This window comes from Aeromicrobium sp. Leaf291, assembly GCF_001423365.1.
In the GTDB taxonomy this organism is placed as follows: Bacteria; Actinomycetota; Actinomycetes; order Propionibacteriales; family Nocardioidaceae; genus Aeromicrobium.
Genome location: NZ_LMNM01000001.1, coordinates 168,300 through 224,950 on the forward strand (window position 1 = coordinate 168,300; position 56,651 = coordinate 224,950).

General features: G+C 72.2%; 53 protein-coding genes and 1 tRNA gene (2 of these 54 cut by a window edge). 29 read left to right on the forward strand and 25 right to left on the reverse strand.

The window, feature by feature from the left end; all coding sequences use genetic code 11:
* The 8 genes from ASF35_RS00840 to ASF35_RS00875 all read right to left on the reverse strand — a co-directional run.
* Window positions 1-502: the beginning of a CaiB/BaiF CoA-transferase family protein gene (locus ASF35_RS00840; RefSeq protein WP_055961420.1), read on the reverse strand. It extends 701 nt beyond the left edge of the window; 502 of the gene's 1,203 nt are visible here — the first part of the coding sequence; it begins with the start codon at window positions 500-502; its stop codon lies off the left edge, out of view.
* A 10-nt stretch (window positions 503-512) separates the two neighbouring features.
* Window positions 513-1,253 carry an enoyl-CoA hydratase/isomerase family protein gene (locus ASF35_RS00845; protein WP_055961423.1) on the reverse strand — a complete coding sequence of 247 codons (741 nt, stop codon included), beginning with the start codon at window positions 1,251-1,253 and terminating at the stop codon, window positions 513-515.
* Window positions 1,250-2,470, reverse strand: coding sequence for a CaiB/BaiF CoA-transferase family protein (locus ASF35_RS00850; protein WP_055961425.1), 1,221 nt, complete (start codon window positions 2,468-2,470; stop codon window positions 1,250-1,252). Before ASF35_RS00850 ends, ASF35_RS00845 begins: the two co-directional genes overlap by 4 nt.
* Window positions 2,460-3,413: a CoA transferase gene (locus ASF35_RS00855; RefSeq protein WP_055961428.1), complete on the reverse strand. Its 954-nt coding sequence runs from the start codon at window positions 3,411-3,413 to the stop codon at window positions 2,460-2,462. Before ASF35_RS00855 ends, ASF35_RS00850 begins: the two co-directional genes overlap by 11 nt.
* A complete protein-coding gene (locus ASF35_RS00860; protein ID WP_055961431.1) occupies window positions 3,410-4,261 on the reverse strand; it encodes an ABC transporter permease in 852 nt (283 codons plus the stop codon). The genes ASF35_RS00855 and ASF35_RS00860 overlap by 4 nt, the downstream gene beginning before the upstream one ends.
* The gene (locus ASF35_RS00865; protein WP_082495283.1) at window positions 4,258-5,082 is read right to left on the reverse strand and encodes an ABC transporter ATP-binding protein; all 825 of its coding nucleotides are present in this window, start codon (window positions 5,080-5,082) and stop codon (window positions 4,258-4,260) included. Before ASF35_RS00865 ends, ASF35_RS00860 begins: the two co-directional genes overlap by 4 nt.
* Window positions 5,079-5,885 (reverse strand): IclR family transcriptional regulator, encoded by an 807-nt coding sequence (locus ASF35_RS00870; protein WP_055961434.1) that lies wholly within the window; start codon window positions 5,883-5,885, stop codon window positions 5,079-5,081. The genes ASF35_RS00865 and ASF35_RS00870 overlap by 4 nt, the downstream gene beginning before the upstream one ends.
* 118 nt (window positions 5,886-6,003) lie before the next feature.
* Window positions 6,004-7,101, reverse strand: a complete 1,098-nt coding sequence (locus ASF35_RS00875) for an ABC transporter substrate-binding protein (RefSeq protein ID WP_082495285.1) — start codon at window positions 7,099-7,101, stop codon at window positions 6,004-6,006.
* A 143-nt stretch (window positions 7,102-7,244) separates the two neighbouring features.
* Here ASF35_RS00875 and ASF35_RS00880 point away from each other — a divergent pair, with 143 nt between their 5' ends.
* From ASF35_RS00880 to ASF35_RS00900, 5 genes are all read left to right on the forward strand, one after another.
* The gene (locus tag ASF35_RS00880) at window positions 7,245-8,867 is read left to right on the forward strand and encodes a thiamine pyrophosphate-binding protein (RefSeq protein ID WP_200931708.1); all 1,623 of its coding nucleotides are present in this window, start codon (window positions 7,245-7,247) and stop codon (window positions 8,865-8,867) included.
* A gap of 1 nt (window position 8,868) precedes the next feature.
* Window positions 8,869-10,230, forward strand: a complete 1,362-nt coding sequence (locus tag ASF35_RS00885; RefSeq protein WP_055961442.1) for an FAD-binding oxidoreductase — start codon at window positions 8,869-8,871, stop codon at window positions 10,228-10,230.
* 71 nt (window positions 10,231-10,301) lie between these two features.
* Entirely contained in the window at window positions 10,302-11,558 is a 1,257-nt protein-coding gene (locus ASF35_RS00890; protein WP_055961445.1) for a D-arabinono-1,4-lactone oxidase, read from the forward strand.
* A gap of 56 nt (window positions 11,559-11,614) precedes the next feature.
* Complete coding sequence (gene upp, locus ASF35_RS00895) at window positions 11,615-12,256, forward strand: uracil phosphoribosyltransferase (protein ID WP_055961448.1); 642 nt, start codon at window positions 11,615-11,617, stop codon at window positions 12,254-12,256.
* 48 nt (window positions 12,257-12,304) lie between these two features.
* Window positions 12,305-13,762: an MFS transporter gene (locus ASF35_RS00900; protein WP_055961451.1), complete on the forward strand. Its 1,458-nt coding sequence runs from the start codon at window positions 12,305-12,307 to the stop codon at window positions 13,760-13,762.
* 16 nt (window positions 13,763-13,778) lie between these two features.
* Here ASF35_RS00900 and ASF35_RS00905 read toward each other — a convergent pair whose 3' ends face one another.
* The 4 genes from ASF35_RS00905 to ASF35_RS00920 form a co-directional block, all read right to left on the reverse strand.
* Window positions 13,779-14,099 carry a hypothetical protein gene (locus tag ASF35_RS00905; RefSeq protein ID WP_055961454.1) on the reverse strand — a complete coding sequence of 107 codons (321 nt, stop codon included), beginning with the start codon at window positions 14,097-14,099 and terminating at the stop codon, window positions 13,779-13,781.
* Window positions 14,096-14,398 (reverse strand): helix-turn-helix transcriptional regulator, encoded by a 303-nt coding sequence (locus tag ASF35_RS00910; protein WP_055961457.1) that lies wholly within the window; start codon window positions 14,396-14,398, stop codon window positions 14,096-14,098. Before ASF35_RS00910 ends, ASF35_RS00905 begins: the two co-directional genes overlap by 4 nt.
* A gap of 89 nt (window positions 14,399-14,487) precedes the next feature.
* Window positions 14,488-15,885, reverse strand: coding sequence for a Re/Si-specific NAD(P)(+) transhydrogenase subunit beta (gene pntB, locus ASF35_RS00915; protein ID WP_369797000.1), 1,398 nt, complete (start codon window positions 15,883-15,885; stop codon window positions 14,488-14,490).
* Window positions 15,882-17,432 carry a Re/Si-specific NAD(P)(+) transhydrogenase subunit alpha gene (locus ASF35_RS00920; RefSeq protein ID WP_055961463.1) on the reverse strand — a complete coding sequence of 517 codons (1,551 nt, stop codon included), beginning with the start codon at window positions 17,430-17,432 and terminating at the stop codon, window positions 15,882-15,884. Before ASF35_RS00920 ends, pntB begins: the two co-directional genes overlap by 4 nt.
* A gap of 141 nt (window positions 17,433-17,573) precedes the next feature.
* On the opposite strand from ASF35_RS00920, the gene ASF35_RS00925 reads away from it, so the two are divergent.
* Window positions 17,574-17,996 carry a hypothetical protein gene (locus tag ASF35_RS00925; protein ID WP_156367909.1) on the forward strand — a complete coding sequence of 141 codons (423 nt, stop codon included), beginning with the start codon at window positions 17,574-17,576 and terminating at the stop codon, window positions 17,994-17,996.
* Between the two features lie 19 nt (window positions 17,997-18,015).
* On the opposite strand, the gene ASF35_RS00930 is transcribed toward ASF35_RS00925, so the two are convergent.
* Complete coding sequence (locus ASF35_RS00930) at window positions 18,016-18,678, reverse strand: HNH endonuclease family protein (RefSeq protein WP_082481081.1); 663 nt, start codon at window positions 18,676-18,678, stop codon at window positions 18,016-18,018.
* A 248-nt stretch (window positions 18,679-18,926) separates the two neighbouring features.
* Here ASF35_RS00930 and ASF35_RS00935 point away from each other — a divergent pair, with 248 nt between their 5' ends.
* Entirely contained in the window at window positions 18,927-19,274 is a 348-nt protein-coding gene (locus tag ASF35_RS00935; protein WP_055961469.1) for a PadR family transcriptional regulator, read from the forward strand.
* On the forward strand, window positions 19,271-20,284 hold the full coding sequence (locus tag ASF35_RS00940; RefSeq protein WP_055961473.1) for a hypothetical protein: 1,014 nt from the start codon (window positions 19,271-19,273) through the stop codon (window positions 20,282-20,284). Before ASF35_RS00935 ends, ASF35_RS00940 begins: the two co-directional genes overlap by 4 nt.
* A 65-nt stretch (window positions 20,285-20,349) precedes the next feature.
* Here the strand turns inward: ASF35_RS00940 and ASF35_RS00945 are convergent, their stop codons facing one another.
* Window positions 20,350-21,045 carry a hypothetical protein gene (locus tag ASF35_RS00945; protein ID WP_056552046.1) on the reverse strand — a complete coding sequence of 232 codons (696 nt, stop codon included), beginning with the start codon at window positions 21,043-21,045 and terminating at the stop codon, window positions 20,350-20,352.
* A gap of 105 nt (window positions 21,046-21,150) precedes the next feature.
* Complete coding sequence (locus ASF35_RS00950; protein ID WP_055961476.1) at window positions 21,151-22,095, reverse strand: 1,4-dihydroxy-2-naphthoyl-CoA synthase; 945 nt, start codon at window positions 22,093-22,095, stop codon at window positions 21,151-21,153.
* Between the two features lie 74 nt (window positions 22,096-22,169).
* On the opposite strand from ASF35_RS00950, the gene ASF35_RS00955 reads away from it, so the two are divergent.
* Both ASF35_RS00955 and ASF35_RS00960 read left to right on the forward strand, forming a co-directional pair.
* Complete coding sequence (locus tag ASF35_RS00955; protein ID WP_055961480.1) at window positions 22,170-22,697, forward strand: SRPBCC domain-containing protein; 528 nt, start codon at window positions 22,170-22,172, stop codon at window positions 22,695-22,697.
* A 64-nt stretch (window positions 22,698-22,761) separates the two neighbouring features.
* Window positions 22,762-23,682 (forward strand): SDR family oxidoreductase, encoded by a 921-nt coding sequence (locus ASF35_RS00960; RefSeq protein ID WP_055961483.1) that lies wholly within the window; start codon window positions 22,762-22,764, stop codon window positions 23,680-23,682.
* A 22-nt stretch (window positions 23,683-23,704) separates the two neighbouring features.
* On the opposite strand, the gene ASF35_RS00965 is transcribed toward ASF35_RS00960, so the two are convergent.
* Window positions 23,705-24,346, reverse strand: coding sequence for a hypothetical protein (locus ASF35_RS00965; RefSeq protein ID WP_055961486.1), 642 nt, complete (start codon window positions 24,344-24,346; stop codon window positions 23,705-23,707).
* Between the two features lie 56 nt (window positions 24,347-24,402).
* Between ASF35_RS00965 and ASF35_RS00970 the strand changes: the two genes are divergently transcribed.
* A complete protein-coding gene (locus ASF35_RS00970) occupies window positions 24,403-24,813 on the forward strand; it encodes a DUF3817 domain-containing protein (RefSeq protein WP_082495287.1) in 411 nt (136 codons plus the stop codon).
* Here ASF35_RS00970 and ASF35_RS00975 read toward each other — a convergent pair.
* Window positions 24,804-25,763 carry a GGDEF domain-containing protein gene (locus ASF35_RS00975; protein WP_156367910.1) on the reverse strand — a complete coding sequence of 320 codons (960 nt, stop codon included), beginning with the start codon at window positions 25,761-25,763 and terminating at the stop codon, window positions 24,804-24,806. The genes ASF35_RS00970 and ASF35_RS00975 overlap by 10 nt on opposite strands.
* Before the next feature lie 138 nt (window positions 25,764-25,901).
* Here ASF35_RS00975 and ASF35_RS00980 point away from each other — a divergent pair, with 138 nt between their 5' ends.
* The 4 genes from ASF35_RS00980 (at window position 25,902) to ASF35_RS00995 (ending at window position 30,854) form a co-directional block, all read left to right on the forward strand.
* Window positions 25,902-26,654 (forward strand): CatB-related O-acetyltransferase, encoded by a 753-nt coding sequence (locus ASF35_RS00980; protein ID WP_055961493.1) that lies wholly within the window; start codon window positions 25,902-25,904, stop codon window positions 26,652-26,654.
* Window positions 26,655-26,856: 202 nt separating this feature from the next.
* Window positions 26,857-27,399, forward strand: coding sequence for a hypothetical protein (locus ASF35_RS00985; RefSeq protein WP_055961495.1), 543 nt, complete (start codon window positions 26,857-26,859; stop codon window positions 27,397-27,399).
* 111 nt (window positions 27,400-27,510) lie between these two features.
* Complete coding sequence (locus tag ASF35_RS00990) at window positions 27,511-28,353, forward strand: Ku protein (RefSeq protein WP_055961499.1); 843 nt, start codon at window positions 27,511-27,513, stop codon at window positions 28,351-28,353.
* 8 nt (window positions 28,354-28,361) lie between these two features.
* Window positions 28,362-30,854, forward strand: coding sequence for an ATP-dependent DNA ligase (locus ASF35_RS00995; RefSeq protein ID WP_055961502.1), 2,493 nt, complete (start codon window positions 28,362-28,364; stop codon window positions 30,852-30,854).
* On the opposite strand, the gene ASF35_RS01000 is transcribed toward ASF35_RS00995, so the two are convergent.
* Window positions 30,835-32,544: a hypothetical protein gene (locus tag ASF35_RS01000; protein ID WP_156367911.1), complete on the reverse strand. Its 1,710-nt coding sequence runs from the start codon at window positions 32,542-32,544 to the stop codon at window positions 30,835-30,837. The genes ASF35_RS00995 and ASF35_RS01000 overlap by 20 nt on opposite strands.
* A 309-nt stretch (window positions 32,545-32,853) precedes the next feature.
* Between ASF35_RS01000 and zwf the strand changes: the two genes are divergently transcribed.
* Together zwf and ASF35_RS01010 are read left to right on the forward strand one after the other, a co-directional pair.
* Window positions 32,854-34,263: a glucose-6-phosphate dehydrogenase gene (gene zwf / locus ASF35_RS01005; protein WP_055961508.1), complete on the forward strand. Its 1,410-nt coding sequence runs from the start codon at window positions 32,854-32,856 to the stop codon at window positions 34,261-34,263.
* The gene (locus ASF35_RS01010) at window positions 34,260-36,185 is read left to right on the forward strand and encodes a glycoside hydrolase family 15 protein (protein ID WP_055961511.1); all 1,926 of its coding nucleotides are present in this window, start codon (window positions 34,260-34,262) and stop codon (window positions 36,183-36,185) included. Before zwf ends, ASF35_RS01010 begins: the two co-directional genes overlap by 4 nt.
* A 90-nt stretch (window positions 36,186-36,275) precedes the next feature.
* On the opposite strand, the gene ASF35_RS01015 is transcribed toward ASF35_RS01010, so the two are convergent.
* From ASF35_RS01015 to ASF35_RS01030, 4 genes are all read right to left on the reverse strand, one after another.
* Window positions 36,276-38,420 (reverse strand): DEAD/DEAH box helicase, encoded by a 2,145-nt coding sequence (locus ASF35_RS01015; RefSeq protein ID WP_055961514.1) that lies wholly within the window; start codon window positions 38,418-38,420, stop codon window positions 36,276-36,278.
* A gap of 226 nt (window positions 38,421-38,646) precedes the next feature.
* Window positions 38,647-39,366: a sulfite exporter TauE/SafE family protein gene (locus tag ASF35_RS01020; protein WP_055961518.1), complete on the reverse strand. Its 720-nt coding sequence runs from the start codon at window positions 39,364-39,366 to the stop codon at window positions 38,647-38,649.
* 64 nt (window positions 39,367-39,430) lie between these two features.
* On the reverse strand, window positions 39,431-40,918 hold the full coding sequence (locus ASF35_RS01025; protein ID WP_055961521.1) for an MDR family MFS transporter: 1,488 nt from the start codon (window positions 40,916-40,918) through the stop codon (window positions 39,431-39,433).
* Window positions 40,919-41,089: 171 nt separating this feature from the next.
* Window positions 41,090-41,521 carry an SRPBCC family protein gene (locus tag ASF35_RS01030; protein ID WP_055961522.1) on the reverse strand — a complete coding sequence of 144 codons (432 nt, stop codon included), beginning with the start codon at window positions 41,519-41,521 and terminating at the stop codon, window positions 41,090-41,092.
* 118 nt (window positions 41,522-41,639) lie between these two features.
* Between ASF35_RS01030 and ASF35_RS01035 the strand changes: the two genes are divergently transcribed.
* The 6 genes from ASF35_RS01035 to ASF35_RS01060 all read left to right on the forward strand — a co-directional run bounded on the left by ASF35_RS01035 (window position 41,640) and on the right by ASF35_RS01060 (window position 46,763).
* Window positions 41,640-42,122 (forward strand): pyridoxamine 5'-phosphate oxidase family protein, encoded by a 483-nt coding sequence (locus ASF35_RS01035; protein WP_055961525.1) that lies wholly within the window; start codon window positions 41,640-41,642, stop codon window positions 42,120-42,122.
* A 4-nt stretch (window positions 42,123-42,126) separates the two neighbouring features.
* Window positions 42,127-42,441, forward strand: coding sequence for a hypothetical protein (locus tag ASF35_RS01040; RefSeq protein ID WP_055961528.1), 315 nt, complete (start codon window positions 42,127-42,129; stop codon window positions 42,439-42,441).
* Between the two features lie 170 nt (window positions 42,442-42,611).
* Entirely contained in the window at window positions 42,612-43,778 is a 1,167-nt protein-coding gene (locus ASF35_RS01045) for a glycosyltransferase (protein WP_055961532.1), read from the forward strand.
* A complete protein-coding gene (locus tag ASF35_RS01050) occupies window positions 43,748-44,872 on the forward strand; it encodes a glycosyltransferase (RefSeq protein WP_235499087.1) in 1,125 nt (374 codons plus the stop codon). The genes ASF35_RS01045 and ASF35_RS01050 overlap by 31 nt, the downstream gene beginning before the upstream one ends.
* Window positions 44,869-45,897, forward strand: coding sequence for a glycosyltransferase (locus ASF35_RS01055; protein WP_055961536.1), 1,029 nt, complete (start codon window positions 44,869-44,871; stop codon window positions 45,895-45,897). The genes ASF35_RS01050 and ASF35_RS01055 overlap by 4 nt, the downstream gene beginning before the upstream one ends.
* Window positions 45,894-46,763 (forward strand): glycosyltransferase family 2 protein, encoded by an 870-nt coding sequence (locus ASF35_RS01060; RefSeq protein WP_055961539.1) that lies wholly within the window; start codon window positions 45,894-45,896, stop codon window positions 46,761-46,763. The genes ASF35_RS01055 and ASF35_RS01060 overlap by 4 nt, the downstream gene beginning before the upstream one ends.
* A 42-nt stretch (window positions 46,764-46,805) precedes the next feature.
* Here the strand turns inward: ASF35_RS01060 and ASF35_RS01065 are convergent.
* A tRNA-Arg gene (locus ASF35_RS01065) sits at window positions 46,806-46,878 on the reverse strand.
* Window positions 46,879-47,073: 195 nt separating this feature from the next.
* Here ASF35_RS01065 and ASF35_RS01070 point away from each other — a divergent pair.
* Window positions 47,074-48,942 carry a hypothetical protein gene (locus tag ASF35_RS01070; protein ID WP_156364634.1) on the forward strand — a complete coding sequence of 623 codons (1,869 nt, stop codon included), beginning with the start codon at window positions 47,074-47,076 and terminating at the stop codon, window positions 48,940-48,942.
* A gap of 78 nt (window positions 48,943-49,020) precedes the next feature.
* Here ASF35_RS01070 and ASF35_RS01075 read toward each other — a convergent pair whose 3' ends face one another.
* A complete protein-coding gene (locus ASF35_RS01075) occupies window positions 49,021-49,632 on the reverse strand; it encodes a hypothetical protein (protein WP_055961547.1) in 612 nt (203 codons plus the stop codon).
* An 84-nt stretch (window positions 49,633-49,716) separates the two neighbouring features.
* A complete protein-coding gene (gene ppc, locus ASF35_RS01080; RefSeq protein WP_082495293.1) occupies window positions 49,717-52,560 on the reverse strand; it encodes a phosphoenolpyruvate carboxylase in 2,844 nt (947 codons plus the stop codon).
* Between the two features lie 118 nt (window positions 52,561-52,678).
* Between ppc and ASF35_RS01085 the strand changes: the two genes are divergently transcribed.
* The 5 genes from ASF35_RS01085 to fabG form a co-directional block, all read left to right on the forward strand.
* Entirely contained in the window at window positions 52,679-53,122 is a 444-nt protein-coding gene (locus ASF35_RS01085; RefSeq protein WP_055961551.1) for a hypothetical protein, read from the forward strand.
* 188 nt (window positions 53,123-53,310) lie between these two features.
* Complete coding sequence (locus ASF35_RS01090; protein ID WP_082495295.1) at window positions 53,311-54,093, forward strand: enoyl-CoA hydratase/isomerase family protein; 783 nt, start codon at window positions 53,311-53,313, stop codon at window positions 54,091-54,093.
* Window positions 54,090-55,310, forward strand: coding sequence for a CoA transferase (locus tag ASF35_RS01095; protein ID WP_055961557.1), 1,221 nt, complete (start codon window positions 54,090-54,092; stop codon window positions 55,308-55,310). The genes ASF35_RS01090 and ASF35_RS01095 overlap by 4 nt, the downstream gene beginning before the upstream one ends.
* On the forward strand, window positions 55,307-56,146 hold the full coding sequence (locus ASF35_RS01100; RefSeq protein WP_055961560.1) for a CoA ester lyase: 840 nt from the start codon (window positions 55,307-55,309) through the stop codon (window positions 56,144-56,146). The genes ASF35_RS01095 and ASF35_RS01100 overlap by 4 nt, the downstream gene beginning before the upstream one ends.
* Window positions 56,143-56,651, forward strand: partial view of a 3-oxoacyl-ACP reductase FabG gene (gene fabG, locus ASF35_RS01105; RefSeq protein WP_055961563.1) — the 5' portion only. It continues 232 nt past the right edge of the window; the window shows 509 of its 741 coding nt (coding positions 1-509); it begins with the start codon at window positions 56,143-56,145; the stop codon falls past the right edge of the window. Before ASF35_RS01100 ends, fabG begins: the two co-directional genes overlap by 4 nt.

A 56,651-nucleotide genomic window follows, 5' to 3' on the forward strand; every position in this document is an offset into this window, starting at 1 on the left:
GTCCGCTCATGCCCTGGATGACGACGTCGTAGGCGCCCCGGTCGCGATAGGGGCTGGTGAGCCCGTAGCCCGAGATCGAGCAGAAGACGATGCCACGGTGCTCCGCACTGATCGACTCGTAGCCGAGGCCGAGCCGGTCGAGGACGCCCGGACGGTAGTTCTGGACGACCGCGTCGGCCGACATCAGGAGTCGCCGGACCATCGCGTTCTGGTCGGGGTCCTTGAGGTCGGCCACGACGGAGCGCTTGTTGCGGTTCAGCGACGTGAAGTTGTAGCTGAACCGCTCGCCGTCCTCGTCGGAGCCGATGGGCGGCCAGGCACGCATCTGGTCGCCGTTGGGCGGCTCGACCTTGACGACGTCGGCACCCAGGTCGGCCAGCAGCATGCCGGCGAAGGGGCCGGCGGCGACGTGGCCGAACTCCACCACCCGCATGCCATGGAGGGGGCGAGCGCTGGTGTCCCGGTCGGAGTCGGTGCTGTCAGGTTCGGGGGAAGTGCTCATGAGTCCTCGCTCAGTGACCCCGGAAGACGGGGTCCCTCTTCTCGCGGAAGGCCGAGATGCCCTCCTGCATGTCGTCGCTGGACGCGATGCGGCCCAGCGACCGGGCGGTCCTCACGTGCTGCTCGACGCGGCCCTGGCCGACGTGCTCGTCGATGAGGTCCTTCGCCGCGCGCACGACCATCGGTGCGGCGCCGGCGAGCTGGTGGGCCCACCGCTCGGCGTGGGCCACGTGCTCGCCCGCCGGCGTGACGGCGTTGATCATGCCCACGTCGTAGGCCCGCGACGCGCCGATCGGGTCGCCCAGCATGAGGAACTCGGCGGCGATCTTGTGCGGGACGCGGGTGACGATGCCCGACGCGAGCCCGCCGAAGGCACCGACCTTGCCCTCGGGGTAGCTGAAGCGGGCGCCCTCGGTCGCGACGACGAGGTCGCAGTGCTGCACCAGGACCCAGCCGGCACCGATGCAGTGCCCGGCGACGGCGGCGACGACCGGCTTCTGCACGTCGACGCTCAGCCCGGGGACGCTGCGCCACATGTCGAGGCTGACGTCACCGAGATCGATGCCCGCGCAGAACGCGCGCTCCCCCTCGGCGGTGAGCACGGCGGCCTTCTCGTCGGCGTGCTCGAGTCGGCGCCAGGCCGCCTCGAGGTCCTCGATCATGCGCGGGGACAGTGCGTTGAGCTTGTCGGGGTTCCGCAGGGTGATGACGGCGATGTCGCCGCGCACCTCGTACTCGACGTGTCCGGTCATGCGGTGGCAGCCTCCTCGGCGACGGTGTGGACGGGGCGCACGTACTCGCCCGTGTGCTCCCCGAGCAGCGGGGCCGGACCGTGCGGCACGGTGCGCTGTCCGTCGACCCGCAGCGGCAGACCGGGGTAGGGGTGACGTCCGGCGCTCGGGTGGTCCAGCTCGGTGAAGTACTCGGTGGCGGCGAGCTGGGGGTCACCGGACAGGCTCGCGGGTCCGGCGGACACGCCCGCGGGCACGCCCCCGTCCTGCAGCGCCTCGACGACTCGGTCGGCGTCCGTGACACCCCGCGCCCAGGCGGCCACGGCGGCGTCGACGTCGGCCACCTCGCCACGGCGCACGGCGGCGTCGGCCCACCGGTCGGGCAGGTCGTGGCCCGCGTCGCGCAGGTGCCGCGCGAGGACCGACCACTGGTCGTCGTCGTGGACGCCGACGGCCACCCAGGAGCCGTCGGCCGTCTCGAACAGACCGTGCGGGGCTCCCGTGACGTCGCCGTTGAGACGGGCGACGCGTGGGACGCCGCGCGACTCCGCCACGAAGGCCTCGCCGAACAGCGGCATCATCGCCTCCGACTGCGGGATCTCGACGTGGCACCCGCGTCCGGTGGCGCGACGACGGGCCAGACCCGTCACGACGGCGCTCGCCGCGAACAGGCCACCCACCGGGTCGCCGATGGCGAAGCCGGTGAGGATCGGTCCGTGCTCGTCGCCCGAGAGCCAGGTGTTGCCGCTGGCCGCGTCGAACTGGGCGCCGAAGCCCGCCGACGTGGCCTGCGAGGACGTGGACGGGAACGCGGTCATCTCCACGACCACGACCTGCGGGTTGATGGCCGACAGCTCGGCGTACCCGAAGCCCATGCGCGACAGCACCCCCGCGCGGTAGTTGGACACGACGACGTCGCAGCCGGCGGCGAGCTCCCGGGCAGCAGCGCGACCTTCGTCGGACTTGAGGTCCAACGAGACACTGCGCTTGCCGACGTTCTGGGTGTTGAACCAGGCGTTGCGGTTGAGCGGGTCGCTCCCGTACTCGCCGTCGGGGTAGCGCAGGCGCAGGTCGGCGCCGTTGCCGCGCAGGATGTCCGGGCGCGCGGGGTTCTCGATCTTCAGCACCTCCGCACCGAGAGCCGCGAGCACGCGGGTGCCCATCGGCCCGGACCAGACGTGCGTCAGGTCGAAGACCCGCACGCCCTCGAGCGGTCGTCGCACGGACTCAGGCGACATCGGGGACTCCTTCACTGATCACCAGGTAGGGCAGGCTCGGCGCGAGGCCACCGCCGTCGACGTCGTGCCACGTGCCGCGCGCCGCGAGCTCCTCGTCGGCGAGCACCTCCGCAGGTGACCGGACGGCGGTGGCCGCGACGTCGTGCGCCGTGGCCGCGGCCAGCGCCTCGGCGACGGTGAGCCCGACGCCCCAGGCCTCGAACACCTCACCCAGCTCCTGCACGTGCCGGAAGCGGACGTCGAGGGCCACGAAGCGCTCGTCGTTCGCGAGGTCGTCGCGACCGAGCATGCCGACGAGGGCGGACCACGCCAGCCCGGCGTAGACCACGAGCCAGCCGTCGGTGCAGCCCACCACGAACCGGGGGCCGGACTGCTCCAGGATCGACTCGGACCCGTTGTAGGCGTACTGCGTGGTCGCGTACGGCAGCAGGCTCGCGACGGTCTCGAGCTCGGACACGGAGATCTCGCGGCCCGCGGGCGTCGCTGGGTCGCTGAGCGCCGCGGTCAGACCCAGGTAGAGGTAGAGGCCCGCCAGGTACTGGTAGCGCAGGCCGAAGCCGTACACCGGCGCACCGTCACGACCGCGGGTGTAGCCCGCCGCGCCACCGAGCGCAGCCAGCACGAGCTCGTCGGCCCGCCAGTGCGCACGGGGCCCGTGGGGCCCGAAGGTGTCGACCCGTCCGGTCAGGGCACCGGCCGCGACGTCGACGACGTCGGCACTGCCGGCGTCGATCAGGACGACGTCGTACGCGCCGTCCACGGGGGACGACGTCTTGCCGGTGTCGAGGAAGGCGACCGCCTCGGGCGGGACCTGCGGACCGTGCGTTCCGGCGTCGACCACGGTGGCGCCGTTCTGGACGAAGAGCCACCCGCAGTACCGCGCCGCCGGCGTCGTGCCGGCGTCCAGCACCCGCACGTGCGACAGCCAGTCGGTGCCGCTCATCGCGGCACGATGCTGCGCGGCAGCACCCTCCGCAGCAGGACCACGAGGGCCTGCAGCACCACGCCGATCACGGCCAGCACGATGAGTGCCGCGAAGATCGCCGGGGTGTCGCCGAAGGCCTGGCGCTCGACCAGGATGTAGCCGAGGCCGGCGTTGGAGCCGACCAGCTCGGCCGCCACGGCACCGAGAAGCGCGACGATGAGCGCGACGTCGAACGACGGGAACAGGTACGACATCGCATTCGGCAGGCGCAGGTAGCGCATCTCCTGCCACTTCGACGCGCCGATCGAGCGCATGAAGTTGTGCTCGTCCTTGTCGATCTCGGTGAACCCGGCGATGGCCGCGGTCATGACGGGGAAGTACGCGAGCGACGCGGCGACCGCGATCTTCGGCGACATCCCGTAGCCCAGTGCGACGACGAGCAGCGGGGCGACCGCGATCTTCGGGAACGACTGCAGCGCGATGATGTACGGGTACAGCGCGATCCGGCTGAGCTGGCTGTAGGCGAACAACGCGCCGAGCAGCAGGCCGCTCACGACGCCGATTCCGAAGCCGATCAGCATCTCGGTGAGCGTCACGCGGACGTCGCCCCACCAGAGGCCCTCGACGATTCCCGAGTTCAGGGCCGCCCAGACGTCGGCCGGCGCCGGGAGCAACAGGGGCGAGACGAGCTCGTCGCGGGTGAGCAGGTACCAGCCCGACAGCAGGATCGCGGCGACGACGAGCGGGAGCCCGAGCCGCAGCGCGATCGACGGCCCCTCCTTCTCCCTAGGTCCGCTCGGCGCTGCCGCCTGGGGATCCGCGGGCGCAGTGGGGGCGGTGGGCTCGGTGACGGTGCCGACGCTCATGCGCGGACTCCTTCGTGCTGGTGGCCGATGAGGCCACGGATGTGTCCGACGAGGTCGTAGAAGCGGCTCTCGGTGCGCAGGTCCGCGACGCGGGGCCGTGGCAGGCTGACGTCGACGACCTCGCGCAGGGTCCCGGGTCGGCTGGTCATGACGCCGACGCGGTCCGACAGGTACACCGCCTCGGCGATGTTGTGGGTGATGAAGACGACGGTCTTCGGGCGGTCCGTCCAGAGGCGCATGAGCTCGTCCTGGAGTCCCTCGCGGGTGAACTCGTCGAGCGCGCTGAACGGCTCGTCCATGAGCAGCACGGGTGGGTCCGCCACGAGCGCCCGAACGATCGACGCGCGCTGCTGCATGCCGCCGGAGAGCTCCTGCGGGTAGCGGTGCCGGAAGTCCGCCAGGCCGGCCAGCTCGAACAGGTGGTCCGCGCGCTCCCGGGTCGCCGCGTCGACGGCCCCCGCGAGCTTGGACGGCAGGAAGACGTTCTCCTCGATGGTGAGCCACCGCAGGAGGGTGGGCTTCTGGAACACGATGCCGACGGAGCGGTCGGGGGCGGAGATGCGCCGGTCGCCGACATGCACCTGGCCCGTGGACGCCGTGAGCAGGCCGGCCACGATGTTGAGCAGCGTGGACTTGCCGCACCCGCTGGGTCCGACGAGCGAGAAGAACTCGCCCGGGCGCAGCGTCAGGTCGACGGCGGTGAGCGCCGTGACGGCATCACCGCGACCGGTGGCCTCGTAGACCTTGGACACGGCGTCGATGACGATCTCGCGCCCGGTCGGCTCGAGACCGGTACGGGGGGACGGGGTCGTGACGGTCATCGCACTTCCTTTCGGGTGGGGACGCTGGAGTGCTGGAGGAAGGGGGAGCCCTCGACGGCCTCGCGCAGCGCGGCGAGCAGCTCGTCGGCGCGGTCCTGGATGCGGGCCTCGGGGCCGGAGAAGCCGATGGCGACGTGCTCGCCGGTGGGACCGCTGACGATCGGCAGGGCGATGCCGGCGACGCCCTCGCGCCACTCGCCGCGGTTCACCGCGTAGCCCTGCTCCAGCGCCGTGGCCAGCTCGGACCGGAGTGCGCCGGGGTCGGTGACGGTGGTGGGCGTGTGGGCCGCGAGCGGCTGCGACAGGACACGGTCGACCTCGGCCGACGACTGAAGCGCCAGCAGCATCTTGCCCGTCGCGACGCAGTAGGCGGGTGCGGTGCCGCCGAGCTCGGTGTAGCTGCGGATCGGGTGCCAGCCCTCGGCCTTGTCGATGTAGGTGACCTCACCGCGCTCGTACGTAGCCAGGTGAACCGTCTCGCCGAAGGTCTCGGCGAGGCGCTGCACCACCGGCGAGAGCGTGTCGCGGACGTCGGAGAGGCGGAAGGAGCGGCTGGCGATCGACCACACCTTCGACGTCAGGCAGTAGGTGTCGTCTCCCCGGTCGAGCTCGACCCAGCCGAGGGCGGCCAGGGTCCGCAGGACGCGGTAGACGGTCTGGCGAGGCAGGTCGAGCTCCTCGCTGAGGTGGCGCACGCTCGTGCGTCCGGCGGCCAGGCACTCGAGCACCTGGAGACCGTTGGCGAGCGTCGAGAGGACGGTCGCGTCGCTGGCTGCGCCCTGCGGGGCGAGAGGATCCGACATCACTGCTCCATCATTATTTGTAGAACGGGCTTCACTTAATGATTCGACCGTAACGTGTGCTGCGTCACGCGTCAACGGCGTCGGTCCAGGGAGCCACGGTCACCCCGGACCGACGTCGTCACTGCTTCGCGGCCTCGGCCTCGACCTCGGCCTTGTCGTAGTCGTCGGCGTCGCGCGAGACGCTGAGGTCGACGGACTTCGCGATGTCGAAGGTGCCTTCGACGATGCCCTTGTCGAAGTGGAAGTCCACGGCCTTCTTCACGGCCTCGTCCGACAGCACGCCGTACATCCCGTCACCGCCGGCGTTGATGACCTGGCCCCAGTAGTTGGCCACCAGGTCGACTGTCGAGGCCATGGCCTCCTCGTCGGACTGGCCACGCGGCTTGGTGGCTGGGTCCTCGTCCCAGAGCGCCTGGATGATGGCCTCGGGGTTCTCCTGGGCCCAGATCGCGGTCTTCGACATCCCGCGCATGAGCTCCACGACGCTCTCGCGGTCCTCCTTCAGCACCTTCGCGTTCACGATCCACGCGCCCGAGCCGTCGAGCTCGTCGAGCGGCGTCGGCAGGAGTCGCATCGGCTCCTTCGTGAGGCCGGCGACGACCTCGTAGGGCCCGTAGTAGGTCGCGAAGGCATCCACCTCGCCGGAGTCGAGGGCCGCGGCGGCCTGGGCGCCCGTGCCGATCGGCAGCCACTTCACATCCTCGTCGGGGTCCACTCCGTCGATCTCGAGCGCTGCGCGGTTGTAGAGGTACATGCCGGTGTTGAGCGCCTGCACGCCGATCGTCTTGCCCTTGAGGTCGTCGAGCGACTGCACGTCACTGCCCTCCGGCACGGCCATCTTCCAGATGTTGCCGCCAGTGATGCCGACGATCTTGAGGTTGGGGCTCTGGGCCGCGACCTGCAGCGCCGAGCTCAGCCCGACGACGCTGATGTCGGCCTTGCCCGACGCCACCAGCTGCGCGGACTGGGTGCCGCCCTGCGTGAACTGCGGGGTGACCTCCAGCCCGGCGTCCTTCCAGTAGCCATCCTTGGCGAAGACGTCGTAGGGGGCGTTGAACGCCGAGAGGTTCTGGGCCCCGTCGGCGAGGGTGAAGGACTTCGATCCGTCCGCACCGCCCGCGCCGCCCCCGCACGCCGTGGTCACCGCCACGACGAACGCCAGGACCGCCGCCAGCGGAAGTCGCGCCCGTCGCCGGGTCACTCGAGTGGTTTGCATGTCACACCTTCCGGATAAACCTCATACTCTGATGAGGCCTAGTCAAATGATGTACACACGGTATGATCCGGATCACAAAGGGTCAAGGGGTCTTCAGAATACGTGGACCTCGGACCACTCCCCGATCCCTCGGAAGGCGACCGATGTACTACCACCAGGCCCTCGCCCGCGCGCTCCACGACATCGGGACCGACGTGGTCTTCGGCGTCCTCGGCGACGCCAACCTCTTCGCCATCGACGCCTACCGACGCGACCTGGGGGGCCGCTACCTGTCGTTCGCCCACGAGGGGAGCGCCGTGCTGGCAGCGGGCGGCTACACCGCGACGTCGGGGCGCCTCGGCGTGGCCACCGTGACCCACGGGCCCGCGCTGACGAACACCGTCACGGCGCTCGTCGACACGGTGCGGGGCCGCACCCCCCTCCTCCTGGTGGCGGGCGACACCGACCCCGCCGACCAGGAGAATCTGCAGAACGTCGACCAGCACGCGGTCGTGCTGCCCACCGGCGCCGGATGGGAGCAGGCCCGCAGCCCGCTCACCGTGGCGCAGGACGTGGAGCGAGCCGCCCGGCGAGCCGTGGCCGAGCGCCGACCGGTCGTGCTGAACGTGCCGGTCACGTTCCAGTGGGTGGAGGTGCCCGACCACGAACGCGCCCGCCCGGTGGGGCTCCACGACCACCCGGCACCGACGCCCGCCGACGCGGCGCTCGACGAGGCGCTCGGCATCATCGCGTCGGCGCGACGTCCCGTCGTCCTCGGCGGCCGGGGCGCCGCGGGGGCTCGCGCCGAGCTCGAGCAGCTGGCGGCCGCGCTCGGCGCCCCCGTCGCCACGACACTGCGCGGGAAGGGCCTGTTCGCGGGCCACCCGCACGACCTCGGCATCTTCGGCACGCTGTCGCACGACGTCGCCCTGGACACGATCGGCAAGGCCGACTGCGTCGTCGCGTTCGGCGCCGCTCTCACTCCCTGGACGACCGACAAGGGATCCCTGCTGGAGGGCAGGCGTGTCGTCCACGTCGACCTCGACCCTGCCTCACTGGCGGTGCGGGCAGGCACCGACGCGGCGGTCGTCGGCGACGCCGGTGCCACGGCCCGGGCCATGACGGCGGCCCTGCGGTCGGCCGGGGTCGAACCGACGGGCTTCGCGTCGGCCGCCCTCGAGTCCGCGCTGAAGGACCGCCTCGCAACCCGGCGCGACGCACCCCCGCCGTCGTCCGGCATCGACCTCGAGCTCGCGCTCCGCACGATCGACGACGAGCTGCCGCAGGACCGGACACTCGTGATCGACGACGGTCGTTTCATCATCACGAGCTTCCGCGAGCTGTCCGCCGCGGACCCTCGCGCGTACGTGCACACCTGCAGCTTCGCGTCCATCGGCCTCGCGGTCGCGTCGGCGGTGGGGGCCCAGGTGGGCGCGCCCCACCGTCCGGCGCTGGTGGTCTGCGGCGACGGCGGCTTCATGAGCGCCGGGATCAACGAGCTCAGCGCGGCGGTCCGCCACGGCACCGACCTCGTGGTGGTGGTCATCAACGACCGGGCCTACGGCGCCGAGCACATGCAGTTCCGCGCCCGCGACATGGACCCGGCGATCTCGACGTTCGACTGGCCCGACCTCGCCCCCGTGGCGACGGCCCTCGGGGCTACCGGCGTCCAGGTCGACGACCACGCCGGGCTCCACCGGGCGCTGCAGGTGGTGGCCGAGCGCGACCGGCCGGTGCTGATCGACCTGCGCGTCGACCCCGACGCCGTCCCGACGCCGGGGTACTGACATGACGTCCACCGTCGCCGACGTCGTCGCGTCCCTCGTCGCACGGCTGCCCGAGGGCGTCGTGGTGCGCGAGCCGGCGCAGCTCGAGAAGTACCGCCACGACCACCTGCACGACCCGTCGGCCGGCACCCCCGTGGCGGCCGCCCGACCACTCGACGTCGAGCAGGTCAGGACGTGCGTGACCTGGGCCGCGCAGCACGGCGTCCCCGTCGTCACCCGCGGCACCGGGACCGGTCTGTCCGGTGGCGCCCGAGCCGTGGACGGATGTCTCGTGCTGTCGACCGAGCGGATGCGCGCGGTCGAGGTCGACCCACGTGCCCGGGTGGCCCACGTCGAGCCGGGAGCACTCAACGTCGAGGTCAAGGAGGCGGCGGCCGCGGCCGGGCTCTTCTACCCGCCGGACCCGGGCTCGTTCCGCATCTCCTCGATCGGCGGCAACATCGCGACCAACGCGGGTGGGCTCTGCTGCGTCAAGCATGGTGTGACGTCGGCGTACGTGCTGGGTCTGTCGGTCGTGCTCGCCGACGGTCGGCTCGTCGAGCTCGGCGGCTCCACCCTGAAGGACGTGGCAGGCCTCTCGCTGACCCAGCTGTTCGTGGGCAGCGAGGGCACGCTCGGCATCGTCGTCGGAGCGACGCTGCGCCTCGTGCCCCCTCCGCCGCCACAGTCGACGCTCGTGGCAACGTTCCCCACGCTGCGCTCGTCGGGCGAGGCCGTCGTCGACGCGGGCCGCACGCTACGCCCGTCGATGATGGAGCTCATCGACCGCCGGAGCATCAACAACGTCGAGGACATGCGGCCGAGCGGGCTCGACCGCGGCGCCGCCGCCATGCTCGTCGCCCAGCTCGACTGGCCCGCAGAGGCGCGGGCGCTGGAGAAGATCTGTCGCGATCACGGCGCAACGGAGGTGCACGTGACCGACGACCCCGACGACGGTGAGATGTTCGTCGAGATCCGTCGCGCCACCGGTCCGGCCGTCGAGCGCCGAGGCGCCTTCCTCGCCGAGGACGTGGCCGTGCCGGTCGACGCGCTCCCCGACGTGCTGGAGGCGATCGACCGCGTCGCCGTGGACCTCGACCTCGAGGTCCCTGTGGTCGCCCACGCAGGAGACGGGAACTTGCACCCCGCGATCCTGCACGACCCGCGCGACCCCGACCAGGTGCGCGACGCGCACCGTGCCTTCGAACGGATCATGCGCATCGCACTCGACGCGGGAGGGACGATCACCGGTGAGCACGGCGTGGGCCGCACGAAGCGCGCCATGCTGCCCGAGCAGGTCGGCGACGACGTCCTCGACCTGATGCGCTCGGTGAAGACCGCACTGGACCCGGCGGGTCTGCTCAACCCCGGCGCCGGCTTCTGACGCGATCCACGACAGACGGGCCGGTGACACCGAGGCGAGGCCGCGGCCCACCCGACGTGTGACGATGGAGCGTGACCCACGACCCACGCCGAACCAGCTGGTCGGGCACGGTGCCCTACCACTTCGCCCGCGAGCACCGTCCCCACGACCTCGACGCACTGCGCGAGCTCGTGGCCGGTTCCACGCGCCTGCGGCCCGTCGGGACCGCCCACACCTTCAACGACCTGCCCGACGCCGCCGCGGGTGCCGAGGTCGCTGCCGTGAGCGTCGCGGCCTTCGACGAGCTGCAGGTCGGTGACGACCGCACGTGGGTCCGGGTCGGGGCGGGCCTGACCCACGCGCAGCTCGCGGTCGCGCTCGAGCCGCACGGCCTGGCGCTCGAGAACCTCGCCTCCCTGCCGCACCTGAACGTCGCCGGAGCCGTGGCCACCGCGACTCACGGGTCCGGCGTCCGCACGGGCAACCTCGCGACCCAGGTGCGCGCCGTCGAGCTGGTGCTGGCCTCGGGCGACGTCGTCACGGTGCGTCGCGGCGAGCTCGACTTCGACGGCACGGTCGTCGGTCTCGGTGCGCTGGGCGTCGTGACCGCGCTCGAGCTCGACGTCGTCCCGGCCGCCGACCACCGTCAGGTGGTGCTGCTCGACGGCGACCCCGAGACGTTGCCGGACCGGCTCGCGTCCGTCCTGGAGCTCGGCCGAAGCGTCAGCGTCTTCACGCTGTGGGACGGCTCGCCCGACCGCGTGTGGGTCAAGTCCCGCGACGGCGACCCCGAGCTCGACCTGACGGCGACGGGGCTCGCGCCCATGACCGGCGAGCAGCACCCGATCCCCGGCCTCGACCCCGTGCACTGCACCGCCCAGCAGGGCGTCCCCGGACCGTGGGTGGAACGGCTCCCGCACTTCCGCCCCGGCTTCCTGCCCAGCGTGGGCGACGAGGTGCAGTCCGAGTTCCACGTCCCGTTCGAGCACGCGGCCGACGCGGCCCGCGCCGTGCGCGCCGTGGGCGAGCACCTCGCCGTCGCGCTGCAGGTCGCCGAGATCCGTGCCGTGGCCGCCGACACCCTGTGGCTCAGTCCGCAGTTCGGGCAGACCACCTGCTCGTTCCACTTCACGTGGGTCGGCGACACCGTCCTGGCCGACGCCGCGGCGCGCGTGGTGGAGGAGGCGCTCGCCCCCTTCGCACCCCGACCGCACTGGGGCAAGCACTTCACCCTCGACGTCCGCCGGGCCTACCCCCGCCTCGACGACTTCCGCGCCCTGCGCGACCGTCTCGACCCCGACCGCACCTTCGTCAACCCCTGGCTCGAGCGCGTGCTGCTCGACGGTTGACCCGTCCCCCCGAATCGGGCGGTGAGGGTGGATCGCCGGGGCACTAGGCTCGACGCATGCACGTCCACGTCGCCGACCACCCGCTCGTCTCCCACAAGCTCACGGTGCTGCGCGACGCGTCCACCGACTCCCCCACGTTCCGACGGCTCGCCGACGAGCTGGTGACGCTGCTCGCCTACGAGGCCACGCGCGACGTGCGGGTCGAGACGGTCGCCGTGATGACCCCCGTGGCCGAGGCCCAGGGCGTGCGCCTGGCCGATCCGCGTCCGCTCGTGGTCCCGATCCTGCGTGCGGGCCTGGGCATGCTCGAGGGCATGCAGCGTCTGCTGCCCACCGCCGAGGTCGGGTTCCTCGGCATGGTGCGCAACGAGGAGACCCTCGAGGCCGACACCTACGCCGAGCGCCTGCCCGACGACCTGTCCGGCCGCCAGTGCTACGTGCTGGACCCGATGCTCGCGACCGGCGGCAGCCTGGCGGCCGCCATCCACTTCCTCGTCGACCGCGGAGCCGACCACATCACCGCCGTCTGCCTGCTGGCCGCCCCCGAGGGCGTCGCGCGCATCGAGCGCGAGATGCAGGAGATCGGCGTGCCGGTGAACCTCGTGGTCGCGGGCCTCGACGAGCGGCTCGACGAGAACGGCTACATCGTCCCCGGTCTCGGTGACGCCGGCGACCGGCTGTACGGCGTCGCCGACTGACGCGACACCCACGCTGCGCGCCACCGCTTCCTCCGGCAGGCTGAGCAGGTGCACGAGGATCCGGTCGACGTCCCCGCAGGACCGTCGACGTCCCCGCAGGACGAGGGCCCCCACCCGCAGCGCTGGCGCATCCTCGCCGTCACCCTGGTGGTCGGGTTCATGTCGCTGCTCGACGTCACGATCGTCAACGTCGCGATCCCGTCGATCCAGGAGGGTCTCGACACCACGCCGGGCACCGTGCAGTGGGTGGTGTCCGGGTACGCGCTCACGTTCGGCCTGACCCTCGTCGCCGGCGGACGGCTCGGCGACGCCTACGGCCGGCGCCGGCTGATGCTCATCGGGCTGGCCGGCTTCGTGGCCTCGAGCGCGGCGGCAGGTCTCGCGCCCACGGCCGAGCTGGTGGTCGTGGCGCGGCTGCTCCAGGGTGCGTCGGCAGGGTTCCTCACCCCGCAGAGCTCCGGGCTGATCCAGCAGCTGTTCTCCGGCGCCGAGCGTGGACGGGCGTTCGGGTACTTCGGCCTCACCGTCTCGATCGCCTCGGCCACGGGGCCGCTGCTCGGCGGGCTCGTGATCGGGCTGGTCGGGGAGGACCTCGGGTGGCGACTCCTGTTCCTTGTCAACGTGCCGATCGGGCTCGTCGCCGCGATCGCCGTCGCGCGCATGGTCCCCGGCCGCCAGGCCGACGGCGGGCCCGGGCGCATCGACGTCCCGGGCGCCGTCCTGCTCGGCCTCTCGGTGCTGTGCCTGCTGTACCCGCTGGTGAGCCTGGAGTCCGGCGCGCGCTGGCCGCTCGTGCTGCTGGTGGGCGTGCCGCTCTTCGGCTGGGCCTTCGGCGCCTGGGAGCACCGCCTCAAGCGGCGCGGACACGAGCCCCTGCTCGACCTCGACCTGCTGCGCCGGCTTCCCGGCTTCGGCAACGGGATGCTCGTGGGCACGGTCTACTTCACCGGCTTCACGGGTGTGTTCCTCGTGGCGTCGGTGTGGCTGCAGGGCTCGCGCGACGTCAGCGCCCTGCACGCCGGGCTGCTGCTGACGCCCTTCGCGCTCGGCTCGGCCATCACGTCGCCGCTGGCGGGTCGCTTGGTGAGCACGGTCGGACGATCGCTCACGGTCGGCGCTCTCATCGTCATGATGGTCGGCGTGCTGGGGGCCGCCCTGGTGGCGCCCGGTCGGGCGACCGACGAGCTGTGGTGGGCGCTCGCCCCGTTCCTGCTGCTGGCCGGCCTCGGCGGTGGCGCCGTCGTGTCGCCGAACATCACCCTCACGCTGCAGGAGGTCCCGCCGCGCATGGGCGGGGCGGCCGGCGGTGCACTGCAGACCGGCCAGCGCATCGGCTCGTCGCTCGGCGCCGCCCTCCTGGCCACCACCTACCAGGTGGTGGCGGGCGGGTCCGGCGGCGACACCGGCATCCGGGTGGCCCTCTTCGTGGCGCTGGCCGTGCTGGCCCTCGCGCTCGCCGCCGCCGTCCTCGCGCTGCGCTCGTCGCGGCGCCTCGCCGGCGCCTGAGCGCCGCCGTCCAGCGTCAGGCGGCGTGCTTGCAGGTGCTGCAGGAGCAGTCGGTGCACACGCAGTTGGCACAGCTGTCGGAGCAGTGGGCGCACGAGCAGACGTTGTGGTTGCAGGTCTCGCACGTGCAGTCGTCGCACACGCAGGTCGCGCAGCTGTCCGAGCAGTGTGCGCACGAGCAGGTGGCGCACTCGTCGTAGTGACCCTCGTGCTCACGGTGCACGTGGCCGTCGTGCAGGTAGTCGACGTGGTCCTCGTGCACCACGGCGTCGTGACCGCAGCCCGGCCCGTGGGTGTGGTCGTGCTTCTCGGCCTCGCGGTGGTCGATGACGGTCATGGGTGGTTCTCCTGGGTGTGGTGGAAGGCGTCGAGCAGCACGTGGGCCACGTGCTCGTCGGTGAGGGAGTAGACGACCTCACGCCCGCGTCGCTCGCCGGCGACGAGGTGGGCGGTGCGCAGGATCCTCAGGTGCTGGGAGACGAGCGGCTGGGACCGCCCCGTCCACTCGACGAGCTGACCGACCGTCTGCTCCCCCTCGCAGAGCCGGTGCACGAGGGCGGCGCGCAGCGGCGTCGACATCGCGTCGAAGAGTGCAGCGACGGCGTCGTACGCCGCCACGTCACCGCGCTCAGGCATCGGACTCACTCATGCGGACATCCTCATATGGCAATACCTGCATGTCAACCCGGGAACGAGACCCACCCGCAGGTACGGGTGGGTTCCGATCAGAGAGCGCGCAGGATGTCCTCGACGCGATCCTTCGCGTCACCGAACAGCATCTGCGAGTTCTCGCGGAAGAACAGCGGGTTCTGCACACCGGCGTAGCCCGCGGCCATCGACCGCTTGAACACGATGACGTTCCGCGCCTCCCACACCCGCAGCACCGGCATGCCGGCGATCGGGCTCGTCGGGTCCTCCGCGGCGGCCGGGTTGACGGTGTCGTTGGCGCCGATCACGAGCACCACGTCGACGTCGGCGAGGTCGTCGTTGACCTCGTCCATCTCGAGCACGATGTCGTAGGGGACCTTGGCCTCGGCGAGCAGCACGTTCATGTGGCCGGGCAGGCGGCCCGCCACCGGGTGGATGCCGAACTTCACGTCGACGCCGCGCTCGCGCAGCTTGCGGGTCAGGTCGGCCACGGGGTACTGCGCCTGGGCCACCGCCATGCCGTAGCCCGGCGTGATGACGACGCTCGACGCGTCCTTGAGCATCTCGGCCACGCCGTCGGCGTCGATCTCGCGGTGCTCGCCGTAGTCCTTGGCGTCGCCGGCGGATGCCTCGATGCCGAAGCCGCCGGCGATCACGGAGATGAACGAGCGGTTCATGGCCTGGCACATGATGTAGCTCAGGTAGGCGCCGGACGACCCGACGAGGGCGCCGGTGACGATCAGCAGGTTGTTGCTCAGCAGGAAGCCGGCGGCGGCCGCGGCCCAGCCCGAGTAGCTGTTGAGCATCGACACGACGACCGGCATGTCGCCGCCACCGATGGACGCCACGAGGTGCCAGCCGAGCGCGAGCGCCAGGGCGGTGACCAGGACGAGCAGCCAGATGTTCGGGTTCGCGACGAACACGACCGTCAGCACGAAGAACAGCACGAGCGCGCCGAGGTTGAGGTAGTTCTTGCCCGGCAGGACGAGGGGTGCGGACTTGATGCGGGCGCTCAGCTTGAGGAACGCGACGATCGAGCCGGTGAACGTGACCGCACCGATGAAGACGCCGACGAAGACCTCGCCCGAGTGGATCCGCTCCAGCGACTCGAGCGGGTACTCGGGGTGCTCGAGGTAGCCGTTCCAGCCCACCAGCACGGCGGCCAGACCGACGAAGGAGTGCAGCAGCGCGATGAGCTCGGGCATGCCGGTCATCTCGACGACGCGAGCCCGCCAGAGACCGATCGCAGCACCGATGGCCACGGCACCGACGAGCAGGACGATGCCCACGGTCTCGGCGTCCTCGACGGCCAGGATGATCGTGGCCACGAGCGCGATGGCCATGCCGGCGATGCCGTAGGCCACGCCCGACGACGCGGTCTCGTGCTTGCTGAGCCCCGCGAGGCTCAGGATGAACAGCAGGGCGGCGACGATGTACGCCGCGGTGGCGATGCTCTCAGCGGTCACAGCGATCAGCCCTTCGAGAACATGCTGAGCATGCGTCGGGTCACGGCGAAGCCGCCGAAGATGTTGATGGACGCGAGCAGCACCGCCACGAACGCGAGCAGGCGGATGGCCCACTCGTTGTCGGCACCCTCACCGACGCCGATCTGCAGCAGGGCACCGACGACGATGATGCCGCTGATGGCGTTCGTGACGCTCATCAGCGGGGTGTGCAGCGCGTGGTGGACCTTGCCGATGACGTAGTAGCCGATGACGATCGACAGCGTGAGCACGAAGAAGTGCTCGGGCAGCGGCGGCGGTGCGAACGCATTGACCAGGAACAGCGCGGCGATGCCCGCGGCGATGAGCAGGTACTTGCCGCGCTGCGTCAGGCCGGGCCTCGGGGCGGGCGCCTCCTTGACGGCCGGCATCTCGGCGGTCGGAGCCGGGGCGGCGGAGACCTGGACCGGCGGCGGGGGCCAGAGCACGTCGCCCTCGTGCACCACCGTCACGCCGCGCTGCACGACGTCGTCGTGGTCGAGGACCAGCTGACCGTCCTTGCCGGGCGTGAGCAGCGTCAGCAGGTTGACGAGGTTCTGGCCGTACAGCTGCGAGGCCTGCGTCGGCAGGCGACCGGGCAGGTCGGTGTAGCCGAGGATCGTCACGCCGTTCGCGGTCACGACCTTCTCACCCGCCACGGACCCGGCCACGTTGCCGCCCTGCGCCGCAGCCATGTCGACGACGACGCTGCCCGGCTTCATCGCGGCCACGTCGGCCTCGGTGAGCAGCCGCGGCGCCTGGCGCCCGGGGATGAGGGCCGTGGTGATGACGATGTCGACGTCGGCGGCCTGCTCGGAGTAGATCTCCGCGGCGCGTCGGTCGTACTCCTCGCTGGTGGCCTTGGCGTAGCCGTCGGTGGACTTCTCGACCTCCACGTCGACGGCCAGGTACTCGCCGCCGATGGACTTGACCTGGTCAGCCACCTCGGGGCGGGGGTCGGTGGCGCGCACGATGGCGCCGAGGCTGGATGCAGCACCGATGGCGGCGAGCCCGGCCACACCGGCACCGGCCACGAGGACCTTGGCGGGCGGGACCTTGCCGGCAGCCGTGACCTGGCCGGTGAAGAAGCGGCCGAACTCGTGCGCGGCCTCGACGACGGCGCGGTAGCCGGCGATGTTGGCCATGGACGAGAGCACGTCCATCGACTGGGCGCGCGAGATGCGCGGCACGGCGTCCATCGCGAGCACGGTGAGCGGACGAGCGGCGAGGGCCTCGAGCAGCTCCGGGCTCGTCGCGGGCGCGATCAGGCTGACGAGCGTGGCGTGGTCGTTCAGCCGCGCGATCTCGTCGGTCGTCGGAGCGTTGACCTTGAGCACGACGTCGGCGGACCAGGCGTCGGCTCCGGGCACGACCGAGGCACCGGCCTCGGCGAAGGCCTCGTCGGCGAAGGCCGCGCGGGCACCCGCGCCGGACTCCACGAGCACCTCGTAGCCGAGCTTCTCCAGACGTACGACCGTCGCGGGAGTCGCGGCCACCCGGGTCTCCCCTGGGCGCGACTCGGCGACCACTCCGATCCTCATTCCGCGGACACTAGCGGAGGGCCTCGGGGGCGACCACCTCTTGAGACGCGCGTCTCAGGTACTGGCGGTATCCAGAACGCCACGTGGCGACCGCTGCCCGTGCGAGCATGGAGCCGATCACAGGAGGCCGAGGTGACGCGCATGGGCGACCGCTCCGTCCTGACCCCGCGGCGTGGGCCGGTCGACGCCGACGACCGTCTCTTCTTCTGGTTCGCGCTGCAGGCGATCGTCCTCCTCCCGGTCGCCGTCGGACCGAGCGTGTGGAGCGAGGCAGCGTCGCAACCTTGGTGGGTGACGCTGCTCCAGGCGGCCCTGTCGATCGGCGTGGCTTGGCTGATCGCGCGGTCGATGTGGCGCCTGATGCGCCTCCCTCGGCCTGTCACTGCGGTGGGCTACGTCGTGGTGGGGGCCACGCTGGTCCTCCTCGCATCCGGCCCCATGCTCGAGGGCACGGGCCCGAGCACCACGATCTTCGGCGCCGTGTACCTGGCGCTCGGCCTGACGCTGTGGGCGCTCGTGGGCCGGGCCGTACTGGACGAACGCCGACGCGGCCGACCGTCGTGATCACCACCCCGGCACGGGCTCAGCAGCCTGCGAGCACCTCCCGGAGCGCGGTCTTCTCGGCGGAGTCGACGGCCAGGCCCCAACGGTGCTTGACCGCGATCCAGTCCGACACGTAGGTGCAGCGGTACGACGTCGCGGGCGGCATCCAGGAGTCGGGGTCCTGGTCGCTCTTGGACCGGTTCGACGACGCGGAGACGGCGATGAGGCTGCGCCCGTCCCCCAGGTCGTTGGCGAAGTCCTCGCGCTTCGTCGCGCTCCAGCCCGAGGCGCCCGAGATCCACGCCTCCTTGAGCGGGACCATGTGGTCGATGTCCATGCCGCCCGCGTCGGTGAAGCGCACCCCGTCGTAGGCCGACGTCCACGACCCGCTGGTGATGGTGCACGTGCCGGTGTGGCCGGTCGACGTCGAGGACTCGTCCTTCAGCACCTCGGCCCGCGTGGTGCAGCCGTCGCCGTCGGCGTCGATCCAGTGCCGGAAGGCGTCACGGTCGTACGTGGTCCCGCCGGCCTCCGACCGGACGGTCAGCTCGGCCAGCTGGGTCTCCGGCGAGGCCGACGCGGCCGGGGCCACGAGCACGGTTGCCACGAGTGTGGTGGCGAGCGCGACGAGAAGCGTGCGAAGCCGCCGCGGTGGCACGAGGTCGGACGAGTGGTGAGCAGGCGCGATGACAGGCACCGACATGGTGGGACTCCCCCCGAAGTCACTGGTCAGGTCGAGAGGACCGTAGGCACGGCAGCCGTCCGAGGGGAAGGGACCGACGCCGTCGTTCACCAGAACGTCATGCCCCCGGCGTCTCGACGCGTCGGCGACGATCCACCGACGACGGACCGTCGCCAGCGCGTCAGGTCGCGGGTCGCACGGCCCACCACGCGACTATTCATGATCCTGACTACTTGACTTCACAAACTACTCGCATCTACCGTCGCGGCATGAGCGAACCCTCGGAGGCCGAGTGGCTGCGCGGGGCCCTGCCCTTCCTGGCCCTCCTCACGCTGCGCGACGGCGCGCTGCACGGCTACGCGATCGCGCAACGACTCGAGGAGCTGAGCCTGTTCGGGCTCAAGGTCGGCACGCTCTACCCCGTGCTCAACCGGCTGGAGTCGCAGGACCTGGTGCGAGCCGAGTGGGTCGCGGGCGACGGCGGCCCCGGCCGCAAGCAGTACGCGCTCACCGACGCCGGCCGTACTCGCCTCGACTCCATGAGCGACGCGTGGGGCGACTTCGCCTCCCGGATGGCCGCCGCGATCGCCCCCACGACCACGAGGAGCACCCGATGAGCGCCACCGAGCTGACCTGGCCGCAGAAGCAGGACGGCGACTGGGCCGACACCTTCACCTGGCACGCAGCCTGGGCCACGGCCGCCCGCAAGGACGACATCCGAGGCTGGCTCGACGTCGTGCACGAGGCCGTCGTCGACTCCGGCGGCACGGCCGAGGAGCTCTTCGGCCCGGCGCGCGACGCGGCGGTGACCTTCGCCCAGGACCTCCCCCCGGAGCAGCGTGCGGCCGGCGACCTCGACGAGGGCACGTGGTCCGACCTCCCACGCACGCTTCTGGCGATGGCGGGGTGGTTCCTGATGGCGCTCGGCATCGCCAGGGTCGTGAGCGAGGGCTGGAGCACCGACCTCACCGCCCCCGGGGCCGCGGTCTTCGCGGCGCTGGTCCTCGGCGCGGGAGGGCTGGGCACGGCCGGCCTGGCCTGGCGGTCGGGACGACCGGTCGCCACCGGCGCGTGGGTGCTCGCCAGCCTCGCGCTCGTCGTCGTGGCGGTCTACGCGGCGATGGAGCTCCTGGACCGGGAGCGGAGCCTCGGCTCGGTGCCGACCCTGACGCTCCCGGCGATCGGCGCTGTCCTGCTCGTGGTCTGGTGGAGGCTGCCCGAGCGCAAGCCCGCGATCGACGACAGCTCCCGCACCTGGCCCGCCGAGCGCTGGTTCACCCGCATGGAGTGGCTGCTGCGCGGACGTCACAAGATGCCGCGCGAGACGGCCCGTCGACTCACGGCCGAGACGCGCGCCCACGCGGAGGAGACCGGCGAGCATCCGTTCGAGTCGTTCGGTCCGCCGCAGGTGCACGCGCTCGCCCTGGCCGAGGCCGACCTCCGCACGGTGGTCTACCGCGACCGGTCCGAGCGTCGCTGGCACCTGCTGTTCGCGATCTTCGCGGCCGCGGTCGTGGTGACCAACGTCGTCAGCGGCAACGTCGACTGGTCGACCTGGGTGTTCGTCGGGGCGGGCCTCCTGTCGCTGGGCCTCGCGCTGCACCGGAGGCCGAGCCCCGCGCACTGACGTCCGGACATGACGGCGGGCAGGACCCGAGAGTCCTGCCCGCCGTCATGCTCCCAACCGGGAGGTCAGTTGCCGTCGTCACCCGAGGTGGTGTTGACGGTGATCTTGGCGATGCCCACGAGCAGCTCGGGGGTGACCGCGTCGGTGTCGAAGGTCTGGTTCAGCAGGTCGGCGGCGACCGGGCTGATGAGCACCTGGGTGCCCTCGAGGATCGCCGTGTCGCCCTCGGACTGCAGCGGCTTCAGCGTGCTGCCGTTCAGCGTGAAGATGTAGGCGCTGGTCACGGCGGTCTCGCCGTTGACCGCCACGTCGCCGTAGACGCGCGAGGCGCCCGGGTCGACGTTCAGGTTCGTGATCTCGACCTCGGTGTCGCCGGCGGTCAGCGAGAAGCCCGAGCCCTCGTGCTGGATCTGGCCGATCACGTAGGGCGAGACCTCGCCCGGCGTGAAGACCTCGACGTTGCCGCCGGTGATCGGGAAGACGAGCGAGCCGTCCTCGAGCGCGCCGTCGCCGACGGTGCCCGGGGTGAGTCCGAGGGACTCGAGGGCGTCGGTGAAGCCGGTGTCGAGCGCGACGGCGGTGTCCTCACCGGTCAGCGCGGTGATCGAGGCGACGGCCTTCGGAGGCGTCGAGCTCGAGGAGCTGCTGTCCGACGAGGAGCCGGAGTCCGAGCCCGAGCTGCAGGCGGCGAGGGGGAGTGCGGCGACGGCCACGACGGCCAGGCTCGCGAAGAACTTCTTGGTGGGGTGCAGGGTGCTCACAAGAGCCACGTCCTAGGTAGTTTTTGGGGTGTACCTAGGGTTCGCAACCACTCCGGTTGCGGATTGGTCCGCACCCCCTCCCGAGATCCCTGACCGCCCGTCTCCTCAGTAGTACCAGGGGAACTCCGACCAGTCGGGGTCGCGCTTCTCGAGGAACTGGTCGCGGCCCTCCTGCGCCTCGTCGGTCATGTAGGCCAGGCGGGTGGTCTCGCCCATGAGCACCTGCTGGCCGACGAGTCCGTCGTCGATCATGTTGAAGGAGTACTTGAGCATGCGCTGCGCGGTGGGGCTCTTGCCGTTGATCATGCGGCCCCACTCCAGCGCCGTGGCCTCGAGCTCGGCGTGCGGGACCGCGCGGTTGACCGTGCCCATCCGGACGCCGTCCTCGGCGGAGTACTCCTCGGCCAGGAAGAAGATCTCGCGGGCGAACTTCTGACCCACCTGGCGGGCGAGGTAGGCCGAGCCGAAGCCACCGTCGAAGCTGCCGACGTCGGCGTCGGTCTGCTTGAAGCGGGCGTGCTCGGCGCTCGCGATGGTGAGGTCGGAGACGACGTGCAGGCTGTGACCGCCGCCGGCCGCCCAGCCCGGCACGACGCAGACGACGACCTTCGGCATGAAGCGGATGAGCCGCTGCACCTCGAGGATGTGCAGGCGGGCCAGCCGCGCCTTGTCCACCGGGCTGGGCTCCTCGGCCCCGGTGTCCGACCCCGACGCCGACCCGTCCTCGTACTGGTAGCCGAACCGGCCGCGGATGCGCTGGTCGCCGCCGGTGCAGAAGGATCGCTTGCCGTTCTTCTCGCTCGGGCCGTTGCCGGTGAGCAGCACGCAGCCGACGTCGGCCGACGTGCGTGCGTGGTCGAGGACCTGCAGCAGCTCGTCGACGGTGTGCGGGCGGAACGCGTTGAGCACGTCGGGGCGGTCGAAGGCCACACGGACCGTGCCGTGCTCGACGGCGCGGTGGTACGTGACGTCGGTCAGGTGCTCGAAGCCGGCCACCTCGTTCCACGCGGAGGGGTCGAAGGTCTCGGACACGCCGGGCAGTGCACTCATGGCGCGACCGTATCGTTGACTAGCCGCACCCGTGTCTGCTGACCTGTCTGCATGGACGCCCCCGAGGAGTCGGCATGACCGCACCCACCCCCACCGGTCGCCACGAGCGACGCGGCACCGACGACCACCTCGTCTGGGAACGGACCTTCCGCGCCCCGATCGACGACGTCTGGGCGTCGGTCACCGAGTCCGACCGCCTGGCCCGCTGGTTCGGCACCTGGACCGGCGACCCGGCCGACGGCTTCGTGACGGTCCAGATGAACGCCGAGGGCGACGCCGCCGAGCCGTCCCGCTTCGAGATCCGCGCGTGCGACGCCCCGACCCACCTCGCCGTCGACGTCGTGGACGAGGGCGGGGCCTGGTACCTCGACCTCGAGCTGCGGGAGTCCGACGGCACCACGACGCTCCTCCTCGCCCAGAGGATCCACGACGTCTCGATCGTCGAGCACACCGGCCCCGGCTGGGAGTGGTACCTCGACCGGCTCGTGTCGGCGGCGTCCGGAGCGGACACCGACGACCTGGACTTCGACGCCTACCTCGCCGCCACGCACGACCACTACCGCGCACTCCAGGAGACGCTCACCCCCGACAACCCCAGGTGACCCCCACTCGCACGATGCGTCACACCTGCGTGACGAACTCAGATACCGTCGGTATGTTGACCGCATGGCACTCTTCGCCCGCAAGGGCTTCTCCGGCAAGGTCCTGGTCGTCACCGGCGCGGCGCGCGGCATCGGCGCCGGAGTCGCGCGGGCCTACGTCGCGAAGGGCGGCCGCGTCGCTCTGCTGGGCCTAGAGCCCGACCTGCTCGAGGCGCTCGCCACGGAGCTGGGCCCCGCGGCGGCCTGGTGGGAGGCCGACGCCCGCGACGGCCGGGCCATGACCGCCGCCATCGATGCCGCTGCCGCCCACTTCGGCCGCATCGACCACGTGCTCGCCAACGCCGGGATCGCCTCGTACGGCACGGTCCGCCAGATCGACGAGGACTCCTTCGAGCGGGTCATCGACATCAACGTCAACGGCGTCTACCGCACCCTGCACGCGTCGATCCCGCACCTGGAGAAGACCAAGGGCTACGCGCTCGTCGTCGCCTCCCTCGCCTCCTTCACCAACCTGGCCGGCCTCGCGTCGTACAACGCCAGCAAGGCCGGCGCGGAGTCGCTGGCGCTCGTCGCCCGCCAGGAGGTCGCGCACCTCGGCGTCAAGGTCGGCGTCGCCCACCCGTCGTGGATCGACACCGACATCGTCCGCGGCGCCGAGGCCGACCTGCCGACGTTCAAGGTCATCCGCGGCAAGCTCCCGTTCCCGGCGAACGCCACCACGACGCTCGCCGAGTGCGTCGACGCGATCGTCGCCGGACTCGCCAGGCGCAAGACCCGCGTCTACGTGCGACGCGGCGTCGTCGTGGCCAACTGGACCAAGCCGCTCGTGAACTCCCCGATCGGCTGGGCCGTCATGCGCCCGCAGCTGAAGAAGCACGTGCCCGACCTCGAGCGCGAGGTGGCGGCGCTGGGCCGCTTCCAGCACGCCCACGTCCCCTTGACCGACCCCAAGAAGCCGGTGGTCGAGGAGCCCGAGGGCCCCTGACAGCCCGTCCGGCCCAGCCGCGTCAGGCCTGGACGGACCCGGCGAGGCTCACCATGTGGCCCAGCCGGGCCAGCTCGGAGGCCAGGAACTCCGGTCCGCCGTGGCGTCCGACCACGACGACGAACACCTGGCCGCTGCGGTCCTTCGCCTGGGTGCCGGCGAGCAACGTCGACGACCAGGCGTCGACGGAGTCGAGCGCACGCGAGCTGCGGATCGAGAGCCACGACGCCGCGTCGGGGACCAGCTTCGGTGCCGAGGGCGAGGCACTGAGCACGGCGGGCTCCCCGTCGACCCGGTGCACCGCCATGGCCCAGTCGGTGCGGAAGGTGGCCGGCACGACCTCCACGAGCCGTTCGATCGCGTGCGCGGGCTCGGCGGTGAACGCCTCGACGGCCTCGAGGTCCATGCTGAGGTTCGCGCCGGCGTTGTAGCGGCTGATCCAGTGGACCCGCACGCCCTCGAGCTCGTGGCAGGCCGTGATGAGCGCGTCGGCCATGACCTGGGGCGGCAGCTCGAGGAGCACGTCGTCCACGGCCTTGCCGTCGGAGCGGTGCTCCACGATCTCGATGGCCTCGATGTCGGCACCTGCACCACCGAGCGCCGACGCCATCGCGCCCAAGGAGCCCGGTACGTCGGGCAGCTCCACGCGCAGCAGGTAGGCCATGGGCACATCTCACCACGCCGGTGTTTCTTTTGCGTTGCGCCGCTACCCTGGCCGCCGTGAACGCCGCCAGCCGCACCGATGCCCCCTCCCCCGACGGCACCCACCCGGCCTGGGTCCGACCGACCTTCCGCGCGCTCGCGTTCGCCGAGGCCGTGTCGTGGGCCGTCCTGCTCGTCACGATGTTCTTCAAGTGGGTGGTCCAGGACGACCCGCACAGCGGCATCGAGGGTGGCGTCCCGATCTCCGGCCCCATCCACGGCGCCTTCTTCGTGGCCTACTGCGCGTCCGCCCTCGTCGCCTGGCGCACCTTCGGCTGGAACCTCAGGACACTGGTCCTGGCGCTGCTGGCCGCGATCCCGCCGTTCTTCACGGTCGTGTTCGAGGTGCTGGCCGACCGACGCGGGCTCCTCGGCCGCCCGGCACGAGTCGACTCCCGGACCACGTCCGCCCCCACACCTCAGGCCTGATCCAGGCCCCGCCGGGCCTGCTTCCGCTCGTACATCCGCGCGTCGGCCCGGGCCAGCAGCGCCGCCGGGTCGTCGTCGGCCCGCGCCTCGGCCACCCCGACGGACCAGGAGGCCGGCGCTCCCTCGGCGAGCCGTCGGGCCACGAAATCACCCACCCCGTGGTCCGCGCCCGGCAGCACCACGAGGAACTCGTCACCACCGAGCCGGCCCACCTCGTCGCCAGGTCGGAGTCCTGAGCGCAGGTGGTCGACGGTCGCCCGCAGCATCGCGTCCCCGGCCGGGTGACCGTCCCGGTTGTTGACCGCGCGCAGGTCGTCCACGTCGAGCGCCAGCACCGTGAGCGGCGTGCCGAGTCGCGCCCTGCGCGTCAGGTGCTGCGTCACGAGGGCGTGCGCACCTCGCCGGTTGAGGGCCCCGGTGAGCTCGTCGGTGCGGGCCAGCTGGTCGAGTCGCGCCCGGAGCCTGCCCAGGACCTCCGTCGCCACCACCACCTGCACGGCCACGGTGACGGCCGGCACCAGCAACGTCTCGTCGGAGTGGCTGGCGATCGCGAGTCCCCACACCGCCGTGCCGACGTACGCGATGACCCGCGCCAGCCCGATCGCCAGGAACCAGACCGCGAACACCGAGAGCATCGGAGCGCTCGAGCCGTTCGCGAACGCCGCCAGCTCGCGATCCGTCCCCCAGGTGAGCGCCGCGAGGGCCCCGAACGCCAGGGCGACCATCACGGCCACGTCACGCTGCTCGAGCAGCACGCCCCGCACCAGCGTCCAGACCAGGGCCGCGGCCGACGTGAGCAGCAGCGCCACGAGCACGGACCTCGGGTTGTTGTCGGGTCGCCACGTGAGCAGGGTCAGCGACAGCATCGCCACGGCGATCAGGTTCAGCAGCACCGTGGCCACGCTCATCGCCGGGTACGTGCGGCCGGCGAGGGCGACGGAACCTGGCACGTGCACCCCTGCTTTCCCCACCCCGACCCGCTCGGCCCCGATCGTCGGGGTCCATGATCTCCGATCCGGGCGACCGCCGGGGCCGGAACGGCCGGACGGGGGACCAAAGCCTCTGCCGGGCGCCGATACGCTGACGCCGTGGAGCAACACGCGCGCGGCGCCCAGCGGATCAACCGGTCCAACGGTGCCCGGTTCCTGGCCGAGCCGCCCGTGCGGATCATCGGGGCCCTGACGATCCGCTCCGACACGCACGTCGGCGCCTTCACCGAGTTCGGCAAGATCGTGGAGATCCAGTCGGCCGACGTCGGTCGGTACGGCGAGATCGGGCCGGGCAGCATCCTCGGCGCCATCAGCCACCCCACCACGTGGCTCAGCGCCTCCGCCTTCCAGTACCGCGCCAGCACCTGGGGGTGGCACCCGAGCGCGGACGCCGTCGAGACGGTCGACCCGGAGGCGGACGGACGGACCTCGTTCCGTGGCATCCGCGGCGAGGAGTCCGCCGTCATCGGCAACGACGTGCACCTGGGTGCCAACGTGGTGGTGCTCAAGGGTGTGCGTATCGGCGACGGCTGCGTCGTCGCCGCCGGCGCGGTCGTCACGAAGGACCTCCCGCCGTACTCGATCGCCGCCGGGCTGCCGGCCAGGGTCCTGCGTCGCCGGCTCCCCGACGACGTCGTCGAGGAGCTGCTCCGGCTGCAGTGGTGGCGCTTCTCCCCCAACCAGCTGAGCGGGGTCCCCTTCGCCGACCCCCGCGCGGCCGCCGCCGAGATCGGTCGCCGCGTCGACGCCGGCCTCGAGCCCTACGCACCGGGGTTCGTCGAGATCGTCAAGCCGACCGCGCCGGCCCCCGCGTCGCGCTGGCGTCGCGCGGCCCGTCGCCTGCGCGGCTGAACCGCCCGGCGGGGGTTCCGCACCACGGGCGGAGAACGGCACCGGCGGGGGTTCCGGGCCGCGGGCGGAGAAACGGCACCGGCGGGGGTTCCGGGCCGCGGGCGGAGAAACGGCACGGCACCGCCACAGGGTGCACCGCAGGGGCACCGGCGATAGTGTCGACAGCGAGAAGCACCATCGACCACCGAGGAGCCGTGTCAGCATGCCGCTGAGGAAGAACAAGACCGTCAAGGACAAGCTCCAGAGCCGCCTCGAGGACCTCCTCGCCCAGGCCGACGACGTCCGCCAGCAGCTCGTGGACCACGCTCCCGAGGTGCGCGACAGCGTCGTCGCCAAGACCCAGTCCGGTGCCGCCGACGTGCGCGACATCGTCGCGGCGAAGGCCAGCCACGGCGTCGCCGAGCTGCGCGAGCGCCTCCCGGAGCTGCGCGACGAGCTGCTCGAGCGCACGCCCGAGCTCAACGAGAAGACCTACGACAAGCTGCCGAAGCGCGTGGCCGACCGCCTGCCCGACGAGGTCAAGCCGAAGAAGAAGCGTCGTCTGCGTCGCATCGTCGGCCTGGGCCTGATCGCCGGCGCCGGTGCTGCCGCCTTCGCCACGCTCAAGGGCAAGCAGGCTCCGCCCCCGCCGCCGTACCAGCCGGCTCCGGCGCCCGCGCCGCGTCCGCCGTCGGGCTCGACGCCCCCCGGCGCCGCCCCCACCGCCGACTCGCTCGACGCGGTCGACGGACCCGGCTCGAAGTAGCCGTAGCAGCACCCGTACGTCGGGCCGGGACCGCCGAGGTCCCGGCCCGACGTGCGTGCGGGCCGGCCGCGCGCCTTCCCCAACTCCGTCCACCTAGGGAAGACTGGTCTCATGCGCTCGCTCTGGAAGGGCTCGATCAGCTTCGGGCTGGTCAACGTGCCGGTGCGCGTCTACAGCGCCACCGAGAACCACGACGTGTCCCTGCACCAGGTGCACGCGGACGACGGCGGCCGCATCCGCTACCAGCGCCGGTGCGAGATCTGCGGCGAGGTCGTGGCCTACGAGGACATCGCGAAGGCCTACGACGACGGCGAGAACACGGTCGTCCTGACCCCGGAGGACTTCGCCTCGCTGCCGGCCGAGACGGCCAAGGAGATCGAGGTCGTGGAGTTCGTCCCGGCCAAGCAGATCGACCCGATCCGGCTCGACAAGGCCTACTTCCTGGAGCCGGACAAGACGGCCATCAAGCCCTACACCCTCCTGCGGCGCGCCCTGGAGGACACCGACCGCAGCGCGGTCGTGCGGTTCGCGCTGCGGCAGAAGACGCGGCTCGCGGTGCTGCGGGTGCGCGACAAGACGCTCCTGCTGCAGACGATGCTGTGGGACGACGAGATCCGCGAGGCGGAGTTCGACGTGCTCGACCAGGTGCCGCGGATCAGCGCCAAGGAGCGCGACATGGCCGCCCAGCTGGTCGACTCCCTGGCAGCCGACTTCGACGCGTCGCAGTTCACCGACGACTACCAGGAGCAGTTGCGCACGCTCGTGGAGGCCAAGCTGGAGCAGGGCGACACGATCGACACCGCGGCCACGTTCGGCGAGAAGGACGACGAGGGCGAGGACGCCGAGGTCGTCGACCTGATGGAGGCGCTGAAGCGCAGCGTCGAGCGCAGCAAGGAGCGGCGTGGTCAGGGCTCGGGAGACGCGACCAAGCCGCGCGCCCGCAAGAAGGCCTGACCGCGGTCGTGGCGGGTCGCGGGTCGTCCCAGACCGTGCAGGTCGACGGTCGCCGCCTGCGCGTCACCAACCTCGACAAGGTGCTCTACCCGGCGTCGGGCACGACCAAGGCCGAGGTGATCTCGTACTACGTGGCGGTCGCCGACCGGCTGCTGCCGTGGGCGACCGGTCGTCCGGCCACCCGGAAACGGTGGCCGAACGGCGTCGGGGACACCGAGCATCCTGGTGAGCTCTTCTTCGAGAAGAACCTGCCCGACTCGGCGCCGGACTGGGTGCGCCGGGTGGTGGTACGGCACAAGAGCCACGTGAACGTGTACCCGATCGTGGACTCCGCGGCCACCCTGGCGTGGCTGGGGCAGGTGGCGGCGCTCGAGCTGCACGTGCCTCAGTGGCGGGTCGACGCCGACGGCACGCCCCGCCATCCCGACCGCCTGGTGCTGGACCTCGATCCCGGTCCCGGGGCGGGTCTGGCCGAGTGCGTGGAGGTGGCACTCGCCGCGCGCGAGCTGCTCGACGACGTGGGACTCACGGCCTGGCCCGTCACGAGCGGCAGCAAGGGACTGCACCTGTACGCCCGGCTCACCGGCGAGCACGGACCCGACTACGTGAACGCCTTCGCCAAGCAGGTCGCCGCGGCCCTGGAGGACGCGATGCCCGACCTCGTGGTCTCGTCGATGAAGAAGTCCCTGCGCGACGGCAAGGTGCTCGTGGACTGGAGCCAGAACAACCAGGCCAAGACCACGATCGCTCCCTACTCGCTGCGTGGCCGCGCGGCGCCGGACGGCGAGGGCCCCTTCGTCGCTGCGCCACGGCACTGGGACGAGCTCGGTCCCGACCTGCGGCACCTGACGATGGCCGAGGTGCTGGAGCGCTCCGACGACCCCCTCTCCGGCCTGGGGGCGGGGAGCAGCGACATCGACGCGGCCGCGTCCGGGACCGCAGCGCCCGACCGCCTGACGGTCTACCGGTCCATGCGCGACCCCAGCCGCACGCCCGAGCCCGTCCCCGCCGACGCTCCGGCCGACGACAGCGCCGACCCGGACCGTGACGGGCCGGTCTTCGTCGTCCAGGAGCACCACGCCACCCGGCTGCACTACGACGTGCGACTGGAGCGCGAGGGGGTGCTCGTGTCGTGGGCCGTGCCGAAGGGTCCACCCGAGGATCCCGGGAAGAACCACCTGGCGGTGCCGACCGAGGACCACCCGATGGACTACGCCACGTTCGAGGGCACCATCCCGAAGGGTGAGTACGGCGCGGGCGAGGTGACGATCTGGGACCACGGCACGTACGCGCTCGAGAAGTGGAAGGACGGCGAGGTCATCGCCACCCTGCACGGCAGCGAAGGCGGCGGGCTCGGCGGCAGCGTGCGGTTCGCGCTCATCCGCACCGGGGAGAACTGGCTCATGCACCGCATGGACCCGGCCCGCGCGCCGGCCGAGGAGAGCCCGGAGAGCGACGAGGCGAGCAGCGACGACAGCCCCGACGACAGCGCCGACGAGGGGGCGTCGCCGGACCCCGGACGACTCGACACCGTCGCACCCATGCTCGCCACGCGCGCCGGCACGTTCGACGCCCACGCCGACGCGGCCGCCTGGGCGTTCGAGATGAAGTGGGACGGGGTGCGCGTGGTGGCCACGTGCGACGCGGGCGCCGTGCGGCTCGTCGGGCGCAGCGGTCGCGACGCCACCGCCACCTACCCCGAGATCACCGAGGCGCTGGAGACGCTCGACCTCGACGACACCGTGGTCGACGGCGAGGTGGTGGCCCTCGACGACGCCGGCGCCCCCTCCTTCGGACGCATCCAGCAGCGCATCGGGCTCACGAAGCCGCGCGAGGTGACCGCGGCCCGCCGCAGCGTGCCGGTGCGGTTCGTCGGGTTCGACCTGCTCAGGCTCGGCGGTGCCGACGTGACCGGGCTGCCCTACGAGCAGCGTCGCGAGCTGCTGCTCGGCCTCGACCTCGACGACGCCGACGGCGTGGACGTGCCGGCCGCCTTCGACGGTGACCTGGAGGCCGCGATGGAGGCCAGCCGGGAGCTGGGACTCGAGGGCGTGGTGGCGAAGCGTCGCACCAGCCGGTACCGGCCCGGCGCGAGGTCGGCGCACTGGGTCAAGCTCAAGCACGAGCAGCACGTGGAGGTCGTGGTGGTCGGCTGGCGACCCGGCAAGGGAGGTCGCGGCGGCGGCATCGGGTCGCTCCTCGTCGCCGTTCCCGACGCCGAGGGCACGCTCGTCTACGCCGGTCGTGTGGGCACCGGGTTCGCCGAGCGCACGCTGGCCGACCTAGCGGCACGACTGGAGCAGGCACGTCGTGACGAGGCGACGGTGGCGGCGCCACGCGACGTCGCCCGCGAGGCCGTGTGGGTGGAGCCCACGATCGTCGGCGAGGTGACGTCGGCAGGCTGGACCGACTCCGGCCACCTGCGCCACCCCGTGTGGCGCGGGCTGCGCGACGACAAGACCGTGGCCGACGTGCAGCCGGTCAGGCTCCCGGCGCGCTGAGTCGGATCATCTGGGCGGTGCGCCAGCCGGTGGGATCGGCCAGGTAGCGGTCGGTCTCGGCCACCCACGGCGACGTGGCGTTGGCCGAGGACCCCGTGACCCGAAGGCCGGCGGCCAGCGCGCCGTGGCCGAGCGCCGCGACGGCACCCACGGGGGTCGTCTCGCGCAGCGAGCCGGGCGACCGCCCGAGCGCGGCCGACGAGAGGCTCGCGGCGGCCACCGTGCCGCTCGTGAAGAGGACCTGGTCGATGAAGCTCGCGCCGCTCCACCACTGGTCGAGCTGCTGGAGGAGGCCGGCCATCCAGGCCTGGCCGGCGTCGGCCGCGGCCTGGACGTCGTCGGCCACCGCCGGGGCCACGAGCAGGGTCACCGCACCGAGCGCGACGAGGGCCACCAGGGCCACCGAGCGGACCACCGAAGGACGCGACGGAGCGCCATCCAGGTGCTGGACGATCTGTCGCATCTCTCGCTGCATGGCCAAGAGCGTACGAGAAGACCGCAGGATCGACCATCGGTTCGTCCCATCCTGGCTCCCGACGACCTCCGCGAGCTGGCGGACGTCGCGCCCGACCACGTGGCCGAGGTGGCCGGCGCTCTCCACGACGGGGGCTCCGTACCGCGCGGGGCCGTCCGCGGCGCGCCAGCGCTCCGTCGTGTCGAGCAGCCGGTCGAGCCAGGCGGGGGTGGGACCGTCCTCCAGGCTGGCGTCCCGCCAGCGGGCGAGTCGTCGGGCGTCGACGAGCTGCACCAGCAGGAGCACCAGCAGCACCGTCAGCGTGCGTCCCCACGCAGGTGGCAGCAGCGCCTCGGTGAAGGCCATCGGCCCCGGCAGGTCGACGCCGACGCCGAAGGCGTTGAGCGCGGCGTGCCGCACGACGAAGAGCCACCACACGAGCACCGGGAGCGCGACCCCGGCGACGAGGAGCGCCGCCCTCCGCCAGCCGATGTCGCGCCGTGCCCGACGCACCAGCGCGATGCCCAGCCCCACCGCTGCACCCGTGATGCCGGTGGCGGCGTGGTGGCCGGGGTAGGCCACCGCCCCGTCGTAGGCCAGCTGCAGCCCGGAGACCCCGAACGACAGGAAGCTGTCGGGGACGCCGCCGCCCTCGAGACCGATGCTCGCGACCCGTCGGATGAACTCCTCGACCGCCGTGAAGGCCGCGCCGCTCGCCAGGGCGACGAGCACCCAGTCGGCCACCGAGAAGCGGTGCACCCGTCCTGGGGCGAAGACCGCGATGAGCAGCAGGGGCGCCAGCTTCAGCGCCTCCTCGCCGATCGACGCGATGCCCACCGCCGGACCTGCGGCCTCCGCGCCCCTGGCCGAGACGGAGGAGGCCAGGGAACCCAGACCGACGCTCGCGACGAAGGACCAGCCGAGCGCGACCGTGAAGATCCACCAGTAGGTCGACCAGGCGATCGTCTTGGTGCGCAGCAGCACGAAGCCCAGCAGCGCCAGCCAGGCTCCGCCCAGCCACGCACCGAGTCCCGCGCGCAGGACCGGCGAGACGCTGACCGTCACGACGAGCACGGCGAAGGCGACGAACAAGGCGGTGCGGACCACCCCGTCGAGGGTCCGTGCCGTCCCGACGTGACCCTCGCGCCACCGCTCACGCGCGTCGGCGAGACGCTCCCACCACTCCGCACCCCACAGGCGGTCCGAGTCGGGTCCGTCCATCTCGGCGTCGCTCACGGCCACCCCTCCCCCGGGTCCCGGACGGCGTCCAGGCGTCGTCGACGCATCGTCGGAGCGTCATCGTAGCGACCACCCCGAGGCGCCGTACACGAACGAAAGTCCAACTTCGGATATGCTGCCCTGGGCACGCCCGCCTCCAGGGGTGTGGCGCGATGCCCGGACGGACGTCCCGGAGCCCTCGAGAAGCGCCGGGGCGTCCGATTCCTCCTCGTCGGACGCGCTCCTTCCGCCGCGGTCGCCATGCGGCATCACCCACCCGCTCCTAGCGTGGGTGGTGCCCCTGCTCCCCCGACGCGAGGACGTGTCGTGCCTGACTCCCCCACCGCCCTGCCGCCGCACGTCGTCGTGCTCTTCGGCGCCACCGGCGATCTCGCCCGTCGCAAGCTGTTCCCCGGCCTGTACCGCCTGGCCGCGGCCGGCCGCCTCCCCGCCGACTACCGGGTGATCGGGTCAGGACGGCACGAGCCCGACGGCGACTTCGCCCAGCAGGTGCTCGACGGTCTGCGCGACACGGTCGACGAGCTCGACGCCGACGTCGCCGACGCGTTCGTCTCCCGCGTGACGTTCCAGACGTCGGACGCCGACGACGGCAGCGCCCTGGCGGCTGCGGTGCGCGATGCCGAGTCCGAGCTGGGCGACGACGCCCGTCGCCTGGTCTACCTGTCGGTGCCACCCGCCGCGATGGAGCCGATGATCCGCATGCTGGGCGCCGAGGGCATCGCCGACGACGCCCGCATCGTCGTGGAGAAGCCGTTCGGCACCGACCTGGAGTCGTCGCGCTCGCTGCAGGCCACGCTCGACGACGTCGCCGGCGAGGACGCCGTGTTCCGCATCGACCACTTCCTGGGCAAGGAGGCGGTGCAGAACGTGCTGGCGCTGCGGTTCGCCAACGGGCTGCTCGAGCCGTCGTGGAACGCCGAGCACGTGTGCGCCGTGCAGATCGACGTGCCCGAGGAGCTGACCATCGAAGGCCGGGGCGCGTTCTACGAGGCCACCGGTGCACTGCGCGACATGGTCTCCACGCACCTGTCGCAGGTCCTCGGCTTCCTGGCCATGGAGCGGCCCGACGGCATCGACGCCGACCACCTGCGCGACGCGAAGGCCGCCGTGTTCGAGGCGGTGCAGCCGCTGGCCCCCGACGACGTGGTGCGCGGGCAGTACGAGGGCTACACCGACGAGGACGGGGTCGACGCCGACTCCACGACGGAGACCTTCGTGGCCGTGCGCGTGCACGTGGACACCGACCGCTGGCGCGGTGTCCCGTTCCTGCTGCGCACCGGCAAGGCCATGGCGGCGACCCGCCGCACGGTGACGCTGTTCTTCCGCGCACCCGAGCCGTTGTTCGAGTCGCGCGAGGACGGCGACGACCGTCTCGTCCTCGAGCTGGGCGAGGTGCCCGAGGTGACGGCGAGCCTCAACGTGAAGCGCCCTGGGCCGACGTTCGAGCTCGAGCGTGCCGCCGCCACCCTCACGCTGCCCGACGCCGAGGACGAGGACGAGGAGCACCGGCCGCTCGAGGCGTACGAGCGCCTGCTGCTCGACGTGATGCAGGGCGACCAGATGCTGTTCACCCGGGGCGACGAGGTCGACCGGCTCTGGCAGGTCATCACGCCCGTGCTGGAGGACCCGCCACCGGTGCAGACGTACGCCCAGGGGTCCTGGGGACCGCAGGCGGCACTCGACCTCGCCGGCGAGCGCGGCTGGCACCTGCGGTGACTCCCCCGACCACGCCACCGCTGCCGATCGCGGACCACGGACTGATCGGCGACCTGCGGACCGCCGCACTGGTGGGCACCGACGGCACGATCGACTGGTTCTGCCCGGGCCGTTTCGACGCACCGAGCGTCTTCGCGTCGGTGCTCGACGCCGACAAGGGAGGGTCGTGGGAGCTCAGCCCCGTCGACGGCTCGGTGCGCTCGCAGCAGTTCTACTTCCCCGACACCGCCATCCTCGCCACGCGCTTCCTCACCGAGGAGGGCGTCGTGGAGGTGCACGACTTCATGCCGGTGCTGAAGGCCGAGGACGCCGACCACCGCCAGCGACTCGTGCGGCGTGTCACCGCGGTGCGCGGCCGGTCGGTCGTGCGCTCCCGCGTGGCGGCACGACCGCACTACGCACGGCAGGACCCCGAGGTCGAGGAGGTCGACGGCGGCATCGTCGTGTCGGCCCCGGCGCTCGGCGACGATCCCGCCGTCCGGCTCGGGATCAGCTCCACGGTGGCGCTCGAGGTCGACGGGCTCGACGTCGTCGCCGAGGTGACGCTCGACGAGGGCGAGCACGCACTGTTCGTGCTCGAGGTCCTCGACGTCGGCAAGGACCCGACGGGAACCACCGACGGGCAGCCGTCGGCGTTCCAGACGTGCGGCGTCGAGGACACGTCGGCGCTCTTCGTGGCGACGTCGGCGTTCTGGCGAGGATGGATCTCGCAGTCGACCTACAAGGGACGCTGGCGCGAGACCGTGCACCGGTCGGCGATCACGCTCAAGCTGCTCACGCACGAGCCGACCGGCGCCGTCGTCGCGGCGCCCACGACGAGCCTGCCGGAGACCATCGGCGGCTCCCGCAACTGGGACTACCGGTACGTGTGGATCCGCGACGCCGGGTTCAGCCTGTACGCGCTGCTCCGGCTCGGGTTCACCTCGGAGGCGAACGCGTTCACGCGCTGGTTGTCCGAGCGTCTGGGCGAGGAGCGCGACGACGCCGAGCGACTGGGACCCCTGCGGGTGCTCTACGACATCGACGGGTCGGCGCCGGTCGACGAGCACGCGCTCGACCACCTGGCCGGGTACGCCGACTCGCGCCCGGTGCGGGTGGGCAACGGCGCGGTCGACCAGCTGCAGCTCGACATCTACGGCGAGGTCATCGACGCGGTCTACCTGTTCGACAAGTACGGCCCCGGGATCAGCCACGACGCCTGGAACGACCTGCGCCGCGTGCTGGACTGGGTGATGGAGCACTGGGACTCACCCGACGCCGGCATGTGGGAGATCCGCGGCGACGTGCGGGCGCACACCACGAGCCGGCTCATGTGCTGGGTGGCGGTGGAGCGGATGATCCGCATGGCCCGCCAGCGAGGGCTGCCCGGTGACCTGTCGGCGTGGGCGCGGGTACGCGACACGATCCACGACGAGATCCTGACGAACCACTGGGACGAGCACCACCGCACGTTCACCCTGGCCGAGGTCGACCCCGACGCGGACCAGGCCGACGCCCCCGTGCTCGACGCGGGCGTGCTGCTGATGCCGATGGTCAAGTTCTGCTCGCCGGTGGACCCGCGCTTCCTCTCCACGCTCGCCGCGATCGAGGACCAGCTGGTCGCCGACAGCCTGGTGTTCCGCTACGACGTGCACGCCGCGCCCGACGGCGTCGCCGACACCGACACCGACGGCGACGGCCTGCACGACGGCGAGGGCACGTTCAGCCTGTGCTCGTTCTGGTACGTGGAGGCCCTGACCCGGGCCGGACGGCACCGCGAGGCCGAGGTGGCGCTGGAGAAGATGTTCACCTACGCCAACCACCTGGGGCTGTACGCCGAGCAGATCGGCGCCACGGGTGACCAGCTGGGCAACTTCCCGCAGGCCTTCACGCACCTCTCGCTCATCAGTGCCGCGATCAACCTCGACCGCGCCCTCGGCTGACCCGCGCCAGTCCCTCCGTCTCGGACACGTCCGGGGCACTTTCGGGCTCCGCACACCCCCAGAAGTGTCCGAGACGGGGAGACGTTCGGGTCAGCGGCGGCGGGAGCGCAGGGAGTCGGACAGGATGCCGACGAGCGCCTCGAGCTGGACGTCGGTCGCCTCGACCTCCGTGTCCTCACCGTCGAGGGCACGCGCGGCGAGCCCGGCCTTGCTGTCGATGAGCTCGACGATGCGGCTGTCGATCGTCTGCGAGGCGATGATGCGCCACGCCGTGACGGGCTCGCTCTGCCCGATCCGGTGCACGCGGTCGATGGCCTGCATCTGCTCGGCGTCGGTCCACGACAGCTCGGCCAGGACCACGTTCGACGCGACCTGCAGGTTGATGCCGACGCCGGCCGCGGTGAGCGAGCAGACGATGATCTGCGTGCCCGGGTCGTTCTGGAAGGCGTCGATCGCCTTGGTGCGGGCCGCGGCGGTCTGGTCGCCCCGGATCGAGGTGTAGCCGATGCCACGCTCCTCGAACGCCTTCTGCGCGGCATCCATCACGTCGAGGTGCTTGGCGAAGAACACGACCTTGCCGACGCTGCGCGCCAGCTGAGCGGTGTAGTCGGCCGCGAGCCCGGCCTTGGCCTGGCCGATGCGACGCACCATGGAGAACACGTTCTCGCCCGTGGACTCGTTGGCCTCCTCGCGCTCCCAGGCGGCGACCTTGCGCACGAGGTCGAGGTCGAGGACCTCCGCGACCGGGTGGCCGGCCTCGATGCGAGCGGCGGCGGCGCGGTCGTAGCGGGCCACCAGACGGCGGGCCAGCTCGGCCTCGGCCGCACGGATGGACCGCCCGGCCTCGCCGTCGAGCTCGACGGGCATGTCGGCGATGCGACGGGCGGGGATGTCGGCGGCCACGTCGATCTTGCGGCGCCGCACGATCCCGAGGTCGATGACGGCTTGGCGCGCGGCAGGGAAGAAGCCGGCGTCGAGCGGGGTCAGACCGGTCTCGTCGAGCGCGTGCATGAGCTCGGGCATCGGCTTCTTCTCGTCGATCCAGCCGAGGAACTGCCAGATGGCGCGGAAGTCGTCGACGTCGTTGATGAGGGGGGTGCCGGTGAGCGCCATCATCAGCGGCCGCGAGGTGCGGCTGCGGATGCGGTCGGCGATCTTGAGCACGTGGCGCGAGCGCTGGGAGGACGTGTTCTTGATGAAGTGGGCCTCGTCGAGCACCATGCCCCGGAAGCCCAGGTCGCCGAGCCAGCCGGCGTGCCGGTCGAGGATCTCGTAGTTGACGACCACGATGTCGGCGAAGGCGTCGATGTCGTCGCCGTTGCCGTGCACCACGGTGACGGGGCGGTGCGGCGTCCAGAGCCCGGCCTCGCGTGCCCAGTTGGCCTTGACCACGTTGGGGACGACGACGAGCAGCGGGAAGGCGCCCGCGGCCTGGGCCGCGAGCAGCGACTGGGCCGTCTTGCCCAGGCCCGGCTCGTCGGCCAGCAAGAAGGTGCGGTGACCGTCGGCCGCAGCAGCGACGAGCTCGGCCTGGTGGCGCATCAGCTCGGGGCCGCGCACGATGCCGGGGATCGGCTCGGGCAGCTCCATGCAGGCCGGGGCGCCGGCCGCGGCGCGCTCGAACGACGACAGCAGCGGGCCGAGGAGCTCCCACGTGGCCAGACGGCTGGGGCCGGTGCGCGGAGGCGGTTCGTCGGTGAAGTCGGGGGCCATGAAGGGGTTGGCCAGCTGGCGCGCGATGACGGAGCGGGGGACCACGGAGCGGTCGACGCGCACGGCTGCATCGGGGGTGGGCTCGGCGGCGAGCTCGAGGCCGGCGGCCGCCATGAGCTCGCGCTTGAGCGCCAGGGTGGAGCCGGAGACCTCGGCCTCCTCGGTCAGGAGCATGAGGAGGGCGGGCTCGCGGGTGGCGGTCTTGGCCAGGATGGTGGCCACACCGTCGAGTCGCTTGAGCTGGTCGGCGCGCTGGGGCTCGGTGAGGTCGGTCGCGGTCTTGACGCGGGCGCGCTCCTCGCGGACGAGCAGGCCGACGGCCTGGAAGGTGGCGCGGGTGGTGGCGGTGACGCGGCGTCGCTGGACGGCGTTCTCGACCTCGCGCACGGCCTTGGCGAGCACGGGCATGAGGCCGGTGTCGTCGTCGTGCTTCTTGCGCCGTGGCCCGTTGCTGCCTCGCTGCGCGTTCTGGCGCTGCGCGTTCTGGCGCTGGGGGTTCTGGCGCTGGGTTCGTGTGGCCAACAGGCTCCTCCTCCGCGACCGGACGTCCGTCACGGTCGGCGGCGGACGGCTGGTCCGTCCCCCGCGACAGGGCGTACGGCGGCTCGCCCGCCAGTGAGATCGGCGGTGGGGCGGCGGCTGAGCGTCATCCCCACGAGCGCGGGCCGTGCGGCACCTGCTGGGCCAAGTGTAGACCGTTGCGGTGCACGACGCCTGCGTGCGGGGCGTTTCGGGGTGCGGGAGCCTCTCAGCCGAACGTCGAGCGGACGATGAGGGCCACGGCCGACGCCCCGCTGACGAGCAGCACGAGGGGTCGCACGACGTGGGCCGGGAGCCGCCGCCGCAGCGGCCCGCTCACCGCGAAGCCGAGCACGAGCGCCGGCACGGCGGCGAGCGCGAACCAGGCCTCGTCGACGGTGAGCTCGCCGGCCCAGGCGAGCCCGACGAGGCTGAGCAGGGACCCGAGCAGGAAGTAGACCGCGAGCGTGGTCCGGATCTGCCGGGGCGTCCGTCGCTGGAGCAGCAGGGCGAGCGGTGGACCGCCGATCGACGACGCGGTCCCGGTGACACCGCTGACGAATCCGGCACCACTGAGGGTTCCTCGGTTGACCGGGATGACCACGGTGCGCGCGGTGAGGAGCACCGCCGCAAGGACCATGGCGCCGACGGCGATGCCGAGCTGACGGTCGTCGACGCTCGCCACGACCCACACGCCGACGACGGTCCCGACGACGCGCGCCGGGAAGGCCCACCCGAGTCCGCCCCAGTCGATCTCGTCGCGCTCGCGGGCGAGCGTCACGATGGGCAGCAGCACGACCACCATGAGCATCCCGCCGGGCATGAGCTGCGGGGCCGCGAGCGTGACCACGGGAGCGGCGACCAGACCGAGACCGATGCCCACCGTCGACTGCACGAAGGCACCGAGGACGATCGCGAGGAGCACGACGACCAGCGCGACCGTGTTCATCTCCCCCACGCGACCACCCTAGGCACCGCCTCGCCACCGCCTCGCGGGGCCTCCGGGCCGGGGGTCAGTGCACGGCGGGCGCGGCGGACTCGGCGTCGGGCTTGCGCAGGAACGGCACCAGCGCGACGAGCAGCAGGCTGAGCAGCGCGCCCACCAGGAACGCCCGCCGCACACCGTCGACGAAGGCGGCGCCCTCGCCCATCCCGGACTCGACGCCGGCGCTGGACACCACGGTCATGATGGTGATGAACAGCGCCGCGCCCGCAGCACCGGCCACCTGCTGGAGGGTGCTGACCACGGCGCTCGCGTAGGAGTAGAGCCGCGGCTCCACCGATCCGAGGGCGGTCGTCATGAGCGGCGTGAACGTGGCCGACAGGCCGAGCATGAGCACGAGGTTGGCGCCGACCAGCCAGGCCAGCGACGTGTCCGCGTCGACGTCGACGAGCAGCCAGAGGCCGGCCGAGACGAGCACCGACCCAGGCACCGCCAGGACCCGCGGGCCGTACCGGTCGTACAGCCGGCCGACGAAAGGACCGGTGACGCCCATGACGATGCCGCCGGGCAGCGTGATGAGGCCGGTCTGCAGCGCCGAGAGCCCGAGGGCCTGCTGCGCGAACAGCGGCAGCAGGAGGAACGACCCGAACATGGCCGACATGCCGATGAGCATCGCGCCGAGCGCGATGCGGAACTGGCCCGACGTGAACACGCGCAGGTCGAGCAGGGCGCGGTCGGTGCGCTGCAGGTGGAGCTGGCGGGCGACGAAGGCGGCCAGCGCCACCGTGCCCACGACGAACGGCAGCCAGGTGGGGGTGCCCGACGATCCTTGGGCGTGCTCGCCGATGCCCACGAGGCCGTACACGAGCCCGCCGAGGCCGAGCGCCGACAGCGGCACCGACACGACGTCGATGCGCTGGTTCCCCGTGGCCGAGACGCTCACGACGTAGCGGGCACCGATCACCAGCGCGGCGAGCGCGATGGGAGCGACCACGCCGAAGATCCACCGCCAGCCCAGGTGGTCGAGCACGAAGCCCGACATCGTGGGCCCGAGCGCCGGAGCCACCGCGATGACGACGGTGATGTTGCCCATCATGGCGCCGCGGCGAGCAGCCGGGACGATCGTCATGACCGTGGTCATGAGCAGCGGCAGCATGACCGCGGTCCCGGACGCCTGCACCACGCGGGCCACGAGCAGCACCGCGAAGGTGGTCGAGAAGAACGCGAGCGCGGTGCCGGCCGTGAACAGCGACATGGCCGCGACGAACAGCGTCCGCGTGGCGACCCGCTGGATGAGGAAGCCGGTGAGCGGGATGACCACGGCCATCGTGAGCATGAACGCCGTGGTGAGCCACTGGCCCGTCGACGGCGGCACGCCCAGGTCCTCCTGGAGGACGGGGATGGCGACGCTCATGACGGTCTCGTTCAGGATCACCACGAACGACGCCACCAGGAGGGTGGCGATCACGAGCACGTGCTCGCGCGGGAGTGCCCCGCTGCCGGTCGTCTCAGGGCCGGACGTCTCGACGTCGACGTCGTGCTGGGTCGTGCTGGTCATGCCACCCCTGGTGCTCGGTGCTGGTGCGCGCGGTGCGCTGGTCCGTGACGTCAGTATTCCTGATCGGAACACGATGCGGACCATGTCACCACGCTCCGCCGACAGAACCTTCCAACGCCCTCACCCGGCCAGGTGTTCCCCGGCCGACGGCGCAGCCGGCGGCGTCTCGGTTCAGAGCCCGTTGAGCACCCGCACCATGTCGTCCTCGGTGTCGCTGCCGATCTTCTCGAAGACCAGCTTGACGACGGGGGTGGCGAGCTTGGCCGCCCCCTTCATCTCGATGTTCGCGACGTAGGTGATCTCGCTGCCGGTGCCGTGCGGCTCGACGGTGATCGTGTCGGTGGTGTGGGCGGTCTCGTTGGTGCCGACGAACTGCACGTGGCGGTCGTCGAGCTCGGTGAGCTCGTACGTCAGCTCGGTGCTCACGCCGGCGATCTTCGAGGTGTTGTGCCACGTGGTGCCGACGGCGACAGGACCGACGCCGTTCTGCGTGCACGACTCGGTGCCGGGGTCCCACTGCTCGGCGTGGGAGAAGTCCTTGAGGTACTCGAGGACGGTCGCGGGGGCGGGCTCGACGGTGAAGGTCCTGCTGATCTCGGTCATGTCTCCAGCCTGCGCGACGATCCGGAAGCGGGCATCCCGACGAGCGACTCGCTCGCGCTGCGGCACCCTGCAGCCCGACCTACGTTGGAGGAAAGACACCACGAAGAGGGGAACGAGAATGAGCACCGGAGAAGAGAAGACGCTCGACGACCTGCTGACCGACCTGCGGATCGCGATGTTCACCACGACGACCGACGACGGCACCCTGCGCAGCATCCCGATGGCGCGCCAGGACACCGACCTCGACCCCGCCGAGCTGTGGTTCATCACGGCCAAGGACACCGAGCACACGCAGGACGTCGCCAAGCGTCCCGACGTGCAGCTGACCTTCAGCTCCTCGGACTCGTGGGTGGCCCTCACCGGCCGCGCCGAGGTGGTCGACGACCTGGACAAGCTCAAGGAGCTGTGGAGCTCCTTCGCCGAGGCGTGGCTCCCCGAGGGACCCGAGGGCAGCAACTCGACGCTGATCAAGGTCAGGGTCGATCGCGCCGAGTACTGGGACACACCGGGCAGCAAGGTCGCCACGGCGATCAGCCTCGTGAAGTCGAAGGTCACCGGCGAGCCGTACAAGAGCGACCACGGCGTCGTCGAGAACCCCTGAGCCGATGAGCGGCAAGCACCAGCCGCCGAAGGGCGTGCAGGAGACGGCGCAGCGTGCGGTGCGGTGGATCGAGGACGGCAAGGCCGGACGGAACTTCACCGACACCGGCCGGCACCGGGCCCACCAGCTGGCGAACGGCGAGGAGCTCAGCGACGAGCAGGCCACGAAGATGCGCGCCTACTTCGCGCGGCACTCCGTCGACAAGGACGCGAAGGGCTTCAAGCACGGCACCGACGGCTTCCCGTCACCCGGTCGCGTGGCTTGGGACGCCTGGGGCGGCGACGAGGGCGAACGCTGGGTGGGCACCCTCGACCTCTGAGCCGCGGCCTCGCCGTGGAGGACCACCGACAGGCCGCCCCGGGCACCCTTCCCGGGGCTCCTTCCTCTGCCCACCTCCTCGCAACGGCGCCGCGCGGTTCGACGTCTCGTCAGCGGGTACGCCCAGGGCGGCGGCTCGAGTCCGCCGAGGTCGATCGAGAGGACGAGTGCATGACGTTGACCGGAGCCGCGGACGCCACCACCACCCCCACGTGGCTGCGCGTCGCGTCCGTGCCCGCGTCCCACGTGTACGTGCGGCACCTGTTCGCGCCCGACCCGGCGCACGACGACGCCGTGCAACGCCTTCTCGACCCCGCACCCGACGGCGGCACCCTCGTCCCGGGAACCCCGTGGTGGCCGCCGGCGATGCTCGACCCCCGATGGATCGAGCGGCACCACGACGACTTCGACGTCATGCACCTGCAGTTCGGCTTCGACGCGCTCGCGCCGTCTCAGCTGGAGGAGGTCGTGCACGCGCTCACCACCCACGACAAGCCGCTCGTGCACACGGTCCACGACCTGCGGAACCCGCACCACCCGACGCCACAGCTGCACGACGAGCAGCTCGACGTGCTCCTGCCCGCCGCCGACGTGGTCGTCACCCTCACCCCCGGCGCGGCCGATGAGATCCGGCGCCGCTGGGGGCGGGACGCGGTCGTGCTCCCGCACCCGCACGTGGTGGACCTCGCCGAGATGGAGCGGCGCGCCCGCGTGCGCGAGGCGCCCGCCGCACGGATCGCCCGATCCGGGGGCGAGTTCCGCGTGGGCCTGCACGTCAAGAGCCTCCGTGCCTGCATGGACCCCATGACGGTGCTGCCCGTGCTGGTCGACGCCGTGGGCCGGCTGCCCGGCGGCGTGCTGCAGGTCGACGGGCACACCGACGTCCTCGATCCCGACGGCGCCCGCTTCGAGCCCGAGCTCGCCGGGATGCTCGCCGACGCCCCCGCCCACGTGGACGTCCGGGTGCACGACTACTTCTCCGACGACGAGCTCGTCGACCACCTCGCCGGGCTCGACCTGTCGGTCCTGGCGTACCGCTTCGGCACCCACTCGGGGTGGCTGGAGCTCTGCCGCGACGTGGGGACGCCCGTGGCCGCGCCGACGTGCGGCTACTACGCCGACCAGGCCCCGGTGCACTCCTTCACCCTCACCGAGGACCGGTTCGATGCCGCCAGCCTGGAGGCCGCCGTGCACGACGCCTTCACCGCGACGCCGGTCCCGGCGCCGACGGCGGCGGAGCGCCTGCGTCAACGGCAGGACCTCGCCGCCGCGCACGCCGAGATCTACGGCAGCCTGGTCACCGACGCGTGCACGCTCCCCGCGGCGGGACGGCGATGAGGGTCTGCCTCGTCGCCTCGTCACGCTTCCCGATCGCCGAGCCGTTCCAGGGCGGCCTCGAGGCCCACACCGCCACGCTCGCGACCGCGCTCACGGCGCGAGGTCACCGGGTGAGCGTGTTCGCCGCGCCGGGGTCGGACCCAACGCTCGGCGTCGAGGAGCTGCCGGTGCGACGCTTCCGTCCGAGCGACGCCGCACGCGCCGACGTCGGCGCACACCCTGACACGTGGATGCAGGATCACCACGCCTACCTCGCGCTCATGCTCGACCTGGTCAGCCACGGGCACGAGCGCTTCGACGTCGTGCACAACAACAGCCTGCACCACCTGCCGGTCGCGATGGCGTCGGCGCTGAGCCTGCCGATGGTGACGACGCTGCACACGCCGCCGCTGGGCTGGCTGGAGTCGGCGATGTCGCTGGCGCCGTCCACGACCCGCTTCGCGGCCGTGAGTCGTCACACCGCCCAGGCCTGGTCGCACGTGGTGAGCGCCGACGTGGTGCCCAACGGCGTCGACACGGACCGGTGGCGTCCGGGCCCGGGCGGCGACCGAGCCGTGTGGACCGGCCGCATCGTCCCCGAGAAGGCGCCGCACCTCGCCATCGCCGCGGCCCGACGTGCAGGGTTGCCGATCGACCTCGCCGGCCCGGTCCTCGATCCGGGCTACTTCGCCGAGACGGTGGCGCCGCTGCTCGGTGACGACGCGCGCCTGCTCGGCCACCTCGGCACCGACGAGCTGGCCGACGTGGTCGGCCGTGCCCGAGTGGCACTCGTGTCACCGCAGTGGGACGAGCCGTACGGGCTCGTGGCCGCCGAGGCGATGGCGTGCGGCACCCCGGTGGCCGCGTTCGCCCGCGGCGCACTGGACGAGGTGGTGGGGGTGGACGCCGGCCGGCTGGCGCGACCCGACGACGTCGACGACCTGGCGCGCGCGGCACTCGAGGCGGCGTCCCTCGACCGCGCGGCGGTGCGTGGCCACGCCGTGCGCCACTGCTCGCTCGACCGGATGGTCCGCCGCTACGAGGACCTGTACCGCCGCGCCGGGGCGCCTCGTCCGTCGAGCACCGTGTCGTCGGTCGCGGAGACGCCGGCATGATCGGCTACTACGTGCACCACCACGGCCGTGGACACGTGACGCGCGCCGGCTCCCTGCTCCCCCACCTGCCGTCGGGCACCGAGGTCACCGGGCTGTCGTCGCTGCCGCGGCCGACAGGATGGCCGCAGCTCTGGGTCCAGCTCGACCCGGACGCGGACGCCGACCCGTTCGAGCTGCCCGAGGACGCCACCGCGGGTGGGACCTTCCACTGGGTCCCACGAGGGCACCCCGGGCTGCGCTCGCGCATGTCGACGATCTCGCGCTGGATCGACGCGACTCGACCCGACGTCGTCGTCGTCGACACGTCGGTCGAGGTGGCCACGCTGTGCCGCCTGCACGGCGTCCCCGTCGTGTCCCTGATCCAGCCCGGCGACCGGACGGATCCTCCCCACACGCTGGGCCTGGGCCTCGCCGAGCGGCTCGTGGCGCCGTGGCCTGCGGACGTCGCCGACGTCGTGCGCGGGGTGGCACCCGACGACCCACGCCTCGTCCACGTCGGCGCCTTCTCCCGGTTCGACGGCCGTGAGCCCGTGCCGCCGGGCCCGGCACCGTCCGAGGACGGGACGCGGCACGTCGTGGTCCTCTCCGGCGCGGGTGGCAACGCGCTCACGACCAAGGCTCTCGACCGTGCCCGGGCGTCGACACCGGGCTGGACCTGGACGCTGCTGGGCGGCCCCGACGGCACCTGGGTCGACGACCCGTGGGCGGCGCTCTGCCGGGCCGACGTCGTCGTGACCCACGCCGGGCAGAACGCCCTGGCCGAGGTTGCCGCGGCCCGCCGCCCGGCCGTGGTGATCCCGCAGGAGCGTCCCCACGACGAGCAGCGCACGAGCGCGGCAGCACTCGCCGCCGACGGCCGGCTGCCGGTGCTGGTGCTCCAGGAGTTCGCGGACGACGGCTGGCCCGACGTGCTCGACCGGGTCGCCGCGCTCGACGGGTCCGCGTGGCAGCGATGGAACGACGGGCAGGGGGCGCGGCGGCTCGCCGCCGTGGTGCTCGAGGTCGCGGGACGGGCGGGCGCGTGAACCTCGACGCCGCCGCGCCCCGCATCGCCGTCGTGACGGTCGCGCACGGTCGCCACGACCACCTGCAGCTGCAGCACCGGTCCCTCGGGCGCTCGGCGGTGCTCCTCGACGACTGGATCGTCGTGGCGATGGACGACCCGTGGCCGGCGCGGTGGCGGACCGGCTTCCCGCCCACGCCGCACGTCGTCGAGATCGACGCCAGTGACGCCGGGCTCCCGCTGGCCGCGGCCCGCAACCTCGGAGCCCGCACGGCCCTCGAGCGAGGGGCGGACCTGCTGGTCTTCCTCGACGTCGACTGCCTGGCCTCGCCCGGTCTCGCCCTGGCGTACGACGTCGCCTCGCGCCGACCCGACTGCGACGGCGCCCTCCTCTGTGGACCGGTCGCCTACCTGCCGCCGGCACCTCCCGGCGGCTACGACCTGCGCTCCGTGGCCGAGCTGGGCCGACCGCACCGGTCGCGGCCCGCGCCCCCACCGGGCACGGTCGATCTCGACCCCCACGGGCACCGGCTGTTCTGGTCCTTGTCCTTCGCCGTGACGGCCGCGACGTGGGGGCGCATCGGCGGCTTCGACGAGGCCTACGTCGGCTACGGCGGGGAGGACACCGACTTCGCGCAACGCGCTGCCGCGGCCGGCGTGCCGATCGCCTGGGTGGGTGGGGCGCGCGCCGCCCACCAGCACCACCCGACGCAGGACCCGCCCGTGCAGCACCTGCACGACATCGTCCGCAACGCCCACGTCTTCCACGCCCGCTGGGGCTGGTGGCCGATGGAGGGCTGGCTCGACGCGTTCGTGCAGCGCGGCTTGGTCCACGCCGACGACGACGGCTACCGCGTGGTCTCCACCGGCGTCTCCGACGCCCTGTGAACGGCGACGGCCCCGAGCGTCGAGACGCTCGGGGCCGATTTGCGCGCCCGTAGGGATTCGAACCCCAAACCTTCTGATCCGTAGTCAGATGCTCTATCCGTTGAGCTACGGGCGCACGTCCCGAAGGACGGAGACGAGTGTACGGGACGGCGTCGGCGCGACGGAAATCGGGTTCCGTGGGCACGACGCTCGGGGCGCATAGTCCTTCCGGACCAGTTTTGCGTCTTTGCCCAAGAAACGACCCCGCCGGGCTCTACGGTGGCCTCACCTGCCCCGACCCCGGGGCCTTCCGTCGGAGGGAAGCTCCCCCATGCCCCGTCATTCCCTGCTGTCCTCGTCGATGTGCGCCAGCGTCGCGCTCGTCGCCGGCAGCGTCGCCTTCGTCGCCGCCCCGGCGACCGCGGCGCCCCCGTCCTTCGAGCAGTGCGCCGCCGCGTTCCCCGCCGCCGACCTCGAGTCCGGCCAGACCGTCACGGGCCTCACCACCGCCGGCCGCTCGCGCGGGTCCGACGTGACGCCCGAGGCCTTCAGCGGCACCTACATCGACACCCTCGAGAGCGACGACGGCGACACCCTCGTGTTCGACCTCTCGGGCTCGCGCATCACCAGGAGCGACGGCACCATCGACGCCGGCGTCTGGTCGGGCATCTCCGGCTCGCCGGTCTACGCCGAGGACGGGCGACTCGTCGGAGCGGTCGCGTACACCTTCGGCGGCAACGAGTCGTCGTCCATCGCCGGCATCACGCCGGCCGCCGACCTCTACGACCTGCTCGACGACGAGGACGTGTCGGCCCCCGCCGAGCGCATCACGCTGACGTCGTCGCAGAAGAAGCAGCTCGTGGCTGCCGGTGCGAGCAGCGCCGAGCTCGGCAAGGGCGCCCGCCGCATCGCGCCGGTCTCGGCCATCACCCTCCCGACCAAGTTCGCCGCCGGGTACGCCAAGATCGCCAAGCGCGCCGGTGCGCCCGCGCGTGACGTCGCAGCCGGTGGCGCCAGCCTCGGCGAGGAGGTCCCGATCGTGGCCGGCGGCAACCTCGCCGCCGCCGACTCCTACGGCTCCCTCTCCAGCTACGGCCTCGGCACCGCCACCGCCGTCTGCGGCGACGACGTGGTCGGCTTCGGGCACCCGATGGACTTCCGCAACGCCAGCCGCACCCTCCACGGTGCGAAGACGTCGTTCATCCAGGCCGACGGCGTCGGCTCGTTCAAGATGGCCAACCTCGCCGCACCCCAGGGCGCGCTGACCCACGACGGACTCGCCGGCATCGCGGGCCGCCTCGGCCAGGCCGTCGACTCCGCCATCGTCACGTCGACCGCGCGCTCCGACGGCAAGCCCGCCACGACCTACCGGTCCACCGTGCCGAACCCGGAGGCGCTGACCGAGATCGCCGGCACGCACGCCTTCCGCGACGCGGCTCTCGCGCAGGACCAGCTGGGTGGCGGCGAGTCGCTCGTGTCGTGGACGGTCAAGGGCACGGCCAAGGAGGACGGCAAGCCCGTCACCCTCGAGCGCACGCAGCGCTACAGCGTCACGGACTACCTCGGCGAGTACGTGGCCGACGGCGTGGCCAACGACATCGCGGCGCTGCAGGAGAACGAGTTCGCCAACCTCGACGTCGACGACGTCACGATCGACGACACGCTGACCTCGCCGTACAAGGCGCTGAAGATCGGCACCATCGACCGCTACTACCCGTCGCGCAAGGCGTGGGGCCGGCTCAAGTCCAGCGGCACGCTCACCGTCAAGAAGGGCACGCCGTTCAAGCTCCGCTTCAACCTCGTCAAGGCCGACAAGTACTCGAAGGCCACCCCCAAGTCGGTCGTCATGGAGATCCGGACCTCGGTCTTCGCCTACGGCACCGGCCGGCTGCGGATCCTCGGCGCGAACGAGCTCAGCGGCTGGGAGGACGACGAGGAGTACGGGGAGTCGTTCTACTGGGAGGACGACGAGGACTTCTACTACGACGACGAGGAGGACCCGCTGTCGGTCCCGGCGAAGGAGCCGGAGTCGGCCCAGGAGGTCGCGACCCTGCTGTCGAAGCAGTCCCGCAACGACGACATCCTCGTTTCGCAGGACTTCTTCTCCACCCGCTACGACGTGGTCAACTCCGATCGGACCACCCGCGCCGACTCGGTCGTCTCAGGCGCCTTCCAGTACCGCCTGAAGTACGTGCGCTGATCGCACGCGCACACGGACGACGACGGCGCCGCCTCCCGCACGAGCGAAGGGCGGCGCCGTCGTCGCGCCGGGGCCGGCTCAGCCGACCAGCAGAGGTCTGTACCCCGCACTGACGGTCAGGACCCCGGTGCCGACCGCCGGCGAGATCGCAGCGCTCACCGCGAGAGTCCAGTCACCGAGGCGGATCTCGTCCGGATAGCTCACGGTCACCTGACCGGTCTGGTCGGTGGGAGCACCGGCGAGCTCGGCCTCGAACGCGTCGGCGCTCGCCCGGTCGACGTCGAGCGCCTCGAGCAGGTCGCGGTACCCCTCCGCCAGCTGGTCAGGGGGGATCTCGGCCGTACGGGAGAGGAACGCGAAGATGTCGCCCTCGTGGTAGAACGTCAGGTCGGAGAGGTCGAGCTGGATCGACCCTCCCTCGAGCTCGAACCGCACGGCCCGCGGCTCGTCGCCGCCGTAGTCGGCCCGAGGCTCGGCCTTCCCGATCCCGAACGAGGCGTCGGACGGATCACCGGTCAGGTCCCAGACCTCGACGTCGCCGTCGACCGACCTCGCGGTGGGGTCGGTCCCGACCGATGCAGATGCCGACGCCGAGGCCGACGGGGCGGCTGCCGAGGGCTCGTCACCCCCACCGGTGCACGCCGTCACGGACATGAGGATCGCGACCAGGACCACCGCGGAGCGCTTCACCGTCCCACTCTAGGTCGATCGTCCCTCACCTGCCGGAGACGTCGTGCCGGCAGGCCGCAAGGCGCGGACGACGACCAGACGACGTCAGCCGGTGTTGCGCAGGCCGGCCGCGATGCCGTTGATCGTGAGCAGGAGCGCCCGCTCGGTCTCGGCCGACGGGGACTCGGCGGCGCGGGCCTTGCCGAGCAGCGAGACCTGCAGGGCGTGCAGCGGGGCCAGGTAGTGGTCGCGCAGCTCGAGCGTGCGACGCAGCACCGGCGCCTGCTCCAGCAGCGACGACTGACCCGTCACGCGCAGCACCTGCTCGACCGTGCGCTCGTGCTCGGCGCGGATGACGTCGAGAAGGTGGCGGGCGTCGTCGGGCACGAGCGCCTCGACGTAGGACGCGGCGATGTCGAGGTCGGTCTTGGCCAGCGTCATCTGCACGTTGGACAGGAACGTGCGGAAGAACGCCCACGACCCGTACATCTCCTGCAGGGTCTCGCCGCGGCCGTCCTCGAAGGCGGCCGCGAGGCCGGACCCGACGCCGAACCAGCCGGGCAGGATGATGCGCGACTGGGTCCAGCCGAACACCCACGGGATGGCACGCAGGTCGTCGAGGCCGCCGGCTCCGCCGGGGCGCTTGGCAGGGCGCGAGCCGATGTTCATCTTGCCCAGCTCGTCGACGGGCGTGGCGGCCACGAAGAACGGGACGAGCGCGTCGTCGCGCACGAGCGCCCGGTACGCGACCTTCCCCTGCTCGGCGACCACGTCCATCGTCGTGTTCCAGCCGTCGAGCACCTCCTGGGGCAGCAGCGACGTGCGGTGCAGCGTCGACGCCTCGATGACGGCGGCGAGCGCCCCCTCGAGGTTGTGCCGACCCAGGCCGGGCAGCGCGTACTTGTCGGAGATGACCTCGCCCTGCTCGGTGATCTTGATCGGTCCGTCGAGCGACCCGTAGGGCTGGCTCATGATCGCCTCGGCCGTGGGTCCGCCGCCGCGGCCCACCGAGCCGCCGCGGCCGTGGAAGAGCCGCAGCACCACGCCGTGCTCGCGGGCCACGTCGCGCAGGGCGCGCTGGGCCCGGTGGATCTGCCACTGCGACGCCGCGATGCCCGCGTCCTTCGAGGAGTCGGAGTAGCCGAGCATGATCTCCTGCACGTCGCCGCGCGCGGCGACGATCCGCCGGTACGACGGGTCCGAGAGCAGGGCCTGGAGCAGGGGTCCGGCGGCCTCCAGCTCGGCCACGGTCTCGAACAGCGGCGCGAAGCCGATGCGCGCCAGCGCCTCCCCATCGACGCCTCCGGTCAGGTCGACGAGCCCGGCCTCGCGGGCCAGCACGACCACGGCGAACAGGTCGTCGACGTCGTGGGTCATCGACACGATGTACGTCTCGACCACCTCGGGACCGTAGGTGTCGAGGGCGACGCGGATGGTCTCCATGAGTCGCAGCGACGCCGACGCGGCCTCCCCCAGCCGGGCCCGGTCGACCGACGCCCCGAGGAGCGGGCGGGCCGACGTCATCTCCTGCTGCAGCCGCTCGATCCGCTGCGGTCGCTCGAGGTCGCCGTACCCGGGCTCACCGAGCCGCTCGTAGAGGTCGGCCAGGGCGGCGTGATGCTTCGCGGAGTGCTCACGCACGTCCATGGTCGCCAGCCCTGCTCCGAACGTCACGGCGGTGCGGATGAGCCGGCGGATGGCGCCGTCGCCGGTCAGCGCGTCGCCGGCGGCGAGCATGGACCGGCGCACCAGCACCAGGTCGCGCACCATCTCGTCGAAGGACAGGTAGTCGCGGCCGGGCTCGTGCGGGGTGTCGTTCACGAGCCGGTCGCGGGTGCGCAGCAGGCGCACCCGCACGAAGCTGAGCTTGAGCCGGTAGGGCTCGTCGGCGTTGAGCCGGCGGATGGTGCTCCACGTGATCGGCAGGGCCTCGGCGTCCTCGGCAAGGCTGTCGAGCAGCTCGGCGCTGGCCTCGACGACGCGGGTCGAGGCGGTCATCTCGGTGAGAAGCTCGTCGACCATCGCCACCAGCTCGCTGATTCCCGACGTGTGCTGCAGGTGCAGCACCTCGAGGGTGACGTCGGGCGTGACGTTGGGGTTGCCGTCGCGGTCGCCTCCGGCCCACGTGCCGAAGCGCAGCGGTCGCGACGTCTCGGGCAGCTCGACGCCCACCCGGGCGGCCTGCCGGTCGAGCTCGTCGAGCAGGCCGGGCACGACCTCCGAGGCGATGGAGCGCAGGTAGTACACGGCGGTGCGGGCCTCGTCCTGCGGCTCCGGGCGCACGACGCGCAGCTCGTCGGTCTGCCACAGCAGGTCGATCAGCTCGGCCAGGCGGCGTTCGCCCGTGGCGGTCTCGGACGCCGGACGCCGGGGGTCCTCGAGCTCGCGCACCGCCTCGGCGACCTTGCGCAGCAGTCGCAGCACGGTGCGTCGGCTGGCCTCGGTCGGATGGGCGGTGAACACCGGGCGGTACTCCACGCGCGCCAGCACCGACGTGAGCAGGTCGGCGTCGAGGCTGCCGTCGGCCAGGGCCTCCTCGATGCGCCCGAAGGTGCCGGCGAGCGGACCTTCGGAGCCGATGGTGAGCTCCTGCCAGCGGTGCAGCTGCTCGGTGATGTTGACCAGCTGGAAGTACAGCGCGAACGCCCGCGCGAGCACCACGGCGCGCTCGGGCTCCAGCTCGTCGAGCGCCTCCCGCAGCTCGGCGGCGCCCTGCCCACCGTCGGGGGTGCGCGCGAGGTGCCGCACCCGTTCCACCAGGTCCAGCAGCTCCGGGCCCTCGTGCCGCGTGAGGGCCTCGCCGAGCAGCGTCGTCAGCTGGCGCACCGACGCGCGCAGAGCGGCGTGCTCCTCGTCGGAGGCGACACCCCCCGCGAACAGGGCGGCGTCGGGCGCGCGGCGGTCGGACTCGAGGATCTGCTCGGTCGTGCGGGGGCTGGCGGAGCTCATGGGTCCATCCTGCCGGTCCTGTGTTGCAGACGTGTGGCGCGTCCGGAGAACCTGCTCAGAGGCTGCTCAGTGGTCTTCTCGGAATGCGCATGACCCGACCCGTGTCTACCGTCGAAGGATGATCGCCGAGGAGCACAGGATCGCGTCGCCGCAGACGCGCTCACAGCTGTGGGCGAACCTGCTGCGTCTGGAGACGCTGGGCGAGTGGAGTGCGGTGAGTCGCTGCGCGTCCACCGACTCCGACCTCCTCGCTCGCGCGCAGTCGTACCTGTGCAGCCTCCAGCACGGAGCGGACCAGCTCGACGCGACGGTGGTCGTCACGCACCTCGACCCGCCCGAGGAGCTCCGGCTGCGCACCACGTCGCCCATGGCGGTGGTCAACGAGCGCATCGTGCTCGAGCCGGACGGCCGCGGCACGATCGTGCGGTACTCCGCATCGGCCTCGTCGTCGATGTTCGGCCCGGCGGTCACCGTGTGGCTGCACGACCACGTGCGCCTGGTGCAGGACCGGCTGAGCCGCTACGTGCAGCGGACCGACCTGCTGCTGCCCGACGAGCGCTGACCCGCTCCGGGACCCGTGAGGTCCCCCGCCGCCTCCTCCAGGGGTGAATAGAAGCGACGGGGGCAGAGCACACCGTATCGGCGAGCACCCCTCGTCGTGCGCACGCCCCGGTCGTGTCGTCCTGGTCTCTTGCCACGCGCGACGTGACGCGGCACACTGTTAGTACACATTATATAGAATGTAGGCTGATGTCTGTTCCAGGTTCTCCCGTCCTGCGCGTCACGTGGCACGAGGACGTGCTCGAGCTCCGGCTCGACCGTCCGCACCGACGCAACGCCCTCGACCACCAGCTGGTCGAGGAGCTGCTGCACGCACTCGCCGTCGACGCGCCTCGTGCCCGCGCCATCGTGCTCACCGGCGGCGACCTCCACTTCTCGTCGGGAGGCGACGTCGGCACGATGCCCGGCCCCTCCGACGGCTTGTTCGGCCCCGCCGCTCGGCTCTCGCTCATCCACCGCGCGGTCCGCGAGATCCGCGCCGCAGCGGCTCCGACCGTCGCGGCGGTGGACGGCTACGCGATCGGCGCCGCCTGGGGTCTCGTGCTCGGGTGTGACGTCGTGGTGGCCGCCGACGACGCGTTCTTCCTCGCACCGTTCGCCCGTCGCGGTCTCGCCTCGGACGGCGGGGTCGCGTGGCACCTGACGCGCGCCCTCGGCCGCCAGGCCGCGACCCGGCACCTGCTCCTCGGTGAACGTCTCGCGGCGCAGGACGCCTACGACGCCGGCCTGGTCACCCGGGTCTGCCCGACCGGCAGCGCCACGACCGTGGCCCTCGAGCTGGCCGCGGACCTGGCGTCCGGCCCCCTGGAGTCGCTCGCGGTGACGCGCTGGATGTGCGACGTGGCCGAGCACGGAGGGCTCGAGGCGTTCCTGCGCGAGGAGCGCGTGGGCGTCTCGCTCGCGGGTCACGGACGCGATGCCGCGGAGGGCCACGCCGCCTTCGCCGCGCGCCGGGACCCGGTGTACCGATGACGCCGGGGCAGACGCTCGTGGACATCGAGGTCGTGGAGTGTGCCACCTTCGTGGCGGGCCCGACGTGCGGCATGACGCTGGCCCAGCTCGGCGCTTCCGTGGTGCGCGTGGACCTGCCCGGCGGCGGCAGCGACTTCGGACGGTGGCCGTTGAGCCGGTCCGGCGCCAGCCTCTACTGGGCCAACCTCAACAAGGGCAAGCGGTCCGTCGCGCTCGACTACCGCACCCCCGAGGGCCGCGAGCTGCTGCTCGCCCTGGCCACCCGCGAGGGCCCGGGGCGGGGCATCTACCTCGACAACGTCGTCGGCAGGAACCGGCTGACCCACGAGGACCTCGCCGCCGTGCGCGCCGACGCCATCTCCGTGCACGTGGAGGGCTTCCCGGGCGGTCGTCCGGCCGTCGACTACACCGTGAACGCCTCGGTCGGCATCGCCGACATGACCGGCCCGGAGTTCCTCGACACCCCGGTCAACCACGTGCTGCCGGCCTGGGACCTGCTCACCGGGCTGCACGCCTCCGTCGCGGTCCTGGCCGCGCTCCAGAAGCGTCGCGCCGACGGCATCGGGAGCCACGTCGACCTCGCTCTGTACGACGTCGCGGTCTCCTCCGTCGGCGCCCTCGGCTGGTTCGCCGAGGCCGACGAGGCCGGCCACAGCCGGCAGCGGCACGGCAACCACGTCTTCGGCAGCTTCGGCACCGACTTCGCGAGCCGCGACGGCGAGCGCGTCATGGTGGTGGCGCTGACCGAGGGCCAGTGGCACGCGCTGTGCGCCGTCACGGGGACCGTGGACGTGTTCGCCGCGCTGGAGAAGGCACTCGACGTGGACCTGCGCCACGAGGCGGCCCGCTACGAGCTGCGCGAGACGATCGCCTCGATCCTGCGGCCCTGGTTCGCCGCCCGACCGATCGACGACCTCGCCGCGCTGCTCGACGAGGCACGAGTCCTGTGGGCTCCGTACCTGTCGGTCGACCAGGCCGGCGAGGTCGCCCGTGACGCCGCCCGTCCCGTCCTGCGCGACATCGAGCAGCCCGGCGTGGGTCGGATGGCCGCATCGTCGTCGCCGCTGCGCTGGGGCGACGACACGGTCTGGCCCTCGCCCGCTCCGGAGCTCGGGTCGGACACCCTCGCCGTGCTCACCGAGGAGCTGGGGCTCGGCGACGCCGAGATCGGCGGCCTCAGCGACCGCGGAGTGATCGCCCGCCAGGACGTCGCGTGAGCCTGGCCGACGCGACCACGCTGCTCTTCGTGCCGGGCGACCGACCCGACCGGTTCGAGCGCGCCCTCGCCTCCGGTGCCGACGCGGTGCTGTGCGACCTCGAGGACGCCGTGGCCGCCGACGCGAAGGACGCTGCCCGTGCCCTCGTCGCCGAGGCCGCCGCGGCAGGCGCGCGTGTGGCCGTGCGGGTCAACGCCGTCGGCACCACGTGGCACCGTGCCGACGTCGCGATGGCGGTCGAGCACGGGCTGCCGGTGATGCTGCCCAAGGCCGACCGCGCGGCCGTCGTCGCCCTCGGCGAGGTCGCCGTCGAGGTCCTCGCACTGGTGGAGACGGCGCGCGGCCTGATCGACGCCGTCGACGTCGCCGCCTCGCCGTCGGTCACCCGCCTGGCTCTCGGCCACCTCGACCTCGCCACGGACCTCGGGGTGGATCCCGACGTCGGCGAAGTCGTCGACCACGCCCGCGCGGCCCTCGTCGTGGCCTCGGCCGCAGCCCGCCTGGTGGGCCCGGTCGACGGGGTCACCCCGCAGCTTCGTGACCCCGACCGCCTCGTCGCCGACCTCGCCCGCGCCGAGCGCCTGGGCCTTCGCGGCAAGCTGTGCATCCACCCCGACCAGGTCACCACGGCGGCGGACCGGTTCGCGCCGTCGTCGCAGGAGCTGGCCTGGGCCCGCACGGTCGTCGGCGCCGAGCGTGACGGCGTCGCCGTCGTCGACGGGCAGATGGTCGACGCCCCGGTCCTCGCCCGCGCCCGTCAGGTCCTCGCGCGAGGACGCCGACACAGCTCCACGTCCTCTGCCGCACCGTCCCCCACCGAAGGAGAACCCGCATGACCCTGCTCGACTCCCAGGTCGCCGTCGTCACCGGCGCCGCCCAAGGCATCGGTCTCGCCATCGCCCACGCGTTCGTCGACGCCGGGGCACGCGTCGTGGTCGCCGACCTCGACGCCGACGCTGCGAGCAAGGCCGTCGCGGAGCTCGGGGGCGACGACGTGGCTCTCGCCGTCGCCTGCGACGTCGTCAGCGCCGACGACGTCCAGCGCGCGATCGACGCGGCCGTGGAGCGCTGGGGTCGGCTCGACGTGATGGTCAACAACGCAGGCATCACCCGCGACGCGACGATGCGCACCATGAGCGAGGAGGCCTTCGACCAGGTGATCGCCGTCCACCTGAAGGGGTGCTGGAACGGCACCCGGCTCGCGGCCGCCCACATGCGGGAGGCCAAGAGCGGCGCGATCGTCAACATCTCCTCGCTCTCGGGCAAGGTCGGCATGGTGGGGCAGACCAACTACTCCGCCGCCAAGGCCGGCATCGTCGGGCTGACGAAGGCCGCGGCGAA

Coding starts and splice junctions, on each gene's coding strand:
- ASF35_RS00845 (WP_055961423.1), bottom strand. CDS start 1,253: ATGACCGGACACGTCGAGTACGAGGTGCGCGGCGACATCGCCGTCATC.
- ASF35_RS00850 (WP_055961425.1), bottom strand. CDS start 2,470: ATGTCGCCTGAGTCCGTGCGACGACCGCTCGAGGGCGTGCGGGTCTTC.
- ASF35_RS00855 (WP_055961428.1), bottom strand. CDS start 3,413: ATGAGCGGCACCGACTGGCTGTCGCACGTGCGGGTGCTGGACGCCGGC.
- ASF35_RS00860 (WP_055961431.1), bottom strand. CDS start 4,261: ATGAGCGTCGGCACCGTCACCGAGCCCACCGCCCCCACTGCGCCCGCG.
- ASF35_RS00865 (WP_082495283.1), bottom strand. CDS start 5,082: ATGACCGTCACGACCCCGTCCCCCCGTACCGGTCTCGAGCCGACCGGG.
- ASF35_RS00870 (WP_055961434.1), bottom strand. CDS start 5,885: ATGTCGGATCCTCTCGCCCCGCAGGGCGCAGCCAGCGACGCGACCGTC.
- ASF35_RS00875 (WP_082495285.1), bottom strand. CDS start 7,101: ATGCAAACCACTCGAGTGACCCGGCGACGGGCGCGACTTCCGCTGGCG.
- ASF35_RS00880 (WP_200931708.1), top strand. CDS start 7,245: ATGTACTACCACCAGGCCCTCGCCCGCGCGCTCCACGACATCGGGACC.
- ASF35_RS00885 (WP_055961442.1), top strand. CDS start 8,869: ATGACGTCCACCGTCGCCGACGTCGTCGCGTCCCTCGTCGCACGGCTG.
- upp (WP_055961448.1), top strand. CDS start 11,615: ATGCACGTCCACGTCGCCGACCACCCGCTCGTCTCCCACAAGCTCACG.
- ASF35_RS00905 (WP_055961454.1), bottom strand. CDS start 14,099: ATGACCGTCATCGACCACCGCGAGGCCGAGAAGCACGACCACACCCAC.
- ASF35_RS00910 (WP_055961457.1), bottom strand. CDS start 14,398: ATGCCTGAGCGCGGTGACGTGGCGGCGTACGACGCCGTCGCTGCACTC.
- ASF35_RS00920 (WP_055961463.1), bottom strand. CDS start 17,432: ATGAGGATCGGAGTGGTCGCCGAGTCGCGCCCAGGGGAGACCCGGGTG.
- ASF35_RS00925 (WP_156367909.1), top strand. CDS start 17,574: ATGGGCGACCGCTCCGTCCTGACCCCGCGGCGTGGGCCGGTCGACGCC.
- ASF35_RS00930 (WP_082481081.1), bottom strand. CDS start 18,678: ATGTCGGTGCCTGTCATCGCGCCTGCTCACCACTCGTCCGACCTCGTG.
- ASF35_RS00935 (WP_055961469.1), top strand. CDS start 18,927: ATGAGCGAACCCTCGGAGGCCGAGTGGCTGCGCGGGGCCCTGCCCTTC.
- ASF35_RS00940 (WP_055961473.1), top strand. CDS start 19,271: ATGAGCGCCACCGAGCTGACCTGGCCGCAGAAGCAGGACGGCGACTGG.
- ASF35_RS00950 (WP_055961476.1), bottom strand. CDS start 22,095: ATGAGTGCACTGCCCGGCGTGTCCGAGACCTTCGACCCCTCCGCGTGG.
- ASF35_RS00955 (WP_055961480.1), top strand. CDS start 22,170: ATGACCGCACCCACCCCCACCGGTCGCCACGAGCGACGCGGCACCGAC.
- ASF35_RS00960 (WP_055961483.1), top strand. CDS start 22,762: ATGGCACTCTTCGCCCGCAAGGGCTTCTCCGGCAAGGTCCTGGTCGTC.
- ASF35_RS00965 (WP_055961486.1), bottom strand. CDS start 24,346: ATGGCCTACCTGCTGCGCGTGGAGCTGCCCGACGTACCGGGCTCCTTG.
- ASF35_RS00985 (WP_055961495.1), top strand. CDS start 26,857: ATGCCGCTGAGGAAGAACAAGACCGTCAAGGACAAGCTCCAGAGCCGC.
- ASF35_RS00990 (WP_055961499.1), top strand. CDS start 27,511: ATGCGCTCGCTCTGGAAGGGCTCGATCAGCTTCGGGCTGGTCAACGTG.
- ASF35_RS01020 (WP_055961518.1), bottom strand. CDS start 39,366: ATGAACACGGTCGCGCTGGTCGTCGTGCTCCTCGCGATCGTCCTCGGT.
- ASF35_RS01025 (WP_055961521.1), bottom strand. CDS start 40,918: ATGACCAGCACGACCCAGCACGACGTCGACGTCGAGACGTCCGGCCCT.
- ASF35_RS01030 (WP_055961522.1), bottom strand. CDS start 41,521: ATGACCGAGATCAGCAGGACCTTCACCGTCGAGCCCGCCCCCGCGACC.
- ASF35_RS01035 (WP_055961525.1), top strand. CDS start 41,640: ATGAGCACCGGAGAAGAGAAGACGCTCGACGACCTGCTGACCGACCTG.
- ASF35_RS01040 (WP_055961528.1), top strand. CDS start 42,127: ATGAGCGGCAAGCACCAGCCGCCGAAGGGCGTGCAGGAGACGGCGCAG.
- ASF35_RS01045 (WP_055961532.1), top strand. CDS start 42,612: ATGACGTTGACCGGAGCCGCGGACGCCACCACCACCCCCACGTGGCTG.
- ASF35_RS01055 (WP_055961536.1), top strand. CDS start 44,869: ATGATCGGCTACTACGTGCACCACCACGGCCGTGGACACGTGACGCGC.
- ASF35_RS01070 (WP_156364634.1), top strand. CDS start 47,074: ATGCCCCGTCATTCCCTGCTGTCCTCGTCGATGTGCGCCAGCGTCGCG.
- ppc (WP_082495293.1), bottom strand. CDS start 52,560: ATGAGCTCCGCCAGCCCCCGCACGACCGAGCAGATCCTCGAGTCCGAC.
- ASF35_RS01085 (WP_055961551.1), top strand. CDS start 52,679: ATGATCGCCGAGGAGCACAGGATCGCGTCGCCGCAGACGCGCTCACAG.
- ASF35_RS01090 (WP_082495295.1), top strand. CDS start 53,311: ATGTCTGTTCCAGGTTCTCCCGTCCTGCGCGTCACGTGGCACGAGGAC.
- ASF35_RS01095 (WP_055961557.1), top strand. CDS start 54,090: ATGACGCCGGGGCAGACGCTCGTGGACATCGAGGTCGTGGAGTGTGCC.